Origin of the sequence: Streptomyces sp. NPDC006476 (assembly GCF_040612015.1) — a bacterium.
GTDB lineage: Bacteria > Actinomycetota > Actinomycetes > Streptomycetales > Streptomycetaceae > Streptomyces > Streptomyces griseorubiginosus_B.
Genome location: NZ_JBEXPK010000044.1, coordinates 1 through 57671 on the forward strand (window position 1 = coordinate 1; position 57671 = coordinate 57671).

The window sequence follows — 57671 nt, forward strand, 5'->3', positions numbered from 1 at the left end:
GATTTTTGGCACGCTGTTGAGTTCTCAAGGAACGGACGCTTCCTTCGTACTCACCCTTCCGGGCTTTCCTCCGGGCGCTTCCCTTCGGTCTTGCGATTCCGACTCTATCAGACCCTTTCGGCGTCTGATTCCCCGTCAGAGGGGGTTGTCTTCCCGGCCGTTGGGCCGTTCCGACGTCTCAAACCTTAGCTGATTCTCTCGGCGATTCCCAATCGGGCTACCGGGCTCCGAATCGAATTGAATTCGGGCGCGCCGAAATCAACCCGTTCGGGAGATCGTGCTGAAGGTTTGTGCCGCTACCGCGGCGGGAGGTGCTGCCGCGGAACCGTTACGGCCCCGTGGCAACCCGAAGAACTTTACGGATCCGGCAGAGGGCTGTCAAGTGCCCCGTGTCAAGATCTTTTAGTCCAGGTCGAGCAGGCGTCCCCCCGCATCCGGCTGGGCGTGTTCCACCCTGCGCAGGAGGCGAGTGAGGACGTCTCCCAGAGTAGCGCGCTCGTCGGCGGAGAGGTCCTGGAGCAGGTCCTCCTCGAAGACCGTGGCCAGCCGCATCGCCTCGAGCCACTTCTCCCTGCCCTCCCCGGTCAGTTCGACGATGACGCGGACCCGGTTGGTCTCGTCCCGCTCCCGGGTCACCAGTCCCTCGCCGACCATGCGGTCGATCCGGTGGGTCATCGCGGCCGGCGTCAGACCGAGCCGCTTCGCGAGGTCGCTGGGCCCCAGACGGTAGGGGGCGCCGGAGAGAACGAGGGCTTTGAGGACCTCCCACTCGGCGTTGCTGATGCCGAGTGCGGAGGTCTGGCGGCCGTAGGCGACGTTCATCCGGCGGTTGAGCCGGGCCAGCGCGGAGACGATCTTCTCGACCTGGGGGTCGAGGTCCCGGAACTCCCGCTGATACGCGGCGATCTGCTCGTCGAGCGTCGGCTCGGTGACGCCGGGGGTCTCGGCCATGTGCGCAGTATCGCACGCGGTCGCTTTGCCTTGAACTCCTTGCCTCTGTAGCCTTTAGCCTTGAAATTTATCTTCGAAGTCTTCGGTTCTAAGTGCTGTGGAACTTCAACTACCTGAGAGAGGTGAACGTGACCAGGGCGATGGGCGCAGCGATGCGCCGGATCCATGTGGGCAACGCACTCAGCGCGTTCGGGCTCGGCTTCACCGTCCCGTACCTGTACGTCTATGTGGCGCAGGTGCGAGGGCTGGGAGCCATGACGGCGGGGATGGTCCTCACGGTCTTCGCCGTGGCCGCACTGATCGTGCTGCCGTTCGCCGGGCGGGCCATCGTCCGGCGCGGTCCGCTGCCGGTCCTGCTCGCCGCCTTGGTCACCGCCGCTCTGGGAGCGCTGAGCCTGGGACTGGCGGGCAGCGCGACGGCCGTACTGCTATCGGCGGCGGCGCTCGGCGCCGGGCAGGCCGTGATGCAGCCGGCACTCGCCACGATGATCGTGGACTGCTCGACCACGGACACGCGGTCCCGCGCTTTCGCCATGCAGTTCTTCCTGCAGAACCTGGGGCTGGGTGTCGGCGGGCTCATCGGCGGCCATCTCGTTGATTCTACGCGCGTCGACTCCTTCACCCTGCTGTTCTCGATCGAGGCCGCGGTGTTCCTGGCGCTGGTCGCGGTGATGGCGACCGTGCGGGTGCCGCGCGCGCCGCGCATGGAGGACGCCCCCGCGCGGTCGGGCAAGGGCGGCTGGAAGCAGCTGCTCGGGAACCGGGCCATGGTGCAGCTGTCCGTGCTGGGCTTCGTGCTCTTCTTCGCCTGCTACGGGCAGTTCGAGTCGGGGCTGAGCGCGTACGGCGTCGAGGCGGCCGGTATCTCGACGTCCGCGCTCGGCAGCGCGCTGGCCGCCAACACGCTGATGATCGTCGTCGCACAGTTCGCCGTACTCCGGTTCGTCGAGCGTCGGCGGCGGTCGCGGGTGATCGCCGGTGTGGGGCTGATCTGGGCCGTGGCGTGGCTCGCCGCCGCATACGCCGGGCTCGGGCACGGCAGTCAGGAGATGGCGACGGCCGCGTTCGTGTCGACGTACGCCCTGTTCGGGCTGGGTGAGGCGATGTTGTCGCCGACCGTCGCTCCGCTGGTCGCCGATCTCGCGCCCACCGGGATGGCGGGGCAGTACAACTCCGCTTTCGCGCTGGTGAAGCAGCTCGCGCTGGCGGTCGGGCCGGCGGTGGGCGGGCCGCTCGGTGCCTCGCTGCCCATGCCGTACGTCGTGACGTTCCTGCTGTTCTCGCTGGGGATCACCTTCCTCGCGCTGCGGCTGGGGCGGCAGCTCACCGCCGTACAGGACCGGCCGTGGCTCGGTCGGAGTCGGGTGGTGGCCCGGGGCGGGGCCGCCACGGAGCCGGCCGTCGCGGAGGCCTGAGTCCGCGATCAGCGTGGGAAGCGGCCGTCACCTTCGGGTGGCGGCCGCTTTCCGTGCTGGTTCGGTTGCTGTGCCGGTTCGGTTGCTGTGCCGGTTCAGCGGGTCGCCGTCGCCAGGGTGGCCGTGAAAGCGAAAGTCGTCGTGGCGTGGGCGGAGAGGCGGGCGGTGAGGGCCTGGCCCGCGGCCGTCAGGGCTTCCGCGCCTTCCGTGTCGAGGATCTGCTGGGCCCAGGGCAGGACCGAGAGGTGGCCGGGGGCGAACTCGGCCAGTGGGGGGAGGCTGATGCCGAAAGTGAGCTCGTGGGTCTTGGGGTCGCGGAAGCCGGCCGTGTGGAGGGCCGTGGTGAGGCGGTCGGGGGTGCAGGCGAAGGCCGCGGCGAAGGAAGCCGCCGGGTCGGGGCCGCCGTACTCCTCGATGACCTCGTGCTGGGCGGCGAAGTACGGGCTGGTGAGGGCGGCCGGGGACCAGACGGTGGCGGCGAAGCGGCCCTCGGGGCGGGTGACGCGGGCCGTCTCCTTGAGCGCGGCCGTCAGGTCCGGGAAGAACTGGGCGCCCTGTTGGCAGACGACCGCGTCGAAGGTGGCGTCGGGATAGGGGAGATCGTCGGCGGGGGCGGCGGTGAACTCGATGTCTGGGTAGTGGCGGGGGTGATGCGCCACGGCCACCTTGAGCATGGCCTCGTTGACGTCGGCGCCGTGGACGCGGCCCGCGGGACCGACCTGGGCGGCCGCGGCGCGTGCCGCGAAGCCGGTGCCGCAGGCCAGGTCGAGGACCGTGTCGCCGGGACACAGGTCCACGGCGTCGAGCAGCGCCGTCACGAAAGGCGTCATGATCGGTGCGAGGTACTGCTCGTAGCGTTCGGGGGCGCTGCCCCTGAGCTGGAAACCCGGTTCGTCTGCCATGGGGAGCTACTAGCACCGGGAGGCGGATTCGCCTAGATGGCGCGCGCGGGGCTTGTGCGCGCGCCGGTCAGGTCGCGCCTTTCGGCAGAAGGAACTCGCACCACACCGCCTTGCCGCCGCCCGGTGTGCGGCGGGAGCCCCAGTTGGAGGCGATCGTCGCCACGATGGCGATGCCGCGCCCCGACTCGTCGCCCGGCTCCGCGCGGCGGCGGCGCGGGAGATGGTCGTCGCCGTCCGTGACCTCGATGATCAGGCGGCGGTCGGTGCGGCGCAGCCGCAGCCGCATCGGCGGGATGCCGTGCTGGAGGGAGTTGGCGACCAGTTCGCTGGCGGCGAGGACCCCGAGGTCGTGCAGATCGGCGGGGAAGCGCCAGCTGGTGAGGACTCCGGAGGCGAAGGCACGCGCGCGTGGGGCCGCTTCGACGCCGCCGAGCAGTTCCAGGGCGGCGTTGCGGAAGAGTTCGCCGTCGGGGCCGGTGCGGGCCGGGTGCTGGAGGACCAGGACCGCCACGTCGTCGTCGTGGTCCGCCGTCACCCCGGCGGAGCGGACCAGCCGGTCGCAGACGACCTGTGGGGTGCCGGTCGCGCCGGCCAGGGCGCGCTCCAGGGCCGCGATGCCCTCGTCCAGGTCCTCGTTGCGGCGCTCCACCAGGCCGTCGGTGTAGAGGACGGCGGTGGAGCCGGGGCCGAGCGGGATCGAGCCGGAGGCGTGCATCCAGCCGCCGGTGCCCAGGGGCGGGCCGGTCGGTTCGTCGGCGCGCAGCACCACCCCGCTCTCGTCGCGGACGAGGATGGGGAGATGGCCGGCCGAGGCGTACACCAGGCGGCCCTCGTTCGGGTCGTGGATGGCGTAGACGCAGGTGGCGATCTGGTTGGCGTCGATCTCCGTCGCCAGGCCGTCCAGCAGCTGGAGGATCTCGTGCGGAGGCAGGTCGAGGCGGGCGTAGGCGCGGACGGCCGTGCGCAGCTGGCCCATGACGGCGGCCGCGCGCACCCCCCGGCCCATGACGTCGCCGATGACCAGGGCCGTACGGCCGCCGCCGAGGGTGATGACGTCGTACCAGTCGCCGCCGACCGCGGCCTCCGTGCCGCCGGGCTGGTAGGTGGCGGCGATGCGCAGGTCGTCCGGCTGTTCGAGCTCCTGCGGGAGCAGGGAGCGCTGGAGGGTGACCGCGGTCTCGCGCTGGCGGCGTTCGCTCGCGCGCAGGCGCTCGGCGGCCTCGGCGTGGTCGGTGACGTCGGTGGCGAAGACGAGTACGCCGTGGCCGTCGGGGGACTCCCCTTCGGTGACCGGGGTGCAGCTGAAGGTGTAGGAGCGGCCGTCGGGGGCCTTGCGGGACTTCAGGGTGCGGGGTCTGCCGCTGCGCTGGACCTGGTCGAGCAGGGGCAGCAGGCCCAGTTCGTCGAGCTCGGGCAGGGCCTCGCGGGTGGGTTCGCCGAGCGGACGCGGGCCGAACGCGGCGACGTAGGCGTCGTTGACGTAGGCGACGCGGTGGTCGGGGCCGTGGACCAGGGCGACCAGGGCCGGGACGCGGTCGAGGACCTCACGGACGGGGAGTTCGTCGACGGCCGGCACGGGGCGGCTGGCGTCGGTGAGTTGTTCGGCGCGGGCCGCGGGGACGGAGCCGGGCTGTTCGGGCTGCCGGTCGGGAAGGGCCACCTGGTCGGTCCGCGCTGCGGCGCGGCGCTGCGTTCCGGGTAGCCGGGCGCTCCAGCGCGTGAAGTTCACGAATCCTTGCCTCGTGTCGTCGTCTTCGGCGTCTGCGGCCGGCTCCGGGCCTGGCCGGAGGGCTGGGGGATGACGCCCCCGGGATGCAGCACGGTGGGGAAAGCCTCTTGGGTTCGAAGGGGTCGGGGATTACGAAGGGGCGGGGATACGAAGGGGCGGGGTTCAAGGGAGCGGAGTTCGATGGGGGCGGGCTGCCGCTCGCCCGGATGGCGGGGATCAGTCTGGCAGTGTGGCCTACCGGAGCGACATCCGTCAGACGCCCACCCGGTCGGTGGAGTTCCTGGGTCCGGTCAGGACGACCCCTTCGGGTCGGTCGTCGGGTCGGTAGGAGGCTTTCCACCGGCCGCGAGTTCGAACTCCGCACGGGGATGTTCGAGTGAACCGAGCGAGACGATCTCCCGCTTGAAGAGGCCCGCGAGGGTCCATTCGGCCAGGACACGGGCCTTGCGGTTGAAGGTGGGCACCCTGCTGAGGTGGTAGACGCGGTGCATGAACCACGCAGGGTAGCCCTTCAGCTTGCGCCCGTAGACATGCGCGACACCCTTGTGCAGACCGAGCGAGGCGACCGAGCCGACGTACTTGTGGGAGTACGTCTCCAGCTCCTCGCCGCGCAGCGCGTGCGCGATGTTGTCGCCGAGGACCCGGGCCTGGCGGACGGCGTGCTGGGCGTTGGGGGCCGTCTCCGCGCCCGGCTGCTCGGCGGTGACGTCGGGGACGGCGGCGGCGTCTCCCGCCGCCCACGCGTGCGTGACGCCGTCGATCGTCAGCTGGGGGGTGCATTTCAGCCGACCCCGTCCGGTGAGCGGGAGGTCGGTCGCGGCGAGGACGGGGTTCGGCTTGACGCCGGCCGTCCACACCAGCGTGCGGGTCGGGAAGCGGGCGCCGTCGCTGAGCACGGCGACCCGGTCGGTGCAGGACTCCAGGCGGGTGTTCAGCCGTACGTCGATGTTGCGGCGGCGCAGTTCGGTGACCGTGTAGCGGCCCATCTCCTCGCCGACCTCGGGCAGGATGCGGTCCGAGGCCTCGACGAGGATCCACTTCATGTCCTCGGCCTTGACGTTGTGGTAGTAGCGCGTGGTGTAGCGGGCCATGTCCTCCAGCTCGCCGAGCGCCTCCACGCCGGCGAAGCCGCCGCCGACGAAGACGAAGGTGAGCGCGGCGTCGCGGATGTCCGGGTCGCGGGTGGAGGAGGCGATGTCCATCTGCTCGATGACGTGGTTGCGCAGGCCGATGGCCTCCTCGACCGACTTGAAACCGATGCCGTGCTCGGCGAGCCCGGGAATCGGCAGGGTGCGCGAGATCGAACCGGGCGCGAGCACGAGTTCGTCGTACGACAGCTGTTCGGCGCCCGCTCCCTCCTCCTCCGTGGCGAGGGTGGTGAGGGTCGCGGTGCGCTTGCCGTGGTCGATCGAGCGGACCTCGCCGATGACGACATGGCAGTGATCGAGCACCCGGCGCAGCGGTACGACGACATGGCGCGGGGAAATGGCGCCGGCCGCCGCCTCGGGCAGGAACGGCTGATAGGTCATGTACGGGTCCGGGGTCACGACCGTGATCTCGACCTCGCCCCGCCCCAGTTCCCGTTTCAGCTTCCGCTGCAGGCGCAGGGCCGTGTACATCCCGACGTAGCCGCCGCCGACAACGAGAATGCGCGCTCGTTCCTTCACCATCCCATGACGCACCCAGCGCTTGAGTTTGTCCACAGCCTCGACAATTTGTGTGACCGCAGGTCGGGGATCTCCGGAGTTGGCCGAATTGCCCAAGTAGTGCGGAGGAGTGCAGGTCAGTGGGTGTGCGCCGGGGAGCGTCAGGGGGTGCAATCGGGACTTATACCACCCGTGGTCCGATCGGGGGGCGCTCCGTGCGGAACCTGCCCCTTCTGAATTGACCCCCTCTCAACTATGTTCGTGTGTCGACGGGGTGTAGGGGGAAGCGCTTCATCGGATCCGAAGTCCGCGACGGGCGGACCGGTGATCCCGGCTTCCCCGCACGCTCCGCCTTTCCGATGGCGGGGAGAGTCTCCGGGGGGAGACGTCATTACCGGGGGAACGTTATGCATGTTCAGGACTCTCATTGGTCGTCCGCGCTCGCAGCGGGCGGCATGGTGAGCGCGGCGGCGGGCAACGGACGCGGGGACGGGCCGCGTACGACGCCGCTGCGCGTGGACGCACAGCGCAATCTGGAGCACGTACTGCGTGCGGCGCGCGAGGTCTTCGGCGAGCTGGGATACGGCGCGCCGATGGAGGACGTGGCGCGGCGGGCGCGGGTGGGCGTGGGGACCGTGTACCGGCGGTTCCCGAGCAAGGACGTGCTGGTGCGGCGGATAGCCGAGGAGGAGACCTCGCGGCTGACCGACCAGGCCCGGGCGGCGCTCGGGCAGGAGGACGAGCCGTGGTCCGCGCTGTCGCGGTTCCTGCGGACGTCCGTGGCGTCGGGAGCGGGGCGGTTGCTGCCGCCCCAGGTGCTGCGGGTCGGCGTCGCCGACGAGCGTGGGGACGCTTCCGTGTTCGACGAGGCTCGGGTGCCGCAGCAGCGGGGGCCGGGCGTCGGGGGTGCCGGGGTCGGCGCCGGTGAACTGCGGCTGGTCTCCGAGGACGACACGGGGGCCGCGGCGCTGCTCGAGGTCGTGGGGCAGCTGGTGGAGCGGGCCCGGGCGGCGGGTGAGCTGCGCGCCGACGTGTCCGTGTCGGACGTGCTGCTGGTGATCGCCACGGCGGCGCCCTCGCTGCCGGACGCGGCGCAGCAGGCGGCGGCGTCTGCGCGGTTGCTGGACATCCTGCTGGAGGGGCTGCGGTCGCGGCCTGCTTGATGCCGATGCTGCCCGCGGGTGGGGGTGCGCCCGGCCGTCGGCCGGTAGTGCGTTCCCACCCGCACCATCCGTGCGGCTTCCCCTGGGAGTCGGTTGAGGCTTCCCTGTTTGGGTGAGGGCTAGTACTGGGGGGTGGGAAAACCCCCCGGACGAGTGGATGCGGTGTACTCCGGGGGGCCTGAACAAAAGCCAATATGGCACTCTGACCCGGTGTTCGGGACGGATAGGGCTGGCGGCGGGGGCATTCCGCGATGAGTGTTGACGGGCGGGACGGGTCACAGGGGGACGGTGACCCGGAGGCCGGTGGTTCGCCGCAGGTGCCGAGTCAGGGCGGTCGGCCCTCCATCCCGGCCCAGGCCGGTGAGCCCGTCGAGGGCAGCGTCCCCGCCCAGCGCGACCGGCGCGAGGACGGCGCCGTACCGCCGCCACCGAGGAGCCTGCCGCCGTCGGACGCCGATCTGATCGAACGGATGCGCTCCGGCGACGACACCGCGTACGAGGCGCTGTACCGGCGCCACGCCGACGCCGTGCGCCGTTACGCCCGCACCTGCTGCCGGGACACCCACACCGCCGACGACCTCACCGCCGAGGTCTTCGCCCGCATGCTCCAGGCGGTACGCCGCGGCCACGGTCCCGAACACGCGGTACGCGCCTATCTGCTCACCACCGTCCGGCGCGTCGCCGCCTCCTGGACGAAGTCCGCCAGGCGGGAGCAACTCGTCGACGACTTCGCGATGTTCGCCGCGCAGGCCGCCCGTTCCCCCGAGGTCTCCGACGACGCCGCGTCCCTGGGCTCCTTCGGCGCGGGCCTCGATCTCGGCGCCGATGTGCGAGCCATGCACGAGGCCGAGCAGTCGTTGGCGATGCGTGCCTTCCGGTCGCTGCCCGAACGCTGGCAGGCCGTGCTGTGGCACACCGAGGTCGAGGACGAGTCGCCGAGCGAGGTCGCCACCCTCTTCGGCCTCGACGCCAACGGCACGCGCGTGCTCGCCAGCCGCGCCCGTGAGGGCCTCAGGCAGGCCTATCTGCAGGCCCACGTCAGCGCCGCCCTCGTCGGCGACGAGGAGTGCGCCCGCTACGCCGACCGGCTCGGCGCCTACGCGCGCGGCGGCCTGCGCACCCGTGCCGAGCGAGGCTTGCGCCAGCACCTCGAGGAGTGCGCCAAGTGCCGGCTGGCCGCGGGCCAGATCAAGGAAGTCGCCGGCGGCATCCCCGCAGTCGTACCGGTCGCGGTCATCGGCTGGTTCGGCGCCGCCGGGTACGCCAAGGCGCTCGGGCTCATCGCCGGTGGGACCGGCGCCGGGGCGGCGGGTGCCGCGGGTGCGGCCGCTGCCGCGAGCGGCGGTTCGTCCGGCGGGGCCGGCGCCGGTGGGGGTGCGGCGGCCTCCGAGGGGCTGGGCGCGCCCGTGAAGGCCGGCATCGCCGCCGGTGTCGTCGCCGTGGCCGGCGTGGCGGTGGCGCTCGCGCTGGCCGGGAGCCACAGCCCCGCCAGGAAGCCGGACGCCAAACCGCCGGTCTCCTCACCGGTCGTGCGGCCCGAGTCGCCGACGTCCGCGCCCCCGAGGAAGCAGCCCGCGCCGAACCCCCCGGCGCTCGTCCCCGTGGCGGACGCCTCCACCCCGGCGCCCACCCACACCCCCGCGCCCCGCCCGAAGCCCACCCCGACCGCCGCGCCGACACCCACTCCCACTCCCCCGCCTTCACAGCAGCCGAAGCCGAGCCCGAAGCCGACGCCCACCCCCACGCCGGCCCCGACTCCCCCGCCCGCTCCCGCCGTCTACGAGTGGAGCGAGCTGTCGTACGACCTCACCGGCGACGGCACCGAGCCCGAGATGCGGCTCGGGCAGAGCAGCTGGGTGTGGCAGCGCTACGGCCTCTCGATCGCCGACAAGCGGTACGCGCACGGCGTCACCGTGCACGGCGCCTCCTCCGTCACCATCGACCTCAACCGAAGCTGCACCGCCTACGAAGCCTCCGTCGGCATCGACGACACCACCCTGGGACTCGGCAAGGTCCGCTTCTCCGTCTACGCCGACGGCGTCCGGCTGTGGAAGTCCGGCCTGGTCGAGGGCGGCGACCAGGCGGTCCCGGTGCATGTGAACCTGAGCGGGCGCAGGACGGTACGGCTGGTCGTCGAACCCGACACGTCCTTCGACTCGCTGACGCTCGCCGACTGGGCCGAGTCGAGGTTCACCTGCTCATAGCCCGGCCGCTCAGGGGGCGGCGTGGCGGCGCAACGTCTCCGTGAACTCGGCGAACAGGGCGTCGGGGGTGAGCGCCGCGCCTCGCGCGTACTCCGTCTCGTAGCGATCAGCGCCCAGTACGGCGCGGGCGGCCCCTCCGGCAGCCTCGGCCCGGGCCCCTTCCGGCATCAGGCGCGGCTGGCCGTCGCGCCAGGTGTCCGCAAGGGCCAGCAGCCGGACCACGCGCGCGTGGTCGCCGAGTTCGGCCAGCAGCCCCGCGGTGCCGTCCAACAGGGTCGCCACGATCATGTCGGCGCAGCGCTTCTCCACCGCCTCACGCACGGCCTCGACAAGCTTCGGCAACCCGTGCGCCGCACCCGACTCGGCGGCCGTGACACCCGCGTCCACGGCCATCAGCATCACCAGGAACTGCGGCGGTGGCGTACCCCGGCCGGTCTCCACACGGGCCTCCTCCCACAGCTGCCGGGCCCGTGCCGTGTCCTTCTCGTCCAGCGCCATCTGAGCGCGCGTCAGCAGGACGAACGCCGCCGAGTCGATCACGGCGTGCCGCTCTGCGGCCTCGCTCGCCTCGTCCAGCAGCCGGCGCGCCGCCTGACGGTCACCCGCGCGGTAGGCGATCTCGGCGAGCCGGGCCAGCAGGAATGGCGCCTCGGCGTAGGCGCCGACCTCGTACGCCAGCCGCAGCGCCTCCTCGTACTCGGCCTTGGCCTCCGCGTGTCGGCTGCGGGCCATGGCCGCCTCGGCGGACGCGCTGCACACCTGGGCCCGCATCCAGCGGTCGCCGACCCGACGGCTGAGCACCCTCAGCTCCGCCAGATCCTCGTCGACGCCCTTCATGCCGCCCGGCGAGTCGACGGCCATGTGGGTGCGGAACATCAGGACGACGCCGATCGCCCAGTCGTCGCCGTATCTGCGGCTGTTGGCGACCGCGGTCTCCATGGCGTCGCGTACGTCCACCGAGCCGTCGAGGACGTACGTGGCGAGCGGCCACACCAACCCCGGCATACGGGCCGCCTCCGGACCGCCCGGCGCGTAGAAGTCCCGCAGTCGGGCGACGTAACTCCGCAGCCGCTCGTCCAGCCGGTCCTCGAACCGCTCGGTGTCCGCCCTGAGGAACAGGTGCAGCATGCGGAGGTTCATCCGGAGGCTGTGCCGGGGGTGGTGCCGCTCCCCGTCCGGGGCGTCCAGGAAGGCGTCGATGGGGTCGGGGGTGGTCGGGGAAGTGGTGTCCGGGGCAGTCGGCGGGTGGGTGTCGGGGGTGGTCGGGGCGGGATGGCCGTCCTGGGCGACGCCCAGGCGCAGGGTGCGGTCCACCCAGGCCATCCCCTCCTGGCGGTAGTTGCGCAGCCACCAGAACCAGCCCATGTCCAGGGCCAGGGCACCGGCCTCCTCCTCGGCCCCCTCGTCGAGGGCGCGGTCGAGAGCCGCCCGGATGTTGTCCAGCTCGGTCTCCAGACGGTGGATCCACGGGAGTTGGTCGGCGGAACGCAGGCGCGGCTCCGCCTCCGCCACCAGCGCCCGCACCCACGCGCGGTGCCGCCGTTCGGCCTCCGCGCGCAGCTCGGGGACCTCGGCGGCGCGCTCGACGGCGTACTCGTGGATGGTCTCCAGCATGCGGTAGCGCATGGTGCCGGGGCCGCCCTCCTCGTACGGCGTCTCGTACGGGGTGGCCACGATCAGGGACTTGTCGACGAGCGCCCCCACGAGGTCGGCCGCGGGACCCGTGCAGACGGCCTCCGCCGCGGTGAGGTCCCAGCCGCCGGCGAAGGCGGAGACCTCACGCAGGACCGTGCGCTCCCGCTCGTCGAGCAGCTCCCAGGACCAGTCCACGACCGCGCGCAGGGTCTGCTGGCGGGGCAGGACCGTGCGGCTTCCGGAGGTCAGGAGGCGGAAGCGGTCGTCGAGGCGGTCGGCGATCTGCCTCGGGGTGAGCAGCCTCAGCCGGGCCGCGGCAAGCTCGATGGCGAGCGGCAGCCCGTCCAGGCGGCGGCAGATCTCCTGTACGGCCTCGCGGTCGCGCAGCACGGCCGCCGCGTCGGGGCGGACGGCGGACGCGCGCTCCTCGAAGAGGCGGTGGGCCTGGTCGGGGACGAGGGGTTCGACCGGGCGCACCGACTCGCCGGGGACGCCCAGGGGTTCACGGCTGGTGGCGAGGATCGTGAGCCCGGGGCAGCGGGTGAGCAGGGTCTCGGCGAGGGCGGCCACTGCTTCGATGACATGTTCGCAGTTGTCAAGGATCAACAGCTGGCTGCGCGGGGCGCAGTGCTCGACGAGCAGGGCGACCGGGTCGTCCTGCGGGGCCGTCAGCTCGGTGGTCATCAGCACGGTCTCGCGCAGACCGAGCGCGCTGACCACCGCGCCTGGCACCGCCTCCGGCCGGTCGAGCGGTGCCAGTTCGACCAGCCAGGCCTGCGGGAGCCCGGCGGCGGCTTCCTCGGCGAGGCGGGTCTTTCCGGAGCCGCCCGGTCCGGTGAGGGTGACCAGCCTGGCCCTGTGCAATTCGGAACGGATGGCGTCGAGCTCTGGTTCCCGCCCCACGAAAGAGGTAAGCCGCGGACGAAGGTTGCCGGTGCGGGTGGGGGGTTGGGGGTGGCCTGTGAGACCGGGGGCTTGAGGGAGGGAGGGCTCGGAGGGCTCGGAGGGTCTGGAGAACTCGGAGGAGGATGGGAGGAGGAAGCTTTCGGCGGATCCAGTGAGTTGGGGCCGGGAGTCTCCCGCTGGACGGGCGTTGTCGGCGGTGGGTGGGGAAGGCGGTGTCGGGCCGGGTGGCTCGGTGAGCAATTCGGCGTGCAGCGCTCGCAGTTGTGGGCCCGGGTCGGTGCCCAGGCCTTCGGACAGGGCTCGGCGGGCCGTCTCGTACGCGGCGAGGGCGTCGGCGCCGCGGCCCGTGTCGCGCAGGGCGCGGATGAGGAGGGCGTGCAGGGGCTCGTCGTACGGGTGGGCCGTCGTCAGTTCCGTCAGACGCGGTACGGCGGTGTGGGCGCGGCCCAGTCGCAGGTCCGCGTCGATACGCGCGCGCGTGGCCTCCAGGTGCAGGGCGTCGGCGCGGGTGGCGGCGGTGCGGTCCGGGAGGTCGGCGAGGGCGGGGCCGCGCCACAGGGCGAGGGCCTCGGTCAGGACGCGGGCCGCGTGTGGGGCGTCGTCGGCCGTCAGGGCCGCAGTGCCCTCGTGGACCAGGCGCTCGAAGACGTACAGGTCGACGTCGTCCTCGGTCGCGGCGAGGCGGTAGCCACCGGGGGTGGAGGTGATGGCGTCCTTGCCGAGGACGCGGCGGAGGCGGCCGATCAGGGCCTGGAGGGCGGCAGGGGCGTCCTGGGGCGGGTCGTCCGCCCAGATCTCGTCGATCAGGGTGGTGGGGGGCGTGACGCGGGCGGGGCGCAGGGCGAGCGCGGCGAGGAGCGTGCGCAGGCGGGGGCCGGGGATGGGTATGGCGGTGCCGTGGTCGTCTGCTGCCTCGGTGACGCCCAGGATTCTGTACCGCACCGGGTCATTGTCGCTGGGAGACGGCGGTGAGGCATCGGGTTTGGGGGTGTCGGTCGGTGGGTGGGCGCGGGTGGGTGGGCGCGGGTCATGGGTCTCGCCCCCGCCGCCCCTACCCGTCCCATCCTCCAGGGGCTACCGCCCCTTCGACCCCGCTCCCGGGGGCTCCGCCCCCTGCACCCCTGCCGGGGCTCCACCCCTGGCCCCCATCAGAGCTCCACCCCTGGACCCCATCGGGACTCCACCCCAGGACCCCATCGGGCTCTGCCCCGGACCCCAACGAGGCTCCACCCCAGGACCCCAACGGGCTCCGCCCGGGAGCCCATCGGCCTCCGCCCCGGACCCCAACGACGCTCCACCCCAGGACCCAACAGCCTCCGCCCCGGACCCCAACGGGCTCCACCCCAGGACCCCAACGGGCTCCGCCCGGGAGCCCATCGGCCTCCGCCCCGGACCCCAACGACGCTCCACCCCAGGACCCAACAGCCTCCGCCCCGGACCCCGACGGGACTCCACCCCAGGACCCCAACGGGCTCCGCCCCGGACCCCGACCGGCCCTCCGGGCCTCGTCCTCAAACGCCGGACGGGCCGGAGACACACCAACCCGCCTCAAACGCCGGATGGGTCGGAGACACACCCACCCGCCCCTCAGAGGCACCGTTCCCTTACGCCACGCCCGCTCCCCCGCCCGAAGCCAACGCCCCCCGTTTCGGGGTGATGCCCGCCGGGACCGCTCGCTGGCGGGCCGGGGTGCCTGTCCAGCAGGTGCCTCGGCGGGCCAGGAGGCGGCGGAGCCAGAGTTCCAGGGAGACCAGGTCGGCCAGGCCGTCCAGGGGCAGGGGCTCGCCCTGTGCCGCCGCGCGCAGGGCCTTGCGGACCACCCTTGCCTCGACCAGGCCCGCCTCCGCCAGCAGGGGCGTGCCGAAGAGGGTCATCAGGGAGTCCGCGGCGACTCTCAGGCCGGTGCGGGCGGCGACCGCCGCGGACGCGTGGGACGGGGCGCCCCAGCCGGGCGGGAGGTCCCGTACGCCGGCGCCCTCCAGGACCGTACGGAGGATGTCCGCGCGGGCGCCCGGCTGGACGCGCAGGGCCTCCGGGAGGGTGCGGCAGGCGCGGACGACCTGGTTGTCGAGGAACGGGGCGTGCAGACGCTGGGAGCGGATCTCGGCCGCCTGTTCGAGGACGCGGAGATCTGCCGCCTGGCGGGCGAGGGCGGCACGCGCGCGGTGGTCTCCGGGACGTTGGCCCGGGCCCATCCCGGAGCGGTTCGTGGCCGCCTGCAGGCGAACCGATACTTCAGCGAGCGCCTCGCCGGTCAGCCAGCGTGCCGCGGGGCCCGGTCTGGCCCAGGTGAGGGCGGCCAGGGAGGCTCCGACGGCGCCTCCGGGTTCGTCGAAACGGCGCTGGAGGAGGCGCTCGGCGAGCAGTTCGAGGCCCGCCCGGTACGGCGTGCGCGCAAGCCTCCGCGCCGCGCCGTACACGCGCGCGGGGACCATCACGGAGCCGTCCGCCTTGGCGAGGGCGGCGACCGGGCGTACCAGGTGGCGGCGTTTGCGGTCCATCAGGAGGTCGGCCAGCCGGGCGGGGTGGGCGTCGAGGACCTGGCGGGCGCCGTAGCCCGTGAAGTGGTCCGCGCTGCCGGCGGCGAGGCGGGCCCGGTGGCGGGCGGCCGTGACCAGGGACTGGCCCGGTTCGTCCGTCAGCGGACCGTCCAGGTCCGCGTACGGCAGGGTCTCCTCGCCGCCGGTCACCACCACGTGGTGCAGGCGCGGGTTGGCCGCCAGGGTGCCCGCCCGTTCAACCTCCGCCTCGCGCCCGCCCACCACCAGGTCGTTGAAGGTCACCGCCAGCAGGCGCTCGCCCGCGCCCGTGCCATGGCCGAGGACCGTGCCCGGCATGCCCGGCAGGCCGGCGGCCAGGAGCGCGAGGGTGCCCGACGCGGGGCCGCCGGAGAGGTCGGCGCCGATACCCGCGACCGGCATCCCGCGCGCGGCACGGCGTTCGGCGGGCCCCATGCCGGGGACGGGCCCGGGGTCCATGTCGACGCCCGGGACGTGCCGCGGTGCCGACAGACGCGCGCGTACCGCCTCCACCAGTGCGTCGCGCACCGCGTCCACCGCGCTGTCGGGGTCGGCGGAGGGCGCCGCCACGGCGAGGGAGGCGACCGGCTCGTAGCCGGCGATCTCGCGCGCCCCGGCGCGCAGGATGAGCGCGTGCCCCGGCGGAATGCGCCGTACGCCGTCGTAGGGGGTGGAGTCGTCCAGAGCCGCCGGCACGTCGGGGGCGGCGAGCAGGGCGGCGAGGTGGCCGAAGTCGAGGTTGGCCTCGATGAGGTCGGCGAGCGGCAGAGCCGCGGTCGCGTACGCCGTGCCGCCGGCCCAGGGGGTGTAGAACACCGGGCGCGCGCCGGCCAGATCGCCGCAGACGGTGAGGCGGCGGCCGACCTGGACGATGGCCGTGTAACTGCCCGGCCACGCCGTCAGATGCCGCAACGCGCCCCCGCGCGCGGCGAACAGACCGACCCTCAGTTGCTCGTCGGATGCTCCGCAGGTGCCCAGGACCGCGATCCGGGTCTGCGGGTCGGCCCGCACCACGCGCACCTCGTCGGGGCGCCAGTCGCCGACCGCCCACAGCGGGTCGGGGTCGCCCCACAGGAGTTGGGAGCCCACCGGGTGCACGGTCTCGCCGTCGAATCCGGTGGCCCCCGCGGAACCGATCTCGGCGGCCACCGCGGCGGTGCTGCTCCATCCCACCAACCACCGCATCGACGCCTCCACAGGCTGTGGACAACCAGTGCACCGCACGAACCGGTTCACCATGCTGCCATGAAGAACGCGTGCCGGCGGGGCGGTGGAGCCGCTTATGACCCCCGGAACGCGCCGGGGCGCTCACCCTTGCGGGGAGATCCCGAAGCCGTCAACACCCAGGCGGAAGAAGGTGTCTGCGACGCGAATGCGCCCCCGAAACGCTCCCTGAAAACGCCGTTCGCGCCCTCAAGTACCGTGGTGGGAGCCGTAATCCGGGAAGGAACGCGGGGTCGATTTTCGGCCAAATCCCTGACGCGGGGACAGGTGTGCACACGCTCCGTACATGCTCTGCGCACCGCCATGTCAGGTGCGCAGCCCGGGAGGTGGGATTCACCTCCCGGACCGGTCCGCCGCCCGCGGGGATGTAGGCGGCGGTGTCCCCCAGCCCACTGGATCCAGTACAGCGGGCCGACCCACGCAGCATCCATGGAAGCGCTCCCCGTATGGCCGGAGAAGAGCGCACGGACGGGCGCACGGCCACACGGCGGTAGCACGACGCAACTGCGCGTATCGGACCCGCACTTCAGTACGGACCACAATCCCGCCATCCGGAACAATGCCCCTTAACGCTTGGGATGCGGCGAACTACGCTGGGTTTACGAATGCCGCGTGGTTATGCCAACGCGGCAGCCGTCTGTGTCGAGGGGTGGCGCAATGTCCAGGGAGCAACGCGGGCCGAACGAAAAGCTCGGCGCCGTTCTCGCCCTCGCGGGAATCAGCAACGCAGGCCTCGCCCGTCGCGTCAACGACCTTGGCGCCCAGCGGGGACTGACTCTTCGCTACGACAAGACCTCGGTGGCGCGCTGGGTGTCGAAGGGCATGGTGCCGCAGGGCGCCGCGCCACACCTCATCGCCGCCGCGATCGGCCAGAAGCTCGGCCGCCCGGTACCGCTCCACGAGATCGGTCTGGCGGACGCGGATCCCGCACCCGAAGTGGGCCTCGCCTTCCCCAGGGACGTAGGACAGGCGGTGCGCTCGGCGACGGAGCTGTACCGACTCGACCTCGCCGGGCGCCGGGCCGGCTCCGGTGGCATCTGGCAGTCGCTGGCCGGATCGTTCGCAGTAAGCGCGTACGCGACGCCCGCCTCACGGTGGCTGATAACCCCGGCCGACTCGTCGGTGGCGCGCGAGGCGAACTCCGCGGAGGGCTCGGGCGCACCGCTCAAAGTCGGCCACAGCGATGTGCAGAAGCTGCGGGAGGCCGCCGAGGACGCCAGGCGCTGGGACTCCAAGTACGGAGGCGGCGACTGGCGTTCGTCGATGGTGCCCGAGTGTTTACGGGTGGAGGCGGCGCCGCTGCTGCTGGGCTCGTACTCGGACGAGGTCGGGCGCGCCCTGTTCGGGGCGAGCGCCGAGCTGACCCGGCTCGCCGGGTGGATGGCCTTCGACACCGGGCAGCAGGAGGCCGCGCAGCGGTACTACATCCAGGCGCTGCGGCTCGCGCGCGCGGCGGCCGACGTGCCGCTCGGCGGCTATGTGCTGGCGTCGATGTCGCTGCAGGCCACGTACCGGGGCTTCGGCGACGAGGGCGTCGATCTCGCGCAGGCCGCCCTGGAGCGCAACCGGGGCCTGGCCACCGCCCGCACCATGAGCTTCTTCCGGCTGGTCGAGGCACGCGCGCACGCCCGCGCGGGTGACGCACAGGCCGCCGGGGCCGCGCTCAAGGCCGCCGAGGGCTGGCTGGAGCGGTCCCGGGAGGGCGACAACGACCCGTCCTGGCTCGGCTTCTACTCCTACGACCGGTTCGCCGCGGACGCCGCCGAGTGCTACCGGGACCTGAAGGCGCCCCGGCAGGTGCGGCGCTTCACGGAGCAGGCCCTCTCCCAGCCGACGGAGGAGTTCGTGCGGTCGCACGGGCTGCGGCTGGTCGTCTCGGCGGTCGCGGAACTCGAGTCGGGCAACCTCGACGCGGCGTGCGAGCAGGGCGTGCGGGCGGTGGAGGTCGCGGGGCGCATCTCCTCGGCCCGCACCACCGAGTACGTGAAGGACCTCCTGCACCGTCTGGAGCCGTACGGGGACGAGCCGCGGGTGGTGGAGCTGCGGGAGCGGGCGCGGCCGTTGCTGATGGCACCCGCATAATGCGACGCGAGGCAGTTTGAACACGATGTCAGTGGCGCAGTGCACTATCGGAGGCGGAGGTGGTGCAGGTGCGGCATGAGATCGCTTACGACTGCGACGTGCTGGTGGTCGGCGGTGGCATCGTCGGGTTGTCGACGGCGTACGCGATCACGCGTGCCGCCCCGGGCACCCAGGTGACGGTGCTGGAGAAGGAGGCCGGGCCCGCCCGGCACCAGACCGGGCGCAACAGCGGGGTCATCCACAGCGGGGTCTACTACCGGCCCGGCTCGCTCAAGGCCCGGTACGCCGTGCGGGGCGCGGCCGAGATGGTGAAGTTCTGCGCCGAGTACGGCATCGCGCACGCCGTCACCGGAAAGCTGATCGTCGCCACCGAGCGCGAGGAGCTCCCCCGACTGCACGCCCTGGTGCAGCGCGGCCGGGAGAACGGGATTCCGGTGCGGGAGCTGAGCGGCCCCCAGATCGGGGAGTACGAACCGGAGGTGCGCGGCCTGGCCGCGATACACGTCGGGACGACCGGGATCTGCGACTTCGTGGGCGTGGCCCGGCAGCTGGCGGAGGCCTCGGGCGCGGAGATCCGCTACGGGGCGCGGGTGGAGCGGGTCGACCGGCGCCCGGAGCGCGGGGTCGCCGTCCGCACGGCCGCCGGGGACGTCGTCCGCGCGCGCGTGATGGTGAACTGCGCAGGGCTGTACTGCGACGAGGTGGCGCGGCTGACCGGGGACGACCCGGAGATGCGGATCGTGCCGTTCCGCGGCGAGTACTTCTCGCTGGCCCGGCCCGAGCTGGTGCGCGGCCTGGTGTATCCGGTGCCGGACCCGGCGTTCCCGTTCCTCGGGGTGCACCTCACGCGCGGGATCGACGGAGGCGTGCACGTCGGGCCGAACGCGGTGCCGGCGCTGGCCCGCGAAGGGTACGGCTGGGGTGTCGTACGACCGCGGGAGGTGGCCGGCACGCTGGCGTGGCCCGGCTCCTGGCACATGGCCCGGCAGCACTGGCGCTACGGCGCCGGGGAGCTGCGCCGATCGGTGTCCAAGCACGCGTTCACGACCGCGGTGCGCAGGCTGCTGCCCGCGGTGACCGCGGACGACCTCGTGCCGACCGCCGCCGGGGTGCGGGCGCAGGCGGTGCTGCGGGACGGTTCGCTGGCGGACGACTTCCTGATCAAGGAGGGCGCGCGGACCGTGCACGTGCTGAACGCGCCCTCGCCCGCGGCCACGGCCTCACTGCCCATCGGGCGGGAGGTGGCACGCAGGGCACTGGCGATGCTGGGCTCGGTGTGAGCCGCCGAAACGCACAGGGTGAGCCGCCGTAAAATCGACCTCACTGTGTCTGACTCCCACACCACCCCCGAACGCGCCGGCACCGGCGAGCACACCTCGCACGCCCCCGGTGTCTCCATCCGGCACACCCGGTCCAAGGGCGAGCCGCGGTTCCCCGACGGGCCGAAGGCCGATCCTGCCGGGTCGCACTTCGAGCGGCGCATCCGCAGCTTCCAGCCGCGGCGCAGCCGGGTGACCGCCGGCCAGGCGGACGCCCTGCAGCGGCTGTGGCCCAAATGGGGGCTGGACATCGACGGGCGCCACACCCTCGACCTGACGGAGCTGTTCGGCAACACGAACCGGGTGGTGCTCGAGATCGGGTTCGGCATGGGCGAGGCGACCGCGCAGATGGCCGCCGCGGACCCGGAGACCAACATCCTCGCCGTGGACGTGCACACCCCCGGCCAGGGCAACCTCCTCAACCTCGCCGACCAGGGCGGCCTGTCGAACGTCCGCGTGGCCAACGGGGACGCCATCATCCTGCTGCGCGAGATGCTGACCCCCGACTCCCTCGACGGGCTGCGCGTCTACTTCCCCGACCCCTGGCCCAAGAAGCGGCACCACAAGCGGCGGCTGATCCAGCCGGAGTTCCTCGACCTCGCCGCCGCCCGCATCCGACCGGGCGGGATCGTGCACTGCGCGACGGACTGGGAGCCGTACGCCGAACAGATGCTCGAGGTGCTGACGGCGCATCCGGAGTTCGAGAACACCAGGCCCGACGGCGGTTTCGCGCCGCGTCCCGACTTCCGTCCGCTCACCCGTTTCGAGGGCCAGGGACTGGACAAGGGACATGTCGTGAACGACCTGCTCTTCCGTCGCGTACCCCATCACGACCAGCCCCTCACCGGCGCCTGAGGCCCGTCGGCCTCCTGCGGGCGGCGCCTTCCCTCGTTAGGGTCAATGCCGTGGCCACCAGTTCCCCGTATCCGACACACCCGCCGCAACCGCCGTACCCCGGCGCTCCCGCGGGCGGGTCGATCGGGCACGCGCACTGGTGGCAGCGGCGCTCGGTGCGCTACGGCGCGCTCAGCGCCCTGCTGGCCCTCTCGGGGCTGGTCATCCTCGCCCTGGTGCGCCAACAGACCGGCACGGAGGGATTCCTGGTCGGGCTCGGCCTGGCCGTCCTGCCCGTGCCGCTGCTCATAGCGGCCTTCCGCTGGCTCGACCGGGTCGCCCCCGGCCCCTGGCGCAACCTGCTGTTCTCCTTCGCCTGGGGTGCCTGCGCGGCCGCGTTGATAGCGATCGTCGCCAACAGCTTCGCGACGCGGTGGATAGCGACGGCGACGGCGGATCCGTCGAGCGCCGACACCCTGGGCGCCACCGTCATAGCGCCCATAGTCGAGGAGTCCGCCAAGGCGGCGGCCGTACTGCTCGTCTTCCTGTTTCGCAGACGGGACTTCACGGGGATCGTCGACGGAGTGGTCATAGCCGGGGTCACCGCCACCGGCTTCGCGTTCACCGAGAACATCCTCTACCTGGGCACCGCCTTCGGCACCGACCAGCTCACCGGTGACCGGGGCATCGCCTCCGTGACGGCGGCGACCTTCTTCGTCCGCATCGTCATGTCGCCCTTCGCGCACCCCCTGTTCACCGTGCTCACCGGCATCGGCTTCGGCATCGCCGCGGCGGCGGCCGACCGGCAGCACGTACGGCGGGTGCTGATCCCCCTGTGCGGACTGCTGCTCGCGATGGGCATGCACGCCATCTGGAACGGCTCGTCCACCTTCGGCCAGTACGGGTTCTTCGGGGTGTACGCGGCCTTCATGGTGCCGGCGTTCGGGCTGCTGACCTGGCTGGTGATCTGGACCCGGCAGCGGGAGCTGCGGACCGTGCGCGAGGAACTGCCCGCGTACGCGGCCGCGGGGTGGCTGACGCCGGCCGAGCCGTACGCGCTGGGATCGATGCGGGCGCGGCGGATGGCCCGCGACTACGCGGGCCACCACTTCGGCAAGGCGGGTGCGCGGGCGGTGACGCAGTACGAGGCGTACGCGACCTCGCTCGCGTTCCTACGGCACCGGGGGCGCCGTGGGCGGGCCGGGGTCGATTTCGTCGTACGGGAGCGGGAGTTGCTGGCCGAGCTGTGGCGCCTGCGGGAGGTCGCCCGGCCGGCCCTGGACCACGCGGCCCGGGCGACGGCCCCACCGGTCCCGGTGGCCGCCCCGCCCTGGCCGCTGTACGGCACGTACGGCCATCCGGCGGCACCGTATCCCGCGTACAACCCGTACCAGTCGTAAGGCCGCGTCCGACTCTGCACCGCCAGCCCCCGCCACGGTGGCCGAGCGCCGTGGCGGCGGACGTCGCTGCTGGAAGAGGCCGACGACGGACCAAGCCGACGGCAGAAGGAGCCGACAGCCGGTCCGGCGGAGGCATCGATCAGCAACATTCCGGCCGGCCCGCATCAAGCCGAGGCCTCCGCCACCGACACCCGCTCGGAATTCCTCAGACCGACACCCCCACCAAGCGGGCCGACCCCGGCAACCTCAGACCGACACCCCTACCAAGCTGGCCGCCCCCGGCATCCTCAGGCCGAAGCCTCCGTCAAGCGGCTGATCTCGGGGTCCGTCAACGTCACGTCGGCCACTCCCAGGAGGGCCGGGAGCTGGTCCACGGTGCGGGCGCTGGCGATGGGGGCCACCACCGTGGGCTGGGCCGCGAGCCAGGCCAGGGCGATCGTGGGGATCGGGGCGTCGTGGGCCTCGGCGATCTCGTCCAGCGCCTTGAGGACCCGCTGGCCGCGCTCCGTCTCCAGGTGCTTGGCGGCGCCGCCCGCGCGAGGGCTGTCGACCGTCGTGCCGGGGCGGTACTTGCCGGTGAGGAAGCCGGACGCCAGGGCGTAGTAGGGGACGGCGGCGAGGCCGTAGCGCGCGGCGAGGTCCTGCAGCGGTCCCTCGTAGGTGTCGCGGGAGACCAGGTTGTACTGCGGCTGCAGCGCCACGTACTTGGCGAGGCCCTCCCGGTCGGAGAACTCCAGGGACGCCGCGAGCCGTTCGGTGGAGATGTTGGACGCGCCGATCGCCCGCACCTTGCCCGCCGTCACCAGCTCGTCGAGCGCCCCGATGATCTCCTCGACGGGAATCTCCGGCTTATCGAAGTGCGTGTAGTACAGGTCGATGTAGTCCGTGTCGAGGCGGCGCAGCGAGGCGTCGGCGGCGGCCTTGATGTTGGCGGCCGACAGCCCCTGGTACTCGGGGTGCTGGCTCACCTTGGTCGCGATGACGACGTCGGACCGGTTGCCGCGGGCCTTGACCCACTTGCCGATGATCGTCTCGGACTCGCCGCCCTGGTTGCCGGGGACCCAGGCGGAGTAGCCGTCGGCGGTGTCGAGGAAGTTGCCGCCCGCGGCCGCGTAGGCGTCGAGGACGGCGAAGGACGTGGCCTCGTCGGCGGTCCAGCCGAAGACGTTGCCACCGAGGGAGAGCGGGAAGACCTCGAGGTCGGAGGAGCCGAGTTTGCGCAGAGAAGTCATGTGTATGGTCAACGCCCGCCCCGGAGATTCCTCTTCCGGAACGGCCGCAAACTTCCCGTAAACAATCGGAGGCGGCCGTTCCGGGGCGGTGCCGCTGTCAGGGGTTGAGGCCCTTGCTGCGCAGCCAGGTCATCGGGTCGATGCCGGTGGCCTGCCCGTTCGGGTGGACCTCGAGGTGCAGGTGCGCGCCGGTCACGTTGCCCGTGGCGCCGATCCGGCCGATGACGTCACCGGTGGCGACCTTCTGGCCGACGCTGACGCTGATCGAGGACTGGTGGCAGAACCACAGCTCGGTGCCGTCGTCGAGGGTGAGGATCGTGCGGTAGCCGTACGACCCCGCCCAGCCGGCCTCCGTGATGGTGCCGGAGTGGATGGCCTTGATGAGCGTGCCCGTCGGCGCGGCGAAGTCGAGGCCCGTGTGGTAGCCGGAGGACCACATGGAACCGGCCTGACCGAAGGTGCCGGTGATCGTGTAGGAGACGACCGGCAGCTTGTACTGCTTGGCGAGTTCGGCGAGCTTGGCGTCCTCGGCCGCCTTCTTGGCCGCCGCCTCCGCCTTCTCCTTGGCGGCCTGCGCCTTGGCCGCCGCGTCCTTCTCCGCCTTGGCGGCCGCATCGTCGATCTGCTTGGCGAGGGCCGCCTCGGTGGCCGACTGGGCCTTGCTGTCGAGCTGGACCTGCTGCGACTCGGCCTGCGCCATGATGCGGTCGCGCAGCGCCTCACCGGCGTCCCGGGCGCCCTGCTCGGTGTCCTTGGTGCTCACCCCGACGGCGCTGAGCGCGGTCGCGGAGCCCTTGGGCGCGTCGGAGCCAGCGTCGAACACATGGGCGACGGAGGCAAGGTCGGGCAGGGAGATGGACACCGGCGGCTTGCCGGTGTTGGCGCTGGCCATGCCGCCCGCGCCGACGGCGGCTATGACACCGACACCGAGAACCGTGGAGCTGCGGGCGAGTCCCCCGCCGCGCTGCCTGGAGACACGGTGCCGGCCGCGTACCGGGCGGAGGGACTCCTCGGTGGGGTTCCACTCCTCCCACTGGCCCTCGTCGTCGCTGGAGCCGAAGCCGAAGGGCCGGGTGCCCGGCACGAACGGGGCTGCCGGGGCAGGCGGGTTGGACGCCACGTGGGCGTGCTCCTTTCCTTCCTTCTCGCCTACCGGGTTAGCTGACGGGTTCGGAGCAGGAAGGTCTCCTACGCGCGTAAACCTGCCGTGGGTCCACGGCGGTTTCCGCGCGATTCACCCCAGGGTGGTGGTTCCCCGGTTCCCTTGCGGGATTCGGCGCGTGCGCACGGAGCCGCCTCTTGTGACGGCTGGGACGACCGCGCTGCGTTATCGAACGTTAATAGACCCGGGGTGGGGTTTCCAAGCAGTTCGGCTTGATCATTAAACGTTTTTGGCGCGGACGTTCGGGCCATGACCGGTGAAAATCGGGCGAGTTGACCTTGCCCCGGGTTCTGCATGGGGAGTGACGGTCAGGGAAACGGGAAACACCGAGGGCCGGAATCCAGTCACTGGACTCCGGCCCTCGGCCTTCAGTAGCGGGGACAGGATTTGAACCTGCGACCTCTGGGTTATGAGCCCAGCGAGCTACCGAGCTGCTCCACCCCGCGTCGTTGTGAGACCAGCATACGCCATCCGCGGGACGCCCAGCACCAGGGTTTCCGTCCGCCCCCGCGTCCGCCCCCGCTCCACCTGCGTTTTTCAGCCCGGCAGATGGGCGTTCGGCGCCTTCGCCCGCCCCTCGTACTCGGGCACTACGACCACCTCGACGCCCCGCGACGCCAGCAGACCGCTGCCGTCGGCGGCCTCCACGAACGTGTCCGGCTCCCGCCACGCGGTCACCACCCGCCGTACCCCCGCCTCCAGGATCAGCCGGGCGCACGGCTTGGGACGGGACGCGCGGTGGGCGCAGGGCTCCAGGCTGCTGTAGACCGTCGCGGTCGCGAGCCTCGGATCGGCCGGGTCGAGCTTGGCCAGGGCCGCCTCCTCCGCGTGGACCACGGGGTCGCCGGCCTCGCGGGAGTGGCCGCGGGCCAGCTCGGTGCCGTCTGCGGCGACGACCACCGCGCCGACGCTGAACGCGGTCCGCGAGGGCGGGCACTGGGCCGCCAGGTCGCAGGCGAGGCGGAGCCAATGGTGGTCGGCGGCGGAGGCCAGCGGGCCGGTGCCGGGGGCGGTGGGCTCGTAGCGCATGAGGACCACGTCCTCGATCCGCCGGCTCTCCACCAGCCTGAGCCGTCCGCCCTGGTAGCCGCCCGGGCCGAAGAGGCGGGGCGCGTCGGCGTCGCCCACGAACAGGGGGGCGAGCACGAGCTGGAGCTCGTCCGCGAGGCCCTGCTGGAGCAGTTGGGTGTGGATGCGCCCGCCGCCCTCGACCATGAGTCGCCGCACACCCCGGACGTCGTGCAGATGCTCCAGCAGCCGGCGCCAGTCGAGGTCGGGTCCGAGCGGGACGACGTCGGCGGCGATCCCGAGCGCGCGGGCCCGTTCGCCCCCCTTGTCGGTCGTGTAGACGACCTTGTCGCCGCCCGTGTGCCAGAACCTCGCCGCCGGATCCAGCTCGCCCGAGCCGCTGACGGTGACCTTGAGCGGGTACTCGGGCCGACCCGAGGCGACGCGGGCGGCGCGGCGCTCGGGCGAGTTGACCAGCAACCGCGGGTTGTCGGCGCGGATCGTGCCGGCGCCGACCAGAATGGCGTCGGCGGAGGCCCGTACCTCGTCGACGCGGTCGAAGTCGGCCGGGGACGACAGCAGCAGGCGCTCGGGTCCGGTGTCGTCGAGGTAGCCGTCGAGGGAGACGGCGGCGGACAGCAGGACGTACGGGTGGGGCATCGACGCGCTCCCCGGCTCGTGACGGACGGCACGCTCGGCACAAGGCGCTGAACGGCCACTCTTGGTTCAAGTTTGAAACAAACCTACACTGGTGGCATGACGACTCGCTGGCTCACCCCGAAGGAGCAGCGCGCCTGGCGCGCGTACATCGCGGCGACGTTCCTCGTCGAGGACGCGATCGACCGGCAGCTCCAGCAGGACGCCGGCATGCCCCACCTGTACTACTCCATCCTGGCCAACCTCTCCGAGACCCCGGAGCGGCGGCTGCGCATGACCGACCTCGCGGAGCGGACGAAGATCACCCGCAGCCGGCTGACCTACGCCGTGGGTCGGCTGGAGAAGGACGGGCTGATCCGGCGCGAGAACTGCCGCTGGGACAAGCGCAGCAGCTTCGCCGTGCTGACGGACGAGGGCATGGACGTCCTGGAACGCACCGCCCCGGGACATGTGGAGAACGTACGGTCCTTGCTGTTCGACCACCTCACCGAGGAGCAGGTCGAACAGCTCGAGGAGATCTGTACGGGGATCGTCCAGCGGCTCCAGGAGGACGAGCGCCCCACGACCGACGAGGTGCCCTGGCGCCGCCGGTCGTCGCCGTCCTGCTCATGACCAGTACGTGAAGCGCCGCACAATTCTGTTGCTTCAAATTTAAAGCATGGGGTAGGGTCGCCGACTGTGCACCTGTTTCAAAACTGAAGCAGACGCCGCCAGACTACGGACGGACCCCGGAGACCCGCATGCCCGACTTCCCCGCCGCCACCGAGCGCGCCCGTGTCCGGGTGCCGCTGCGCTTCGCCGACGGCTACAGCGTCGACGCCGAACTGGTCACCTTCCATGGCCTGACCGACGGCCAGGAACACGTGGCCCTCGTCCTCGGCACCGCGGCCCCGGGCACGGTCCCGCTGGTCCGGCTGCATTCCGAGTGCCTGACCGGCGACGTCTTCGGCTCCGCCCGCTGCGACTGCGGCCCGCAGCTGCGCGAGGCGGTCGAGCGGATAGCCGACCGGGGCGGGGTCCTGCTCTACCTGCGCCAGGAGGGCCGGGGCATCGGCCTCTACAACAAGCTCGACGCCTACGCGCTGCAGGACCAGGGTCTCGACACGTACGAGGCGAACGCGGCCCTGGGCCTGCCCGAGGACGCCCGCGACTACACGGCCGCCGCGCAGATGCTGCGGGCCCTGGGCGTCGAGGAGCTGGACCTGCTGTCCAACAACCCCGACAAGGCCGAGCAGCTGCGGGGTCTGGACATCGCCGTGCGCGACCGCGTCCCCACGGGGGTGTTCACCACCGCGCACAACGTCCGCTACCTGCGCGCGAAGGTCCTGCAGACGCAGCACACGCTGCCGCTGGGCCAGCTGACGGAGCGCACGGCCGGCTGATTCCGCCGGCTGATTCCGACGGCGTCCGTCACCACACGCACGGCAGCATGACGTCGATCACGGTCGGCCCGCCGACGGGGCTGGAGAGCTCCAGGGTCCCGTCCAGGGCGGCCACCCGCCGCCGCATCCCGACCAGCCCGGAACCGCCCGTCTCGTCGGCACCCCCGTGCCCCTCGTCGGCGACCCGCACCCGCAGCCCGCGCCTGACCCGCGCCAGCCGGACCGAGGCCCGCGCGGAGCCGCTGTACTTGGCCGCGTTGGTCAGCGCCTCGGCGACCACGAAGTAGGCGGCCGCCTCCACGGCCGCGGGCGCCCGCACCCCGTCCTCCGCCAACCCGGCCACCTCCACGCTCGCCTCGAGTCCGCACCCGGCCGCCAGCGCCCGCACCGCACCCACCAGGCCCCGGTCCGTCAGGATCGGCGGATGGATGCCGCGCACCACGTGCCGCAGCTCGGTCAGTGCCTTCTCGGCCTGCGCCTGGGCCTCGTCGAGGAGGCGGCGGGCGGTGGCCGGGTCGCTGTCGTAGGCGCGTTTGGCGAGCCCGATGCGCATCGACAGGGCGACCAGGTTGGCCTGGGCGCCGTCGTGCAGATCGCGTTCGATACGGCGCAGCTCGGCGCCGTGCGCGGCGATGGCGTCGGCGCGGGTCGCCGCCAACTCCTCCACCCGCGCGGCGAGTTGGGCCTTCGGGGACGGCTTGAGCAGGGCGGTGGACCAGTCGGCCTCCAGGTCGGCGATCCACACGATCAGCGGGAGCACGAGGGGCGTACGGCGCAGCAGCCCGCTCCACACGCCGTCGACGACCAGTCCGAGGGGCCACAGCGGGAGAGCGAGGGCGAGGAGGGCGCCGTAGAAGTAATCGGCGACCATCCAGCGCAGATCGGTGAAGGTGCCGGGGTCCCGGACGGCCGTCCGGATGCGCTCCCGGACGGTCCCGGTGATCGGCTGGTACGCCTCCGGGATCCGCTGCCCGGTCCAGGCGGCCGTCATGACCCGCTTGGCGCCGGCGATCCGCCGGATCATCAGCACCGTCTCGGGCAGCAGCCAGGCGCCGACCACGACGAGCGTCCCGACCGCCGTGATGATCAGCACGGTGATGAAGATCCACAACCCGAACGCCATGGCCGCGGCCAGCACGAGATGCCCAGTGGCCCTCACCGCCTGCCGCACCGTTCTGCCCATGGGGCAACGGTAAGCGGGTGGGAGGCGGGGGCGCGGTGCAGCGGGCTACACCCTGTCGGCGCGGACGGGAGGCGCCGACTCCACGGCCCCGGCAACCGCCTCGCCCTCGACCACCTTCCGCCAGTGCTGAGGAACCAGCGGCGCGGCTGATTGCGTACGCCTTTCTCCGGCCCCGCCAACTCCTGCGGGACGGGTTGAACCCCTCGACCGCAGGCGACGTACGAGTCACCGTGGGTGGTAGACGACACCCACCGCCAGGGGCCCGAAGAGAGGCGGAGCGATTTCAGTGGGATCGAGCCAGGCCGTAGGAGAACTCGCTCCCGTCGTCGGGACGCGGGAGGCGACGCCCCTCCGGACGCGGGAAGAGTCCCCCGGGGCCCCGCACATCCCGGGTCTCGACGGCCTGCGTGGCATGGCCGCGCTGTACGTCCTGCTGTTCCACTGCTGGCTGCTGACCTTCCCCGGCTTCCCCGCCAACTCCGGCCCCGCCTGGACGGCCTGGATGATGTACGGCCGGCTGGCCGTCGTCTTCTTCCTCGTCCTGTCCGGCTTCTCGCTGGCCCTCTCCCCCGCCCGCAAGGGCTGGCAACTCGGCGGCACGGCCCGCTTCCTGCGCCGCCGCGCCTGGCGCATCCTCCCGCCGTACTGGGCGGCCCTCGCGTTCAGCGTCCTGATCGCCCGGTACGTCGTCCCCGCGTCGCACTTCGGCCCGCCGAACCGGTCCTCGCTCCTCGTGTACGGCCTCCTGGGCCAGGACGTCTTCACGGCCCCGACACCCAACGGAGCGTTCTGGTCGATCGCGGTGGAGGCGGAGCTCTACCTCCTCTTCCCGGCCCTGCTCCTCATCCGCCGCCGCTGGGGCGCGGTACTCCTGGTCTCGGCGGTAACCCTGCCGGTGATCGCCCGCGGCCTGCTCGCCCCCCACGCGAACCCGACAGAAGGGCTCAACTGGCTGACCCCCGACCTGGCCCCGGTCTTCGTCGCCGGTGTCGTCACGGCGGGCATCGTCACCGCGTCCGAGCGGATCCGCGGCCTCCCCTGGCACTGGCTGTCCGCCCTGGCCGCGCTCCCGCCCCTGGCCCTCATCGTCACCAAGGGCTCGGTCTGGACGATGCACCACTCCTACTGGATGGACCTGGCGGTGGTCCCGGCGATGGCCCTGCTCCTCGCCGCCCTCACCACGGGCCACCCCACGCTCCTCCTCCGCCTCCTCGCCACCCGCCCGATCCGCGCCCTCGGCGACTTCTCCTACAGCCTCTACCTGATCCACCTCCCGATCGTGATGGTCGTGATCCGAAAGCTCGCCCCCCACGTCGTTCCGTCGGGCGTCCCCACCTTCCTCCTCACCCTCGCCCTGAGCGTCCCGCTCTCCCTCCTGACGGCCTGGCTCTTCGCCCGCTACTTCGAAAACCCGTTCAAGAGGACACGCTCCTGGAAGGCGATGCTGCGCACGGGCAGGCAGAAGGGCCGCGCGGCGGACGGGAGTTGACAGCCGGGGAACGGTGTCGGGCCCACCCAAGATGCAACACATGAGGCAGGAGCGCAGGATGAGAAGTGAGCTCACCCTCCCTGGAGGTGATGAGGATGCGACGCGCACTCGGCGCCGCTGCGGCCCTCCTGCTCCCGATCGCCCTCTTCGCAGGCCCCGCCGCCGCAGCACCCCATGAGAAGACACCCTCGGCGGCCACCCCGGTGGCTGCCCACACAGTGCCCCGGCCAGGAACCGTTCTGGCTCAGGGACCGGACGACGTGTGCAACGACTCGATCAGCCGACCCCTTCTCCATCTGGGCTCCTCGGGGCCGGCAGTCGCTCAGCTGCAGTGCTATCTGAACAACGCCATCGATGCCGGTATCGACGAGGACGGCAGTTTCGGCCGCGTCACCCAGAGCACGGTCATGGACTTCCAGCAGTGCGCCGACATCACCGTCGATGGCCGTGTCGGAGCACAGACGTGGTCGTTCCTCACCCTCTGGGCCAATTCACCGGACGCGCCCTTCTCGTGCTGACCCGGGGAGCGATCATCCGGTCGGCAGGCGGCCACATGCGGCGGCGCCCCGGACGATCAAGGTCGACCGGGGCGCCGCGTCGCAGGTCAGGATGGTTTCCTGGTGACCTGTTCGGTAGGCCCTGTGGGACTCGAACCCACAACCAATGGATTAAAAGTCCACTGCTCTGCCAATTGAGCTAAGGGCCCAGGCGATGTTGCCTCCACGAGCATAGCCGGACGCGGCCGTGTCTCCGATCGGGTATCGGTGACACGGCCGCGTCGGGCGGGTGGACATGCCGGGAGTGTTACGGATCAACCTTTTCGGGGGCCGCGGAACGGGCCGCCTCGCGGGCCCGGGTGCGGGCGTGCTCGGGGTTGAGGAACCAGTGCCGGGCCGACGCCCCCCACCACGCCGCCGCGAAGCCGAGGACGACCAGGACCGCGAACGGGGCGTAGTTGAACGTCTCCCAGGTGACCGGCGAGACCTGCGGCAGCATGAAGAGGATCGTGATGGCGATGACCCAGACCACCGAGATCACGCCGATCGGCTGCGACCAGCGCCCCAGATGCCACGGCCCCCGCTCGAACGCCTCGCCCTTGCGCACCCGCAGCAACGTCGGCACGACGTACGCGATGTAGAGGCCGATCACGGCGATCGACGTCACCGCCGCGTACGCCGTGACGTTGATCAGGTACGGCAGGCCGAGGAGCAGCGCGCCGACCGCCGCCAGCCACACCGCCGCCACGGGGGTGCGCGTGCGCGGGCTGACGGTGTGCCAGACACGGGAGAAGGGGAGCGCGCCGTCGCGCGAGAAGGCGTAGATCATGCGGCTGTTGGCCGTCACGGACGCCATCCCGCAGAACAGCTGGGCGCCGATCACGACCAGCAGCAGGAGCTTGCCGGCCGTCGCGCCGAGCGCGTCCAGCAGGATCTGGGCCGGCGGCGCGCCCGTCGGGGACGCCAGCTCCTTGTCGTACGACTGGATGGCGAAGGTGAAGCCGAGAAGCAGGACGAAGCCCGCGATCCACGACGTCCAGATGGACCGCACGATGCCCTTGGGGCCCGCCGTCGAGGCGTCGTGGGTCTCCTCCGTCATATGGGCCGAGGCGTCGTACCCGGTGAAGGTGTACTGGGCCATCAGCAGGCCCAGCAGCACCACATAGACCCCACTGCCCCAGCCCGTGTTGTTCACGAACTTGGTGAACACGAAGGACGCCGACTGGTGGTGGTCCGGCACGAAGGCCAGCGCGCCGACGATCACACCGACGCCCAGCACGTGCCACCACACGCTGATGTCGTTGAGCAGGGCGACGATCTTCACGCCGAAGGTGTTCAGCAGGCCGTGCAGGATCAGGATGGCGGCGAAGAGCAGGACCGTGCGGCCCGGCGTGACCTTGAAGTCGAACTGCAGGTTCAGATAAGCGCCGAGGAAGGACGCGGCGCCGAAGTCGATGCCGGCCGTCACCGCCACCTGGCCCAGCACGTTGAACCAGCCCGTGAACCACGCCCAGGCGGCCGCCGAGCGGGGCGGCGCGAGACGGTGGGCCCAGAAGTAGAGGCCGGCCGAGGTCGGGTAGGCCGAACAGATCTCGGCCATGGACAACCCGACGAACAGGGTCATCAGACCCACCGCGACCCAGCCCCAGGTGATCACCGCGGGGCCGCCCGTGTTCATGCCGAACAGATACAGGGTGAGGCAGCCCGACAGGACCGAGATGATCGTGAAGGAGACCGCGTAGTTGGAGAACGCCGACATGCGGCGGGCCAGGACCTGCGTGTAACCGAGCTGGGCAAGCCGTTCTTCGTCGGACAGCCCCGAGGGGGACGGGCCCGACTGCCCGCTCGCTATGGCGTCATCTGTCATGCCCCCAGCGATTCCCTCGCCGGGGGTGTGACATGCACCACTCGCGTTACGGCATGGCTAAAAAATGCCCTTGTACGCCTTCCAGCCGGAGGCGATCTTCACCCGGGCGCCGAAGGATCCCCTCCCGTCACCGGGATTCCTGTATACGTTCCCCGCCGCGTCCCGCTCCACCAGATCCGCCTTGCCGTCACCGGTGATGTCACCGACGCCGACGACCGCGTTGTACGAGCCGCCCCAGTTCGCGAACAGCTTGGCCCGCGCACCGAACGTGCCGTTGCCCTTGCCGTAGTAGCGGTACAGGGTGTTCGCCCCGTCCTGCGCCAGCAGGTCCCCGATCCCGTCGCCGTTCAGGTCACCGGCGCCCACGACCTTCTTGTAGCCGCGCCAGTCACCGGCAAGCTTCACCCGCGCGGACAGCTTGCCCGCCGACGTCCCCTTGTAGAGGTACAAGGCCCCGGTCGAGGAGTTCCGCGCGACCAGGTCCGGACGGCCGTCCTTGGTGACGTCACCGGGCGCGGTCAGCACGTCGTACTGGTTCCAGCCGGATGTGCCCAGTGAGGTGTACGGCGTCGACGACGTGAGCGCCGCACCGCATCCCGGCCGGTACGCGCGCAGGGCGCCGCTGCTCAGCCGCACCAGGACGTCGTTGCACCGGTCCCCGCTCAGATCGCCGAACGCGACGAACCGCGCGCTCGTCGGCCACCCGCTCCCGCTCACCTTCCCCGAGAACGTGCCCTTGCCGGTGCCCTGCTGGAAGGCCAGGACGCCGGAGGAGTCGAGAGTGAGCAGGTCACCGACACCGTCGTCGCCGACGTGGTCGCGGTGGACCGCCGCGCCCCTCACCAGCCTGACCGTGCCGCTCACCCTCAGCGGGGCGCCGACGCCGTCCGCCGGGGTGACGGTGACGGTCCAGTCGTAGGAGCCGTTCGGCAGGTACGCGTCCCCGGTCCCTTGGCGATCGAGACCGCTCCAGCCGACGCTCAGGGCACCCCGCGCGGCGGTGCCGTCCACGCCGTCGCCGTAGACCTTGCCGGTGGCGCGGTTGCGGACGGTCAGGTCCCAGCCCGAGGAGGGCTTCGACAGCAACAGCGTGGTCAGGGTGTCGGGGACCGTGTCGTAGGTGTGTGCCGTGACGGACGTGGCCCTGGTGACCGGTGCGAGCAGCCGCAGCGGCTGCTGCGCCACCTGGGACGGCACCAGGTGCACCTGTTCCTTGTCGTCCACGTAGGCCGCGTTCGCACCGGACTCGTCGACGGTCCAGCGCACGTCCCGCTGCGAGACGCCGGTGTCCGGCAGATCGCCGATGACACGGCCGACGGCCGTCCCGCCGGCGACCGTGGTCAGCGTCAGCTTCCCGGCCCGCCTGTCGTGCGTGACGACGAAACCGTCCCCGAGCCTGGCCTCACCCGCGGGTACGGCCACGGACTTCTTCGCCGTGCGGTCGTAGACCCCGGCCTTGTCCCCGCACGTCCAGTACAGGTAGCGGCCGAGGGCCTGGAGTTCGGTGGGTGCGCAACCGGCGTCCGTCGTCACCGTCTCGACGGTCGTCCTCGTCGTCAGGCTGTACGCCGTGACCGTGCCGGGGGTCGCCCCGGCGGTCCACAGCACGTCGCCGGAGAGCGCGGCCGCGCCTGGCGTACGGGTGACCGCCGGGGCTCCGTCGTCGCCGATCCGGAAGACGTACTGCACGGTGGGCGCCGTGAAGAGCACGTACCGGCCGGACACGTCGGTGACCTGACCGCCCTGCGGCAGCCCCGTGCGCTGCCAGACACCGCCGTCCTGCGGTCCGTGCACGCTGATCCGGTCGGTGGTGTCGTCGTGCGAGAGCCACACGATACGGCCGTCCGCGGTGCCGTGGATCTGACCGCACGCCACGTCCGTGGCGACACACGTGGGCGTGACGACGTCGGTGGTGAACGCGCTGCGCTCCCCGAACACAGGCGTGCCGGACGCGGCCACCGACCGCACGCTGTCGGTCCGCAGGAAGGACTCCGGGTAGTCCATGACGACCAGCCGCCCCTGCTCCAGGGACAGCCCCTGGATCGGCAGCGCGGGTCTGGGAAGCGCCTTGACCAGGGTGACGACGGGCCGGGCACCGTCCGCGCCCGGGGTCAGCCGCCAGATGCCGCGTTCGCCGGTGGGGGCGGTGCCGACCTTCACGGCGGTGCCGTCGGGACCGACCGCGGTACCGCTCTGCGAGGTCCTGAGCAGGGTCACGCGCTCGCCGCCGGACAGGGGCTGCGCGGTCGTGTCGTAGACACCGTTGACCAGCCAGTCGCCGACGACGGCGAGATTGGTGGTGGCGCTCGCCCCGTCCACGACGCCCTGGAGCCTGACCTCCACCGGACCGCTCGACAGGTCGCGCGGCAGCACCAGGACGGTGGCCTTGTCGGCCGCGTAGACCACGACATGGCCGCCGCCCAGGGCCACCTTCGAGTACGACACCGGCAGCGGCCCGCTCCAGCCGCGCACCGCTCCGCTCGCACGGTCCACGGCGACCAGCCCGGCCTCCCCGGCCACCGAGGCACGGAAGTACACGGTCCGGGCGTCGGCCCCGGCGGTCATCCCGAGCACCAGCCCGGCCGGTCCTCCGGTGACGGTCACGTCCCCGGTCGTCCCGTCCGGACCCGGCGTCAGCAGGTGCATCTCACGGGCCGACGTACCGTCCTCGGCGGTCACGGCGCGATAGCCGATCACCAGCCCGTCGTACGACGTGAGGTAGCCGAGCCCCGCCGGAACCCGCAGGCCGCTGCGGGAACCGTCGGCCGCGTCCCAGAAGTCCACCCGGCCGTCGGCGTACTTGTACGCCAGGACATCGCTGCCGGTCGGCGTCGCCGACGTCCCCGCGGGCGCCGTCGGCACGGGCACCGACTCACCGTCCGCGAACCGCGTCCACAACAGACCGCTGGTGCCCTCCAGGGTGTGGAAGACGCCTTGCGCGCCGGCGGAGTCGTGGCCACTGCCGGTCGAGGACGCGCGGAGCATCGCCGAGAGGCCGGAGTCCCGCAGCGTGGCCGGAACCACGGTCTCCTGAGCGGTGGCGGCCTGCTCCGTCGCCGCGCCGGCGGACGTCGGCAGCAGCGGGCCCAGACCTGCCGCGAGTGCGGTCGCGGCGGCGAGCAGGCGCAGGCGTGCATGGCCAAGACGAGCCAAGAGAGACCCTCCCCAAGAGTCGGGACGGGCTGCGGCACCTCAGCACCGGCGCGATCGTGGCCCGGCCCCCCGGCCGTCCCACCCGTCCCACAAGACGGCTGACATTACCGTCTCTTGGGCTGACCCGGAGAGCGTTTTCTGATCCCGTACACGACAAACGCCGTGGCCCCCGCCAGTTTCGACGGGGGCCACGGCGTTCACAGCCGTATGGGCGTCAGCTCCGTATGAGGTCAGCCGTTGCGCTTCCAGCGCGGCTTGTCGTCACGGCGGCCGAAGGAGCCGGTGCCGCGGTGGTCGTCACGGCGGCCGTACGGGCGGTCGTGGCCGCCGGTGCGGAAGCCCGGACGGTCGTCACGGCGGTCGCGGTTGAAGGGACGGTCGCTGCCACGGTGACCGCCACGCTCGTCCCGGCGCTCGAAGGAACGGCCGGCCGGACGCTCGTCGCGGCGGAACCCGCCACGGTCGTTGTCCCGACGCTCGAACCCACGCCCACCACGGTCGTCACGGCGCTCGAAGGAACGGCCACCACGGTCGTCACGACGGTCGTCACGGCGGAAGCCACCACGGTCGTTGTCCCGACGCTCGAACCCACGCCCACCACGGTCGTCACGGCGCTCGAAGGAACGGCCACCACGGTCATCCCGGCGGTCGTCGCGACGGTCATCGCGGCGGAAACCGCCACGGTCGTTGTCCCGACGCTCGAACCCACGGCCACCACGGTCGTCACGGCGCTCGAAGGAACGGCCACCCCGGTCATCACGACGGTCGTCACGGCGGAAACCGCCACGGTCGTTGTCCCGACGCTCACGACGCTCGTACGACGGCGCGGCCTCCGTACGCTCCACGTCCTGCGCGGCAGGCTGCTCGGGCACGGACACCTCGGCCACCTCGACAGCAGCCTCGGCGACCGCGACCTGCGCCTCGGCCACCGCCACCTCCGGGTCCTCGCCGCGCTCGCGGGCGACCCGGGCCACCAGACGGTCGGCCTCCTCACGCAGCTCGCTCGCCCGGCGCTGCGCCCGCTCCAGCTGCTTGGTGAGGTGAGCGACCTCACGCTCGGCCTGCTGGGCCGCGTTGGCCGCGGACTCGGACTGGACCTCGGTCATCGAACGGGCGCCGGTGATCTCGGCGACCTCGGGCTCGAAAGCCGTACCGGAGTTGATGATGTGACGCCCGGCGTCGACGCCCGCGTCCTCCATCAGCCGGAAGATCTGGCGGCGCTGGTGCGGCAGGGACAGCGAGACGACCGTGCCGGTGCGGCCCGCACGGGCGGTACGGCCGGCGCGGTGCAGGTAGTCCTTGTGGTCACCGGCCGGGTCGACGTTCAGGACGAGGTCGATGCCGTCGACGTGGATGCCGCGGGCCGCGACGTCCGTCGCCACCAGGCAGTTGACGTACCCGTCCTTGAAGTCCGCCAGCGTGCGGGTGCGCGCGCCCTGCGTCATGCCGCCGTGCAGCGCGTCCGCCTTCACACCCGCATCGCGCAGCTGCTCGGCCACGCGGTCGGCGCCCAGCTGGGTGCGGACGAAGATGATGGTGCGGCCCTTGCGGGAGGCGATCGCGGCCGTGACCGGCGCCTTGTCCTTGGGCTTCACGATCAGGATGTGGTGCGACATGGTCGTCACCGCGCCCTGGGCGGCGTCCACCTCGTGGTGGACCGGGTTGTTCAGGTACCGGTCGACGAGAGTCTTGATCTCGTTCTCCATCGTCGCGGAGAAGAGCATGCGCTGACCGCCGGCCGGGATCTGGTCCAGCAGCTCGGTGACCTCGGGCAGGAAGCCCAGGTCGGACATCTGGTCGGCCTCGTCGAGGACCGCGATCTGCACGTCCTCCAGGGAGCAGGCACCGCGGTTGATGATGTCGCGCAGCCGGCCCGGGGTGGCGACGAGGATGTCGACGCCGCGCTCCAGGGCGTAGATCTGGTTGCCCATCGACGTACCGCCGCAGACGACCTTCATCTTCAGGCCGAGGACGTCGCCGTACGGCTGCAGCGCATCCGCCACCTGCATGGCGAGCTCACGCGTCGGCGTGAGGATGACCGCGCGCGGCTTGTGCTTCTGGGTGTGACCGCCGGCCAGCGTGGCCAGGGTCGGCAGACCGAAGGACAGCGTCTTGCCGGAGCCGGTACGGCCACGGCCGAGAATGTCCTTGCCCGCCAGCGCGTCCGGGATGGTCGCGGCCTGGATCGGGAAGGGGGTGGTCACGCCGTTCTGGGCGAGCTTGCGCACCACGCCCTCGGGGAGACCGAGGTCCGCGAAGGTGACCTCGACAGCGTCCTCGGTGCCCTCGTTCTCGGGCACGACGACGTGATCAGTACTGGAAATGGACATGCGTAAGCGAAACCTTCCGGAGTCTCGTCGGCACGCGCCCGTCAACTCCGTGATTTCGCAATACGACCGCCTCTATGCGGTCAGCCACGGCAAGGGAGAGAACGCGCCACGCGGCGCTCTCTGCAATGGCGCCGGGCAATGGGATCAAACGATCTACCACCATACGCACCCCCCACCCCCGAAGGCAAACCAGCCCTGGCCCCTGTAGCCAAGGTCACGTGCCCGCCCCCCGCACCTCACACCGGCGACCCCGCCATCGGCGCCGGCTCACGGTCCTCCAACTGCGCCCCCGTGTCCGGATGCGCCGACGACGACGGCTCCGCGGACGGCGGCGGCTCCGGCGCGGACGACGTCGGCTGCGCGGTCGGCGTCGGCGGCTCCGCACTCTGCGTGGGCGTCGGCTGCGCCCCCGTCGGCGTGGGCACCCCCGGCTCGGCGCTCTTGCCCGGCCCGCCCCGCGCCGGAGCGGAACCACTGGCACCCGCCGACGGCGAGGCACCCGGAGACACCGACTCCCCCGCCTTCCCCTTGCCCTTCTTCCCCCCGTGCTTCCCGTCGGCCACCGCCCCCATACCGGAGCCGCCACCCGACACCGCCGACCCCCCGCCCGCATCCGCCCCGCCCCGCCGGCCCGCCGAGTGCGCCGGCTTCGCGCCCCCGCCACCCCCGTCGTCGCCCACGCTCATACAGCCGGCAGCCGCGGCGACGGCCATGACCGTGACGGCCAGACGGACGGGTACGTACAAGCGGCGCACGGAAGCCACCTCTCAGGCGGAGGGAGAAGTCAACCCGTTCAACTCCCGCCCCCCACAAGAGGACACGCGCCCGCCCGCGCCCCCTACCCGTAACCCAGCGCGTGCAGCCGCGCGTCGTCGATCCCGAAGTGATGCGCGATCTCATGCACCACCGTCACCTCGGTCTCCGCGACCACGTCCTCCCGGCTGTCGCACATCCGCAGCGTCGGCCCCCGATAGACGGTGATCCGGTCCGGCAGCACACCGGCATACCACTCCCCCCGGTCCGTCAACGGAGTGCCCTCGTACAGCCCGAGCAGCTCGGGGTCGTCGGCGGGCGGTTCGTCCTCGACGAACACCGCCACGTTGTCCATCAGCCGTGTCAGCTCCGGCGGAATCCGGTCCAACGCCTCGGCGACCAGTTCCTCGAACTCCTCGCGCGTCATCTCCAGCACACGCCCATTGTCAGCCACCGAGCACCCGTACGAGAGTCACCAACCCGCTCGCATATCCGCGTCCGGACTTGGGCATACGGGACCAATGGCCCGCGTCCCCGCCATGGCGTCGACCGTCGTGAACCGCATCCGCACCTCCCCGCGCACCCTCGCCCGCCACTACCGCTCCCGCCGACAACACCCCACCGCCGAACTCCTCCCCCAGCCGCACCCCTGGGTACGCGCCCTCGGCCTGATGGCCGTCGTACTCCTCGGCGCCTGGCTCGGACTGCTCATCGTCGGCAACGTGCGCGTCCCGGTCGGGCCGATGAACACCACCATGACCCTGCGCCCCTCCCTCACCGGCGGCACGAAGATCAACGTCTCACCCCTGGGCGCCCTCGAACTCGACACCCACCACGCCCCGGTCCGCCTCGACGTCAACGTCGACCAGCTCGACCCCGTCCGCGCCCAAGCCCTCGTCGACCACCCAGAACGCCTCTCCGGCCTCCAGGACGAAGTCGCCCGCGACGTCCAACACGGCACCCTCGACCTCGCCCTGCGCTCCTGCGTCGCCGTCGTCTCCGGCGCCACCGCCCTCGGCCTCGCCGTCTACCGCCGCCCCCGCCGCGCCCTCGCCGCCGGCGGCACCGCCCTCGCCCTGCTGATGGCCTCCGGCGCCACCGCCTACGCCACCTGGAACCCCGACTCCGTCCTCGAACCCAAGTACTCCGGCCTGCTCTCCTCGGCCCCCTCCCTCGTCGGCAACGCCCGCAGCATCGTCACCGAATTCGACGTCTACCAGAAGGAGTTGGCCCGCCTGGTGACGAACGTGACCAAGCTGTACGACGTCACCTCCACCCTTCCCGCCTACCAGCCCGACCCCACCACCATCCGCGTCCTGCACGTCTCCGACATCCACCTCAACCCCGCGAGCTGGAAGATCATCGCCTCGCTGGTGGAGCAGTACAAGGTCAACGTCATCGTCGACACCGGCGACACCATGGACCACGGCACAGCCGCCGAGAACGGCTTCCTGGACCCCATCGCCGACCTCGGGGCGCCCTACGTCTGGGTCCGCGGCAACCACGACTCCAACCTCACCCAGCGCTACCTCGAACGCATGAAGAACGTCCACGTCCTCGACAACGGCAAGGCGCAGACCATCGCCGGACTGCGCTTCGCCGGCATGGGCGACCCCCAGTTCACCCCCGACCGCTCCAACAAACCCGGCGCCGACGCCTCCGAACAACTGGCCGGCGACCGGCTCGCCTCCGCCCTGAACGACCAGAAGACCGCCGGCACCCCCGTCGACGTCGCGATGATCCATGAACCGTCCGCGGCCCGCGAGGTCGACGGCACCGTCCCACTGGTCCTCTGCGGACACCTCCACCACGAGGGCGACGAGATCCTCAAGTACGGCACCCGACTGCGCATGGAGGGCTCGACCGGCGGCAGCGGCCTGCGCGCCCTCGAACACAAGTACCCGGCCCCCATCGAGGCCTCGATCCTCTACTTCGACCGCGACACCCGACGCCTCCAGGCCTGGGACGCGATCAAGCTGGGCGGCCTGGGCGAGACCACGGCGGAGGTCAGCCGCCACCTCCCCGACGACAACAAGCCCGGGGCCACCCCCACCACACCCACCCCATCAGCCCCTTCCCCCTCGGCCCCCTAAACCGTTTTGGCGATCCCTCCCCGCATCCCATATGCTTCTCACGTCCCCGACGCGCTGAGAAGCGCCCAGGCGGGCCGATAGCCCTCATCGTCTAGCGGCCTAGGACGCCGCCCTTTCAAGGCGGTAGCACGGGTTCGAATCCCGTTGGGGGCACGCAAAACCGTGTGCGACACTGGTGGTCGCTCACAAAGCTTGGTCCTGTGGAGCAGTTTGGAGTGCTCGCCACCCTGTCAAGGTGGAGGCCGCGGGTTCAAATCCCGTCAGGACCGCTGAGATCTCTTCGGAGATCTCGTGGCTGGGTAGCTCAGTTGGTACGAGCGATCGCCTGAAAAGCGATAGGTCGCCGGTTCGACCCCGGCCCCAGCCACAGCTAAGGCCCCGATCCTCGGATCGGGGCCTTTTTGTATGTCGTACGGCTTGTTCTATGCAGACTGTTCACCGGATCAGATGATCAGTCGAACATGGGGCGGATGTTCATGGTGAGTGACTTCCACGGCTTCGAGATCGTCCGGCGCGGTTACGACCGTGCTCAGGTCGACGCCTATATCTCCCGGCTTGTCGCGGGTACGGCGCCCGACGCGCCCCCGGTGTTCGACGTCGCCCGGCGGGGTTATGACCGGGGGCAAGTGGACGCTCGGGTCGCTGAGTTGCGGGGGCGGTGACCGATGGTGGGGATCAGGTTGGCACCGGGGTTCTGCGGCGCTACGTTCTGGCTGGTCGGCGTTGGGACAGAGGGCGGGGACGATGAGTCACAGTGAGGCCAGGGCCATTCGGGACGTCGAGTTGGAGAAGGACCGGGCCCGGTACGGGCTGCTGGCCGTGGTGATCAGCAATCTCGCCATCGCCGGGGCCGCGATCTTCGGCGTGTGGCGGCTGGACGGTGACAAGTCGGTGATCGTCGGCGTGCTCACCGCCGCCTTCACCGCCGTGAGCAGCATGACCACCGCCTATCTGGGCATCAAGGCCGTGTCGAACACGGCCAGGTCGATCGCTCTCGGGAACGGCGGCAGCGGACGGCAGCATGCCGCGCCGGCCGCCGCACCGCCCGCCGCGCCGGCTGCCACGCCACCTGCCGCGCCGCCCGCCCAGCGGACGCCGTAAGGCGCCCGGAAGCCACCGGGTACAAATCGTTCGCCACGGATTTCCCGGGGATGAGATCCTGGATCGCGTATGTCTACGCACCCTGCCCCCGGCACCCCGGCTACCAGCACCCCGGCCCTCGGCACCCTCGCCCCCCGCCTGACCGAGCTCTCCCTGCGCGACGCGCAGCGGCTCGGGCGCAGGCTCGAAGGCGCGCGCAAGATCCGCAAGCCGGAGGCCCGCGCCGCCGTGCTCGCCGAGATCGAGGGCGAGATCGGCAAGGCCGAGGAGCGCATCGGCACCCGGCGCTCCCGTGTGCCCGCCGTCACGTATCCCGAGCAGCTGCCGGTCAGCCAGAAGAAGAGCGAGATCGCCGACGCCATCCGCGATCACCAGGTCGTGATCGTCGCCGGTGAGACCGGGTCAGGCAAGACCACCCAGATCCCGAAGATCTGCCTGGAGCTGGGGCGTGGTGTGCGGGGCATGATCGGGCACACCCAGCCCCGTCGTATCGCCGCCCGTACGGTCGCCGAGCGGGTCGCGGAGGAGCTGGACACCCCGCTCGGTGAGGCCGTGGGCTGGAAGGTGCGCTTCACCGATCAGGTGAACCAGGATGCGACCTTCATCAAGCTGATGACGGACGGCATCCTGCTGGCCGAGATCCAGACCGACCGCGAGCTGCGCGCCTACGACACGATCATCATCGACGAGGCTCACGAGCGGTCCCTCAACATCGACTTCCTGCTGGGGTATCTGGCGCAGCTGCTGCCGCGCCGGCCCGATCTGAAGGTCGTCATCACCTCGGCCACCATCGATCCGGAGCGGTTCTCCCGGCATTTCGGCAACGCGCCGATCGTCGAGGTCAGCGGGCGGACGTATCCGGTGGAGGTGCGCTACCGGCCGCTGTTGGAGGAGGACGCGGACGACTCCGACCGGGACCAGATCACGGCGATCACGGACGCGGTCGAGGAGCTGATGGGGGAGGGGAAGGGGGACATCCTCGTCTTCCTCTCCGGTGAGCGGGAGATCCGGGACACGGCGGACGCGCTCACGCGCAAGCAGTACCGCTTCACGGAGATTCTTCCGCTGTACGCGCGGCTGTCCCACGCCGAGCAGCATCGCGTCTTTCAGCCGCACACCGGACGCAGGATCGTTCTGGCGACGAACGTCGCCGAGACCTCGCTGACCGTCCCGGGCATCAAGTACGTCATCGACCCGGGCTTCGCCCGTATCTCCCGCTACAGCCACCGCACCAAGGTCCAGCGGCTGCCGATCGAGCCGATCAGCCAGGCCAGCGCCAACCAGCGCAAGGGCCGCTGCGGGCGCACGAGTGACGGCATCTGCATCCGGCTGTACTCGGAGGACGACTTCGAGGCCCGTCCGGAGTTCACCGACGCGGAGATCCTGCGTACGAACCTCGCGTCCGTGATCCTGCAGATGACCGCGGCCGGTCTCGGCGACATCGAGAAGTTCCCCTTCATCGACCCGCCGGACCACCGCAACATCCGTGACGGTGTGCAGTTGCTGCAGGAGCTGGGCGCGCTCGACCCGGCCGAGAAGGACCCGCGGAGGCGGCTGACGCAGACCGGCCGGAAGCTGGCCCAGCTGCCCGTCGACCCGCGTCTGGCGCGCATGGTGCTGGAGGCCGACAAGAACGGCTGTGTCCGCGAGGTCATGGTGATAGCCGCCGCGCTCTCCATCCAGGATCCGCGCGAGCGCCCGGCGGACAAGCAGACGCAGGCCGACCAGCAGCACGCCCGCTTCCGGGACGAGACCAGCGACTTCCTGGCCTATCTGAACCTGTGGCGTTACATCAGGGAGCAGCAGAAGGAGCGGGGCTCGTCGTCCTTCCGCCGGATGTGCAAGCAGGAGTACCTCAATTTCCTGCGCATTCGCGAATGGCAGGACATCTACACCCAACTCCGCACGGTCGCCAAGCAGATGGGCATCCACCTCAACGAGGATGATGCCCCCGCCGACCGCGTCCACGTCTCGCTCCTCGCCGGTCTGCTCTCCCACATCGGCATGAAGGACGTGAAGGAGGGCGCGAAGAACGAGTATCTGGGCGCCCGCAACGCCAAGTTCGCGATCTTCCCGGGCTCGTCGCTGTTCAAGAAGCCACCGCGGTTCGTGATGTCGGCGGAGCTGGTGGAGACCTCGCGGCTGTGGGCCCGCGTCAACGCCAGGATCGAGCCGGAGTGGGTCGAGCCGCTCGCGGAGCATCTGCTGAAGCGGACGTACAGCGAGCCGCACTGGGAGAAGGACCAGGCGGCCGTGATGGCGTACGAGAAGGTCACGCTGTACGGCGTCCCGATCGTCGCCGACCGGAAGGTCAACTACGGCCGGATCGACCCGGAGGCCAGCCGCGAGCTGTTCATCCGCAACGCGCTCGTCGAGGGCGACTGGCGCACGCACCACAAGTTCTTCGCCGACAACCGCAGACTCCTCAGCGAGGTCGAGGAGTTGGAGCACCGCGCGCGGCGCCGGGACATCGTGGTCGACGACGACACGCTCTTCGACTTCTACGACCAGCGGGTGCCCGAGCACGTGGTTTCCGGCGCCCATTTCGACTCCTGGTGGAAGCGGAAGCGGCACGAGCAGCCGGAGTTCCTGGACTTCGAGCGGGAGATGCTCATCCGGGAGTCGGCCGAGGCGGTCACCAAGGCGGACTATCCGGACAGTTGGCGGCAGGGGCAGCTCAAGTTCCGGGTGACGTACCAGTTCGAGCCGGGGGCGGACGCGGACGGTGTGACGGTCCACATCCCGCTCCACGTGCTCAACCAGGTCACGGACGAGGGCTTCGACTGGCAGATCCCGGGTCTGCGGGAGGAGTTGGTGACGGAGCTGATCCGTTCCCTCCCCAAGCCGATCCGCCGCAACTATGTACCGGCGCCGAACTTCGCGAAGCGCTTCCTGGATGCGGCGGTGCCCCTCCAGGAGCCCTTGACGACGACGATGGCGCGCGAGTTGAAGCGCATGGTCGGCGTCCCCTTCGAGGCGGAGGACTTCGACTGGTCGAAGGTGCCGGACCATCTGCGGATCACCTTCCGGATCGTCGACGAGCGCCGTCGCAAGCTGGCGGAGGACAAGGATCTGGAGGCGCTGAAGCTCCGGTTGAAGCCGAAGGCGCGCCAGGCGATCTCGCAGGCCGCGGCGGCCACCGCGGAGCGGCAGGGCGGTGAGTCCCTGGAGCGCAAGGGTCTGACCGACTGGACGATCGGCTCCCTGACGCGCGTCTTCGAGACCCGCCGGGCGGGGCAGCCGGTCAAGGCGTACCCGGCGCTGGTGGACGACGGCGACACGGTCTCGGTCCGGCTCTTCGACACGGAGGCGGAGCAGGCCGAGGCGATGTGGAAGGGCACGCGACGGCTGATCCTGCGCAACATCCCGGTCAATCCGGCGCGCTTCGCGAGCGATCGCCTGACGAACGCCCAGAAGCTCGCCCTGTCCGCGAATCCGCACGGCTCGGTCCAGGCGCTGTTCGACGACTGTGCGATGGCGGCGGCGGACCGGCTGATCGGTGACTTCGGGGGGCCGGCGTGGGACGAGGAGTCGTACCGGAAGCTGTACGACAAGGTGCGCGCGGAGATCGTGGACACGACGGTGCGGGCGGTCGGGCAGGTGCAGCAGGTGCTGGCCGCCTGGCAGGCCTGTGAACGCCGTTTGAAGTCCGTACGGAGTCCCGCGCTGCTGGCGAACCTCCAGGACGTGCGTCAGCAGTTGGACGCGCTCGTGAAGCCTGGTTTCGTGACGGAGACGGGGCTGCGGCGGCTGCCGGATCTGATGCGCTATCTCGTCGCCGCCGACCGCCGGCTGCAGCAGATGCCGACGAACGTCCAGCGGGACACGACCCGTATGGAGAAGGTGCACGAGATGCGGGACGAGTACGCGTGGCTGCTGGAGCAGATGCCGCAGGGGCGCCCGGTGCCGCAGCAGGTGCTGGACGTGCGCTGGATGATCGAGGAGCTCCGGGTCAGCTATTTCGCGCACGCGCTCGGCACGGCGTACCCGATCTCCGACAAGCGGATCGTGAAGACGATCGACCAGCTGGCCCCGTGACGGTCCCCGCACGTTAAGTGAGTTCGACCAGGCGGCTCCCCTCCTGTACAGTCTCTTCTCGCAGCGCAACGCACGAATCGCGCCGCGAAACCTGGTCCTGTGGAGCAGTTTGGAGTGCTCGCCACCCTGTCAAGGTGGAGGCCGCGGGTTCAAATCCCGTCAGGACCGCAACAAGGCCCGCACCCGCAAAGGGTGACGGGCCTTCTTCATGCCCCGGCCCCCGCCCGACCGGAGGCCGCACCCGCGACGCAAGCCGCAATCGACCGCAGCAAGTCCCGTCAGGACGCAACCAAGACCCGCACCGCACCCGCACGGTAGCGGGCCATTCCCTACCCCCGGCCCTCCCGCCCAGCCGGAGACCGCGCCCGCGGCGCACACCGCAGTCGACCCCAGCAAACCCCGCCCAGGACCACAACCAAGACCCGCACCTGCAAAGGGTGACGGGTCTTCTTCGTGTGAGGCTCGGATCCCGTCAGGGGTGCGGGTCTTCTTCGTGTTCCGGTGGGGCCGTTGGCGGGGTTTCAGGGGGGCCGATCTCCTGCGTATCGGCACTGTGAGCGTTTCCCATGGCTCCCAGGCCGTCTTGACGGCGTCGGGTTCCCTCGGTACCCAGGGACCAGGGCCCGTTCCCGTGCGGCCCCTGGAGGTGGCGTATGGCGGCTTCGGTCAGGCACGAGACGCGGGCGTTGCTCCGTGCGCATCTGTCGGCCGCGTCGTCGTACGGGCACCTGACCCGGCACTGCCCGATCTGCCACCATCTGCTGCGGCTGGCGATGGACTCCGCCCCCAGAGCCGCCGAGGCGCCGGGCAAGACGGTCGAGGACGAGAGCCCCGCCGGTGCGTGACCCCGGACACTCCCAACGCCCGCCGCGCCAGGGGACGGTGGATCAGATGTCCCCCTCTAGCGCACGTGGAGCAACGGCAACAAGGACCCCGGCATGTGACGGGTGTCACCGCATGAGTTTCTGAAACCGCGGTACTTACACCCGGCCTACAACTGGTCAATTTAATATGTGCAATTGCACCTGAGTGTCACCCCTCCCGTCGGCCCCCTTCCGAGGCCGCCCACAGGAGATCCGACACCCCTCCCCAGACTCCGACAAGCCCGCTCACAGAGCGATCGGTCCCACACCCCACGCGCACAAAAAAGATCGCGCTGGACCCGGCGGAGTCCAGCGCGATCGACGACGCACCCTTGTCACTTGCCTGAGAAGCCCCTGGGGGCTTGGGCGTGGGCTCTGTTGGGGCAGAACCCGCGTCGCTTGGAGCTAGGGTTCGGGCACCTCGGCACGGTTGGGGACCTGCCGGTTTGCCCGCTATTGAGTTGTTCAGGCCTCGCTGCGCTGCTGCGGAATGCCCGCGAGCAGAGCGCGGACTTCGGCCTCGCGGTAACGGCGGTGCCCGCCGAGCGTACGGATGGAAGTGAGCTTGCCGGCCTTCGCCCACCGCGTGACCGTCTTCGGGTCCACACGGAACATGGTGGCGACCTCAGCCGGGGTCAGCAGCGGCTCGGCATCAGGGGTGCGAGCGGTCATGAGCGGCCTCCTCGGGAGAACCGAACCTTCTCGGTTCTTTCCTCTAAATTCTGCACCTTGACCCGCGTTGCCCGAAATGGCGGACGCGAGTCGAGTCGGTTATAGGACGAACGGCTTGTCCTCGGCACTACAACTACACCATCTGTCCAGCCGCGTCGGCCAAACCGATGGAATTGCCCCTCCAGGTGTTCATCACCGACGGAAGCCGATGGACCATGCCATAGCGGACAGTCACGCCACTGTGACGATCAGTCACAGGACGCGCAGGAGTCATCAAGCCCCCCAAAGAAGAGCCTCCCCCGAACCCCTTGTCCTATTTTGGCATGAGGAGGGGCAAGAGATGCAAGAGCCGGGTACGTGCGGTCCGTCACGCTTGACACACAGTGAGGTGTACGCCCGGATCGGGACCTACGTCCCTCGTCGGCGAAAGCTCAAGGGAACACGGGAACTTCTTGAACGAGGACGAAACCCCAAAACGGGCGTCCCGTCAAACGTCAGTTCGCCGAGCGCCGGTCCCTGACCGACCGCCAGCGCTCCACCAGCCGCCCGTACGCGGTCCCCGCCGCCGCCCCGTCACCGAGCCGCAACGCCTCGATGCCCTCGGCCACGTCGGCCGCCGAGTGGTCGTCCTCGAGCGCGCCGGCCGGCAGGGTGTGCACCAGCCCGCCGTAGTCCAGCTCGACCAGCGAGCGCGGATGGAACTCCTCCAGCCAGCGGCCCACATCCACCAGACCGTCGATGAGCGGCCCCTCGTCGAGGGCGTCCTTCAGGGCCCGCAGCGCCCGCGCCACCCGCCGCCGCGCCTGCACCATGGGTGTGCGATACCGCAGCATCGGCGGGATCTCGCCCGACCCCTTGTCGAAGCGCCGCTCCTCGTCGGAGACCAGCACGAACCAGTGCAGCGGCACCTGCCAGGTCGAGGTGCGGATCCAGGGACGGGCGTCGGGGTTGCGCGCCAGCCAGCGCTCGTAGTCCTGGGTGGCCTGGTGCCGTACGACCTCGGGCAGCACCGCGTCGAGGACCGGCTTCGGCAGTTCCTCGGGCAGCTCCTGCAGGGCCTGCCAGCCGCGCAGCCGGGTCCGCCACGGGCACACGCACACGACCCCGTCCACATCCACCACGAACGCGTCACTGCTCTCGTGCACCGGGACCGGGATCGGCGGGGTGGGCAGCAGGTCGGCGAGCGAGCGACGCAGTTCGTCCTGGTACGAGGGCCGCTGCGGGCGGCGGGCGTAACGCGCCCAGTGGCTGCGCTCCGGCTCGGGGAAGGCGGCCAGCGGTTCGTAGACGCGGAGGTAGGTCGCGTACGGGACGATCACCGAGGACACCTTGGGCACGCCTGCTCCCTCCCCCGCCCACCATCGGGAAAACCTACGGAACCCGCACACAAACCTGCGGGAAATCTATGCAAATCGTCGCACGGCCACACGCCACCAGTAGGTGATCCTGAGCACTGCGCGGATGGCGGGGCGATCAGGGTCTAAATTCTTGCTCACAGCCCCTCCACCCACACGGGACTGGTCCCACCCGCCGCTACTGCTTCAGGAGTCACCACAGTGACCGACGTAACCGGCGCACCTGCTGATGTGCTGCACACCCTGTTCCACTCGGACCAGGGCGGACATGAGCAAGTCGTGCTCTGCCAGGACCGCGCGAGCGGCCTGAAGGCCGTCATCGCCATCCACAGCACCGCCCTCGGCCCCGCGCTCGGCGGTACCCGCTTCTACCCGTACGCGACCGAGGCGGAGGCCATCGCCGACGCGCTGAATCTCGCACGCGGGATGTCGTACAAGAACGCCATGGCCGGCCTCGACCACGGTGGCGGCAAGGCCGTGATCATCGGCGACCCGGACCGGGACAAGACCGAGGCCCTGCTGCTCGCCTACGGCCGCATGGTCGCCTCCCTCGGCGGCCGCTACGTCACCGCCTGCGACGTCGGTACGTACGTCGCCGACATGGACGTCGTCGCGCGCGAGTGCCGCTGGACGACCGGGCGCTCCCCGGAGAACGGCGGCGCCGGCGACTCCTCCGTGCTCACCGCCTTCGGCGTCTACCAGGGCATGCGCGCCAGCGCCCAGCACCTGTGGGGCGACCCGTCGCTGCGGGACCGCAAGGTCGGTATCGCGGGCGTCGGCAAGGTAGGGCACCACCTGGTGCGGCACCTGCGGGACGAGGGCGCCGAGGTCGTGATCACCGACGTGCGCGAGGAGGCCGTGGGGCGGATCCTCGCGGCGCACCCCAAGGGCGTCACGGCGGTCGCCGACACCGCGACCCTGATCCGTGTCGACGGCCTCGACATCTACGCGCCCTGCGCGCTGGGCGGGGCCCTGAACGACGACACCGTGCCCGCGCTGACCGCGCGGATCGTCTGCGGGGCGGCCAACAACCAGCTGGCCCACCCGGGTGTCGAGAAGGACCTCGCCGACCGCGGGATCCTCTACGCGCCGGACTACGTGGTCAACGCCGGCGGTGTCATCCAGGTCGCCGACGAACTGCACGGGTTCGACTTCGAGCGGTGCAAGGCGAAGGCGGCGAAGATCTTCGACACCACGCTCGCCATATTCGCACGTGCGAAGGCGGACGGGATTCCGCCGGCCGCGGCAGCCGACCGGATCGCCGAGCAGCGCATGGCGGAGGGCCGCGGAGCGCTCTGATTCCGTAAGGTTTCCGGGGCTTTCGGGGTTTGGCCGGTACCCGTCGGCGGGCACTTAGAGAGAACTCTCACGTCCGTCGGCGGGTCGCCCGTCGAGAAGTGGTTAAAATCGCGGTTGACCAGCGGGGACGGGGCACCCCGAGGGTCCTGGGCGCGGGCACGTCATGCGGGCGACGTACCGTATGGGCGCGGGCTCAGGTACCGTGGATGCCCTACGGACCGGTCTCTCCACGGAGAGCCCGTTCCAGATCATGAACGCGTGTCAAGACTCTGGGGCCGTCGAGCCCCGTCACCGAGGGGGTCGAGCCATGGGGCGCGGCCGGGCCAAGGCCAAGCAGACGAAGGTCGCCCGCCAGCTGAAGTACAACAGCGGCGGGACTGACCTGTCGCGTCTGGCCAGCGAGCTGGGCGCTTCGACTTCGAGCCAACCGCCGAACGGCGAGCCGTTCGAGGACGACGAGGACGAAGACGACCCGTACGCCCAGTACGCGGATCTCTACAACGACGACGATGAGGACGACGACGACCAGCCAGGTCCGTCATCCCAACATCGTCGCGGTGCGTAGTGCTTGCAGCGGCTTAGCCGTTCAAACCCGGTCCGGGGCCCAGCACCGGACCGGGTTTCATGCTGCCGTCGCGGCGCTCCGCCCCGGACCCCGCTCCTCAATCTCCCCCACTGCCTCAAAGGCGTGGGGGTTCCAAGGGGCTGGCTTCACGCGTAGTCGCCGACGAGTTCCGCACCCGTCGTGTGGTCCCCGCGGTCGGTGATCTCTCCGGCGACCCAGGCCTCGACCCCGCGGTCCGCCAGCGTCGCGAGGGCCACGTCGGTCGACTCCTCGGGGACGACGGCGATCATGCCCACGCCCATGTTGAGGGTCTTCTCCAGCTCCAGACGGTCGACCTGCCCCGTCTTCCCGACGAGGTCGAACACCGGGGCCGGGGTCCAGGTGGAGCGGTCCACGATCGCGTGCAGGGTGTCGGGGATCACGCGGGCCAGGTTGGCGGCGAGTCCGCCGCCCGTGATGTGGCTGAACGCGTGCACGTCGGTCGTCCGGGTGAGCGCCAGACAGTCCAGCGAGTAGATCTTGGTCGGCTCCAGCAGCTCCTCGCCGAGCGTGCGGCCGAACTCCTCGACGCGCGCGTCCAGGGTGAGGCCGGCCTGGTCCAGCAGGACGTGCCGGACGAGCGAGTACCCGTTCGAGTGAAGCCCGGAGGCCGCCAGGGCGATGACGGAGTCACCCGAACGGATGCGATCCGCGCCCAGCAGCCGGTCGGCCTCCACGACACCCGTGCCGGCGCCGGCCACGTCGAAGTCGTCCTCGCCCAGCAGCCCGGGGTGTTCGGCCGTCTCGCCGCCCACCAGGGCGCAGCCGGCGAGCACACAGCCTTCGGCGATGCCCTTGACGATCGCGGCGACCCGCTCGGGGTGGACCTTGCCGACGCAGATGTAGTCGGTCATGAACAGCGGCTCGGCACCGCACACCACGATGTCGTCCATGACCATGGCGACGAGGTCGTGGCCGATGGTGTCGTAGACGCCCAGCCGGCGAGCGATGTCGACCTTGGTGCCGACGCCGTCGGTGGCGGAGGCGAGCAGGGGGCGCTCGTAGTTCTTCAGGGCGGAGGCGTCGAAGAGGCCGGCGAAGCCGCCGAGGCCGCCGAGGACCTCGGGGCGCTGGGTCTTCTTCACCCACTCCTTCATGAGCTCCACGGCGCGGTCGCCCGCTTCGATGTCGACGCCCGCGGCTGCGTAGCTGGCACCGGTTGTCTCAGTCATGGCTGGTGAGAACTTTCGTGTCGTACGGCAGGTCTTACGGGCCGTCTACGGGCGACGGATCGCGTCGGCCGCGGCCGTGGCGGCGGGCCCCGCGGCCAGCTCGGTCTCCAGCAGCTGCTTACCGAGCAGCTCGGGGTCCGGGAGCTCCATCGGGTACTCGCCGTCGAAGCAGGCGCGGCACAGGTTCGGCTTGGCGATGGTGGTCGCCTCGATCATGCCGTCGATGGAGATGTAGGCCAGCGAGTCGGCGCCGAGCGAGGTGCCGATCTCGTCGATCGTCATGCCGTTGGCGATGAGCTCGGCGCGGGTGGCGAAATCTATGCCGAAGAAGCAGGGCCACTTCACGGGCGGCGAGGAGATCCGGATGTGGACCTCGGCGGCCCCGGCCTCGCGGAGCATCCGCACCAGCGCCCGCTGGGTGTTGCCGCGGACGATCGAGTCGTCCACGACGACCAGGCGCTTGCCCTTGATGACTTCCTTCAGCGGATTCAGCTTCAGCCGGATGCCGAGCTGCCGGATGGTCTGCGAGGGCTGGATGAAGGTGCGGCCGACGTAGGCGTTCTTCACCAGGCCCGCGCCGAACGGGATGCCGGAGGCCTCCGCGTAGCCGATGGCGGCCGGGGTGCCGGACTCCGGGGTCGCTATCACCAGGTCGGCCTCGACCGGGGCTTCCTTGGCGAGCTTGCGGCCCATCTCCACGCGGGAGAGGTAGACGTTCCGGCCGGCGATGTCGGTGTCCGGGCGGGCCAGGTACACGTACTCGAAGACACAGCCCTTGGGCTTCGCGTCCGCGAATCGGGAGGTACGGAGGCCGTTCTCGTCGATGGCGACGAACTCGCCGGGCTCGATCTCGCGGACGAAGCTCGCGCCGCAGATGTCGAGGGCGGCGGACTCCGAGGCGACGACCCAGCCGCGCTCGAGGCGGCCGAGGACCAGCGGGCGGATGCCCTGCGGGTCGCGGGCGGCGTAGAGGGTGTGCTCGTCCATGAAGACGAGGGAGAACGCGCCGCGCACCTTCGGCAGGACCGTGTGGGCGGCCTCCTCGATGGTCAGCGGCTTGCCGTCCTCGTCGACCTGGGCCGCGAGCAGCGCGGTGAGCAGGTCGGTGTCGTTGGTGGCGGCGACGCGCGGAGTGCGGCCGCCCTCCTGCTTGGGCAGGTCGGCGACCATCTCGGCGAGCTGCGCCGTGTTGACCAGGTTGCCGTTGTGGCCGAGCGCGATGGAACCGTGCGCGGTGGCGCGGAACGTCGGCTGGGCGTTCTCCCACACGGAGGCGCCGGTGGTCGAGTAGCGGGCGTGTCCGACCGCGATGTGACCCTGGAGCGAACCGAGCGAGGTCTCGTCGAAGACCTGGGAGACCAGGCCCATGTCCTTGAAGACGAGGATCTGGGAGCCGTTGCTGACCGCGATACCCGCAGATTCCTGGCCGCGATGCTGGAGGGCGTAGAGCCCGAAGTAAGTGAGCTTGGCGACCTCTTCACCGGGAGCCCAGACTCCGAAGACGCCGCAGGCGTCCTGGGGGCCCTTCTCACCGGGGAGCAGATCATGATTGAGTCGACCGTCACCACGTGGCACGGCACCGAGTGTAGGCGAGATCGACCACTGGTCCGAATTGGGGATACCCGCCGCTAATGGATCACCGCTCGGCGACCGCCTTGGCGGTTTCTCCGTTTGTGCTGGTCAGCGTGAGGGTTTGCTGATCCAACCCGTAGCTGACGGTGCCGTCGAAGAGACGCAGGAGGCCCTTCTCCGTATGCATGAGTGAGGTGTCGCACATCATTCGTGTGGTGGACGGGGCGCCAAGGGTGATATGTCCGTCGCGAACCGTGGCGTCCGCGGTGACGTGGTTGCAGCCGAGGCGGCCGGTGACCTTGCCGGACTTCCTGTCGAAGGTGAGGTGCGCGGACGTCTTCTGCCGGCTCGGCAGGCCGGTCGCCGTGCCGTTGGAGTCACCGAGTGCCGTGATCGTCCACTTCGTCCCGTACAGCGGGGCGTCCTTCTCCTCGGTCAGCCGGATGCGGTCGCCGTCGTGGGTGGTGAGCGTCAGGCCGTCGTCCTTGGTCTCGACCGTGAGCGAGTGGTCGGTGAGGGTGGCGGCGAGGGCCCGCTCGAAGGCCATGCGCCGGGGCTCGCAGGCCATCAGGGTCTGGCGGGCGTTCGTCAGTTCGACGCGGTGGTCCTTGAAGGCGGCCTTCGCACCGAACTCGTTGCAGCCGTAGTTGCCCACGGCGGTTCCGTCCGCGCGGATCCGGAGGTCGGCGTCGGCGGGAGCGCGCCGGGTGGTGCCGTCCACGGTGACGCTGTCGACCTTCCAGTGGACGCCGGACACCTCCGACGCGACGGAGGTGCTGCCCGTGTCGCTTCCGCATGCCATGACGAGCGGAAGCACGGTCAGGACGGCGACGGTGAGTCGCTGTTTGTCCATGCCGATGGGACGGGAGGGAGGGGAGACCGGTTCCCCCCGTTCACCTCATCAGCGGCAGCAGCCCGCTCAGGTCCGCCCGCTCGCCACTGGCGCTGACCTGAGCCTCCTGGATGGCGTCCGCCCAGGTCACGCGCCCGGTCGCGAGCCGGATCCAGGTCAGCGGGGCGGTCTCGACGACGTTCGGCGGGGTGCCACGGGTGTGCCGGGGGCCCTCGATGCACTGCACCACGGCGTACGGCGGGATCCGCACCTCGGTGGAGCCGCCGGGCGCCTTCGCGGCCAGGGCATCGGCGAGCAGCCGAGTGCAGGCGGCGAGAGCCTGGCGGTCGTACGGCACCTCGAGTCCCGGTATCGCGGCGTTCAGGTCGTCGGTGTGGACGACGAGTTCGACGGTCCGGGTGACGACGTAGTCGGCGAGGGGCAGGGCGCCGACGTTGGTCTCCAGGAGCCGGGTGCCGGGGTGCTCGTCGAGCAGCCGGCCGAGGCTCTGCTCGATGTCCGCGAGATAGGCGCCGAGGTCGGTGCGCTGCTCGGCGAGCCGCCGGGTGAACTCGTCGATGGCCGAGGAGTTGGCGGCGGTGGCGAAGGCCCAGTCGAGCAGCACGGCGTCCTGCTTGGCGGGCTCCGGCTTGTCGAGCGACCGGTGTACGGCCGTCACCGCCATCCCGATGTGCGCCACCAGCTCCCGCACGGTCCACCCACCGAGCCGGGTGGGGAGCGCGAACTGCTCGGGGGACAGCTTCCGTACGGTCTCCCGTACGTTCCCGAGCTGGGCGAGGACCGCGGCGCGGACCTTGGCCGGGTCGTAGGTGCGGGGGCGCTTCTTGGCCGGGGGCATGGCGGCGAGCCTATGCCTTCACGGCGTAGCCGCTCAGCCCCTTTTCGACCAGGTCGAACGCCTGCCGGGCGCGCTCCGCGGCATCGGCGGCGACCTCGTCGGCGGTCTCACCGCGCGCGATGCGGGCGTGATGCTCCTCGATGAGGGCGTTGCGGGCGGCGCTGAGCATCGCGGCGCGGCGATGATGTGCGCGATCTACTACGTCCTGATCTACCTGCAGGTCGCCCGCGGTATCACCAGTTCCTCTGCGGGGCTGTACCTGGCCCCGATGGCCGCAGGCCTGGCGACGGTCGGCCTGCTCACCGGCCCGCTCACCGCACGCGGCTGGACGGCCCGCACCTTCACCCTCACCGGCACGGCCACCAGCGCCGTCGCCTTCGCCCTCCTCGCCACGACGACCGCCCCGCACACCTCACTCTGGCTGATCCGCGGTGAACTCTTCCTGGCCGGCGTCGGCTTCGGCCAACTGGTCGGCCAGCTGATCCTCCTGGTCCAAAACGCCGCTCCGCGCCACCAGCTGGGCGTCGCCACCACCGGCATCCGCTTCTTCCAGACCCTCGGCAACGCCCTGGGCACCGCCCTCTTCGGCACCGTCCTGGCCCGTCTGTACGCCGCCCACGGCCCCGGCGGCGACGTCAGCATGCTGGCCCGGCTCACCGGGGCCGCTCACAAGGACGGAGTGCAGGCCTTCACCGACGCGACGCAGGCGGTCTTCTGGGGCGGGGCGGCGCTGATGACGCTGGCCGCCGTACTGGCGCTACGGCTGCCGACGTCCCCGCCGGCCGAGGGCGGCACCCCGGACGTGAGCCATCAAGGAGCCTCCCAGCTGGACCGAGTACGCGTGCCCCGCCTGCACGGGCAAGAGATGACGGATCACAAGACCAGGGGCAATCCACCCGTGCGTGTGATCGACGGCGAAACCCGCACCACACCGCCGGGACCGGGCAACACTGGTCTTCGCCTGGAAGGGGGTGCAACATGACGGTTATGGCCGAGCGCACGTCTCAGATGTCGGTGGAGGAGTTCGAAACGATCGCCTCCGCCGCTCCCGAGACCGTCACGTTGGAGTTCATTGACGGACGGATCGGAGTCAAGAAGGTGACGGACGGGGACCACGACACGATCGTGTCCTGGCTGACCAAACGCTGTATCCAAGCCCGGCCCGACCTGGACGTGTACCACGGTCGAGGCCTCCGGGTAGCCGCCTATCGGCAGGGCCGGGCGAAGCCTGACGCCGTACTCACGCCCGAGGCCCACTTCGCCGCATACGGCGAATGGGCCGACCCGGAGGGGGCGCTCATGGTGGTCGAGGTCACCTCGTACGACTCGGACACCGACCGGCGCGACCGGTACGAGAAGCCGGCCGCATACGGCCAGGCAGAGATCCCGCTGTACCTCTTGATCGACCGCGACTCCTGCACGGTCACGCTGCACAGCTCACCAGACCGGAAGATCGGTGGCTACCGCGTCGTCCGTACCTCGAAGTTCGGCGAGAAGGTGCTACTCCCCGACCCGATCGGCATCGAACTCGACACGGAGATCCTGAAGAACTACGTCCGCTGAGCCGACCTGCAGAGAAGGCCGCGCCCGGAAACCGATCGTCCGGGGGCGGCCTTCACCGTCGTACTCCCAAGAACTCCTACGCGAGCAGCGCCGGGATCGTCCCCTCGTGGGCCTCGCGCAGCTCCTCCAGGGGCAGTTCGAACTCGCCCTGGAGCTCGACCGAGTCACCGTCCACGACGCCGATGCGCGTGACGGGCAGACCTCGCGCGCCGCACATGTCGTTGAAGCGGACCTCCTCGGAGCGCGGCACGGCGACGATGGCGCGGCCGGCCGACTCGGAGAAGAGGAAGGTGAAGGCGTCCAGTCCGTCCGGTACGACCAGACGGGCGCCCTTGCCGCCCAGCAGCGCCGACTCCACGACCGCCTGGATCAGACCGCCGTCGGACAAGTCGTGCGCGGAGTCGATCATGCCGTCGCGGGAGGCCGAGATGAGGATCTCGGCGAGCAGGCGCTCGCGCTCCAGGTCGACCTTCGGGGGCAGTCCGCCGAGGTGGTCGTGGACGACCTGGGACCAGGCCGAACCGCCGAACTCCTCCCGCGTGTCGCCGAGGAGGTACAGCAGCTGCCCCTCCTCCTGGAAGGCGACCGGGGTGCGGCGGGCGACATCGTCGATGACGCCCAGCACCGCGACCACCGGGGTGGGGTGGATGGCGACCTCGCCGGTCTGGTTGTAGAGGGAGACGTTGCCGCCGGTCACCGGGGTGCCCAACTGCTGGCAGCCGTCGGCGAGTCCACGGATGGCCTCGGCGAACTGCCACATGACGGCCGGGTCCTCGGGCGAGCCGAAGTTCAGGCAGTCCGAGACGGCGAGGGGCTTGGCACCCGTCGTCGCCACGTTCCGGTACGCCTCGGCGAGCGCCAACTGCGCGCCGGCGTACGGGTCCAGCTTCGCGTACCGGCCGTTGCCGTCCGTCGCGATGGCGACCCCGAGGCCGCTCTCCTCGTCGATGCGGATCATGCCGGAGTCCTCCGGCTGGGCCAGCACCGTGTTGCCCTGCACGAAGTG

At 71.1% G+C, this 57671-nt stretch carries 42 protein-coding genes, 6 tRNA genes, 1 pseudogene and 1 riboswitch (1 of these 50 running past the window's edge); of the genes and pseudogenes, 24 read left to right on the plus strand and 25 right to left on the minus strand.

What is annotated here, in order from left to right; translation table 11 throughout:
- Positions 1 to 402: 402 nt before the first annotated feature.
- The gene (locus ABZZ74_RS36200; protein WP_133049006.1) at positions 403 to 951 is read right to left on the minus strand and encodes a MarR family transcriptional regulator; all 549 of its coding nucleotides are present in this window, start codon (positions 949 to 951) and stop codon (positions 403 to 405) included.
- A gap of 152 nt (positions 952 to 1103) precedes the next feature.
- Between ABZZ74_RS36200 and ABZZ74_RS36205 the strand changes: the two genes are divergently transcribed.
- Entirely contained in the window at positions 1104 to 2366 is a 1263-nt protein-coding gene (locus ABZZ74_RS36205) for an MFS transporter (RefSeq protein WP_356772446.1), read from the plus strand.
- Between the two features lie 95 nt (positions 2367 to 2461).
- Here the strand turns inward: ABZZ74_RS36205 and ABZZ74_RS36210 are convergent, their stop codons facing one another.
- The 3 genes from ABZZ74_RS36210 to ABZZ74_RS36220 form a co-directional block, all read right to left on the minus strand.
- The gene (locus tag ABZZ74_RS36210) at positions 2462 to 3268 is read right to left on the minus strand and encodes a methyltransferase domain-containing protein (protein WP_356772358.1); all 807 of its coding nucleotides are present in this window, start codon (positions 3266 to 3268) and stop codon (positions 2462 to 2464) included.
- A 67-nt stretch (positions 3269 to 3335) separates the two neighbouring features.
- On the minus strand, positions 3336 to 4997 hold the full coding sequence (locus ABZZ74_RS36215; RefSeq protein ID WP_356772360.1) for a SpoIIE family protein phosphatase: 1662 nt from the start codon (positions 4995 to 4997) through the stop codon (positions 3336 to 3338).
- Positions 4998 to 5287: 290 nt separating this feature from the next.
- Positions 5288 to 6667 carry an NAD(P)/FAD-dependent oxidoreductase gene (locus tag ABZZ74_RS36220; RefSeq protein WP_356772448.1) on the minus strand — a complete coding sequence of 460 codons (1380 nt, stop codon included), beginning with the start codon at positions 6665 to 6667 and terminating at the stop codon, positions 5288 to 5290.
- 383 nt (positions 6668 to 7050) lie between these two features.
- On the opposite strand from ABZZ74_RS36220, the gene ABZZ74_RS36225 reads away from it, so the two are divergent.
- Together ABZZ74_RS36225 and ABZZ74_RS36230 are read left to right on the plus strand one after the other, a co-directional pair.
- Positions 7051 to 7806, plus strand: coding sequence for a helix-turn-helix domain-containing protein (locus tag ABZZ74_RS36225; protein ID WP_356772362.1), 756 nt, complete (start codon positions 7051 to 7053; stop codon positions 7804 to 7806).
- 251 nt (positions 7807 to 8057) lie between these two features.
- Positions 8058 to 10010, plus strand: coding sequence for a sigma-70 family RNA polymerase sigma factor (locus ABZZ74_RS36230; RefSeq protein WP_356772364.1), 1953 nt, complete (start codon positions 8058 to 8060; stop codon positions 10008 to 10010).
- Positions 10011 to 10019: 9 nt separating this feature from the next.
- Here ABZZ74_RS36230 and ABZZ74_RS36235 read toward each other — a convergent pair whose 3' ends face one another.
- Together ABZZ74_RS36235 and ABZZ74_RS36240 are read right to left on the minus strand one after the other, a co-directional pair.
- On the minus strand, positions 10020 to 13493 hold the full coding sequence (locus ABZZ74_RS36235; RefSeq protein WP_356772366.1) for a BTAD domain-containing putative transcriptional regulator: 3474 nt from the start codon (positions 13491 to 13493) through the stop codon (positions 10020 to 10022).
- A 662-nt stretch (positions 13494 to 14155) separates the two neighbouring features.
- Positions 14156 to 16255: an asparagine synthase-related protein gene (locus tag ABZZ74_RS36240; protein WP_356772368.1), complete on the minus strand. Its 2100-nt coding sequence runs from the start codon at positions 16253 to 16255 to the stop codon at positions 14156 to 14158.
- Between the two features lie 696 nt (positions 16256 to 16951).
- On the opposite strand from ABZZ74_RS36240, the gene ABZZ74_RS36245 reads away from it, so the two are divergent.
- The 4 genes from ABZZ74_RS36245 to ABZZ74_RS36260 are packed head-to-tail and all read left to right on the plus strand — an operon-like array spanning position 16952 to position 21929.
- Positions 16952 to 18376 carry an MFS transporter gene (locus tag ABZZ74_RS36245; RefSeq protein WP_133049016.1) on the plus strand — a complete coding sequence of 475 codons (1425 nt, stop codon included), beginning with the start codon at positions 16952 to 16954 and terminating at the stop codon, positions 18374 to 18376.
- 59 nt (positions 18377 to 18435) lie between these two features.
- Entirely contained in the window at positions 18436 to 19656 is a 1221-nt protein-coding gene (gene lhgO / locus ABZZ74_RS36250; RefSeq protein ID WP_356772370.1) for an L-2-hydroxyglutarate oxidase, read from the plus strand.
- Between the two features lie 45 nt (positions 19657 to 19701).
- The gene (gene trmB / locus ABZZ74_RS36255; protein WP_356772372.1) at positions 19702 to 20550 is read left to right on the plus strand and encodes a tRNA (guanosine(46)-N7)-methyltransferase TrmB; all 849 of its coding nucleotides are present in this window, start codon (positions 19702 to 19704) and stop codon (positions 20548 to 20550) included.
- A 50-nt stretch (positions 20551 to 20600) separates the two neighbouring features.
- A complete protein-coding gene (locus ABZZ74_RS36260) occupies positions 20601 to 21929 on the plus strand; it encodes a PrsW family intramembrane metalloprotease (RefSeq protein ID WP_356772374.1) in 1329 nt (442 codons plus the stop codon).
- Positions 21930 to 22216: 287 nt separating this feature from the next.
- On the opposite strand, the gene ABZZ74_RS36265 is transcribed toward ABZZ74_RS36260, so the two are convergent.
- From ABZZ74_RS36265 to ABZZ74_RS36280, 4 genes are all read right to left on the minus strand, one after another.
- Positions 22217 to 23161 (minus strand): aldo/keto reductase, encoded by a 945-nt coding sequence (locus tag ABZZ74_RS36265; protein WP_356772376.1) that lies wholly within the window; start codon positions 23159 to 23161, stop codon positions 22217 to 22219.
- Positions 23162 to 23258: 97 nt separating this feature from the next.
- Positions 23259 to 24281: a M23 family metallopeptidase gene (locus ABZZ74_RS36270; protein ID WP_356772378.1), complete on the minus strand. Its 1023-nt coding sequence runs from the start codon at positions 24279 to 24281 to the stop codon at positions 23259 to 23261.
- An 11-nt stretch (positions 24282 to 24292) separates the two neighbouring features.
- A riboswitch (cyclic di-AMP (ydaO/yuaA leader) is annotated at positions 24293 to 24450 on the minus strand.
- A 245-nt stretch (positions 24451 to 24695) separates the two neighbouring features.
- Positions 24696 to 24769 (minus strand) — tRNA-Met (locus ABZZ74_RS36275).
- 91 nt (positions 24770 to 24860) lie between these two features.
- On the minus strand, positions 24861 to 25991 hold the full coding sequence (locus ABZZ74_RS36280) for a dihydrofolate reductase family protein (RefSeq protein WP_356772380.1): 1131 nt from the start codon (positions 25989 to 25991) through the stop codon (positions 24861 to 24863).
- 96 nt (positions 25992 to 26087) lie between these two features.
- On the opposite strand from ABZZ74_RS36280, the gene ABZZ74_RS36285 reads away from it, so the two are divergent.
- A complete protein-coding gene (locus ABZZ74_RS36285) occupies positions 26088 to 26600 on the plus strand; it encodes a MarR family transcriptional regulator (RefSeq protein ID WP_356772382.1) in 513 nt (170 codons plus the stop codon).
- Between the two features lie 128 nt (positions 26601 to 26728).
- Positions 26729 to 27370 (plus strand): GTP cyclohydrolase II, encoded by a 642-nt coding sequence (gene ribA / locus ABZZ74_RS36290; RefSeq protein ID WP_356772384.1) that lies wholly within the window; start codon positions 26729 to 26731, stop codon positions 27368 to 27370.
- Positions 27371 to 27398: 28 nt separating this feature from the next.
- Here the strand turns inward: ribA and ABZZ74_RS36295 are convergent, their stop codons facing one another.
- Positions 27399 to 28553 carry a histidine kinase gene (locus tag ABZZ74_RS36295; RefSeq protein ID WP_356772386.1) on the minus strand — a complete coding sequence of 385 codons (1155 nt, stop codon included), beginning with the start codon at positions 28551 to 28553 and terminating at the stop codon, positions 27399 to 27401.
- Between the two features lie 286 nt (positions 28554 to 28839).
- Here ABZZ74_RS36295 and ABZZ74_RS36300 point away from each other — a divergent pair, with 286 nt between their 5' ends.
- Positions 28840 to 30042, plus strand: a complete 1203-nt coding sequence (locus tag ABZZ74_RS36300) for an acyltransferase (protein ID WP_356772388.1) — start codon at positions 28840 to 28842, stop codon at positions 30040 to 30042.
- 95 nt (positions 30043 to 30137) lie between these two features.
- Entirely contained in the window at positions 30138 to 30560 is a 423-nt protein-coding gene (locus ABZZ74_RS36305; protein WP_356772390.1) for a peptidoglycan-binding domain-containing protein, read from the plus strand.
- A 115-nt stretch (positions 30561 to 30675) separates the two neighbouring features.
- On the opposite strand, the gene ABZZ74_RS36310 is transcribed toward ABZZ74_RS36305, so the two are convergent.
- The 6 genes from ABZZ74_RS36310 to ABZZ74_RS36335 form a co-directional block, all read right to left on the minus strand.
- Positions 30676 to 30748: transfer RNA gene (locus ABZZ74_RS36310), tRNA-Lys, on the minus strand.
- A 98-nt stretch (positions 30749 to 30846) separates the two neighbouring features.
- A complete protein-coding gene (locus tag ABZZ74_RS36315) occupies positions 30847 to 32406 on the minus strand; it encodes an amino acid permease (RefSeq protein ID WP_356772392.1) in 1560 nt (519 codons plus the stop codon).
- Positions 32407 to 32463: 57 nt separating this feature from the next.
- Positions 32464 to 35559, minus strand: coding sequence for a VCBS repeat-containing protein (locus ABZZ74_RS36320; RefSeq protein WP_356772394.1), 3096 nt, complete (start codon positions 35557 to 35559; stop codon positions 32464 to 32466).
- 230 nt (positions 35560 to 35789) lie between these two features.
- Positions 35790 to 37889: a DEAD/DEAH box helicase gene (locus ABZZ74_RS36325; protein ID WP_356772396.1), complete on the minus strand. Its 2100-nt coding sequence runs from the start codon at positions 37887 to 37889 to the stop codon at positions 35790 to 35792.
- A gap of 236 nt (positions 37890 to 38125) precedes the next feature.
- Entirely contained in the window at positions 38126 to 38644 is a 519-nt protein-coding gene (locus ABZZ74_RS36330) for a hypothetical protein (RefSeq protein WP_356772398.1), read from the minus strand.
- Between the two features lie 83 nt (positions 38645 to 38727).
- Entirely contained in the window at positions 38728 to 39078 is a 351-nt protein-coding gene (locus ABZZ74_RS36335; RefSeq protein WP_240869980.1) for a metallopeptidase family protein, read from the minus strand.
- Between the two features lie 85 nt (positions 39079 to 39163).
- Between ABZZ74_RS36335 and ABZZ74_RS36340 the strand changes: the two genes are divergently transcribed.
- From ABZZ74_RS36340 to ABZZ74_RS36380, 9 genes and pseudogenes are all read left to right on the plus strand, one after another.
- On the plus strand, positions 39164 to 40735 hold the full coding sequence (locus tag ABZZ74_RS36340; RefSeq protein WP_356772400.1) for a metallophosphoesterase: 1572 nt from the start codon (positions 39164 to 39166) through the stop codon (positions 40733 to 40735).
- Positions 40736 to 40815: 80 nt separating this feature from the next.
- Positions 40816 to 40888 (plus strand) — tRNA-Glu (locus ABZZ74_RS36345).
- 41 nt (positions 40889 to 40929) lie between these two features.
- Positions 40930 to 41004, plus strand: a tRNA-Asp gene (locus ABZZ74_RS36350).
- A gap of 24 nt (positions 41005 to 41028) precedes the next feature.
- A tRNA-Phe gene (locus ABZZ74_RS36355) sits at positions 41029 to 41102 on the plus strand.
- 112 nt (positions 41103 to 41214) lie between these two features.
- A pseudogene (locus ABZZ74_RS36360) lies at positions 41215 to 41298 on the plus strand (DivIVA domain-containing protein); the annotation flags it as partial.
- A 181-nt stretch (positions 41299 to 41479) separates the two neighbouring features.
- A complete protein-coding gene (locus tag ABZZ74_RS36365; RefSeq protein ID WP_356772402.1) occupies positions 41480 to 41836 on the plus strand; it encodes a hypothetical protein in 357 nt (118 codons plus the stop codon).
- A gap of 69 nt (positions 41837 to 41905) precedes the next feature.
- Positions 41906 to 45874, plus strand: coding sequence for an ATP-dependent RNA helicase HrpA (gene hrpA, locus ABZZ74_RS36370; RefSeq protein WP_356772404.1), 3969 nt, complete (start codon positions 41906 to 41908; stop codon positions 45872 to 45874).
- 93 nt (positions 45875 to 45967) lie between these two features.
- Positions 45968 to 46042, plus strand: a tRNA-Asp gene (locus ABZZ74_RS36375).
- Positions 46043 to 46527: 485 nt separating this feature from the next.
- Positions 46528 to 46719 (plus strand): DUF6274 family protein, encoded by a 192-nt coding sequence (locus tag ABZZ74_RS36380; protein WP_356772406.1) that lies wholly within the window; start codon positions 46528 to 46530, stop codon positions 46717 to 46719.
- A 483-nt stretch (positions 46720 to 47202) separates the two neighbouring features.
- Here ABZZ74_RS36380 and bldC read toward each other — a convergent pair whose 3' ends face one another.
- Positions 47203 to 47409 (minus strand): developmental transcriptional regulator BldC, encoded by a 207-nt coding sequence (gene bldC / locus ABZZ74_RS36385; protein ID WP_003949541.1) that lies wholly within the window; start codon positions 47407 to 47409, stop codon positions 47203 to 47205.
- Positions 47410 to 47903: 494 nt separating this feature from the next.
- Entirely contained in the window at positions 47904 to 48746 is an 843-nt protein-coding gene (locus tag ABZZ74_RS36390) for a hypothetical protein (protein WP_356772408.1), read from the minus strand.
- A gap of 219 nt (positions 48747 to 48965) precedes the next feature.
- Between ABZZ74_RS36390 and ABZZ74_RS36395 the strand changes: the two genes are divergently transcribed.
- Positions 48966 to 50063 (plus strand): Glu/Leu/Phe/Val dehydrogenase dimerization domain-containing protein, encoded by a 1098-nt coding sequence (locus tag ABZZ74_RS36395; RefSeq protein WP_356772410.1) that lies wholly within the window; start codon positions 48966 to 48968, stop codon positions 50061 to 50063.
- Between the two features lie 307 nt (positions 50064 to 50370).
- Positions 50371 to 50628, plus strand: coding sequence for a DUF3073 domain-containing protein (locus ABZZ74_RS36400; RefSeq protein ID WP_133049037.1), 258 nt, complete (start codon positions 50371 to 50373; stop codon positions 50626 to 50628).
- Positions 50629 to 50774: 146 nt separating this feature from the next.
- Here the strand turns inward: ABZZ74_RS36400 and purM are convergent, their stop codons facing one another.
- From purM to ABZZ74_RS36425, 5 genes are all read right to left on the minus strand, one after another.
- Entirely contained in the window at positions 50775 to 51839 is a 1065-nt protein-coding gene (purM, locus tag ABZZ74_RS36405) for a phosphoribosylformylglycinamidine cyclo-ligase (RefSeq protein ID WP_356772412.1), read from the minus strand.
- A 45-nt stretch (positions 51840 to 51884) separates the two neighbouring features.
- Positions 51885 to 53414: an amidophosphoribosyltransferase gene (gene purF, locus ABZZ74_RS36410; RefSeq protein ID WP_133049038.1), complete on the minus strand. Its 1530-nt coding sequence runs from the start codon at positions 53412 to 53414 to the stop codon at positions 51885 to 51887.
- Positions 53415 to 53475: 61 nt separating this feature from the next.
- Positions 53476 to 54264, minus strand: a complete 789-nt coding sequence (locus ABZZ74_RS36415) for an META domain-containing protein (protein ID WP_356772414.1) — start codon at positions 54262 to 54264, stop codon at positions 53476 to 53478.
- A 40-nt stretch (positions 54265 to 54304) separates the two neighbouring features.
- Entirely contained in the window at positions 54305 to 55102 is a 798-nt protein-coding gene (locus ABZZ74_RS36420) for a sterol carrier family protein (RefSeq protein ID WP_356772416.1), read from the minus strand.
- A gap of 10 nt (positions 55103 to 55112) precedes the next feature.
- Positions 55113 to 55271, minus strand: coding sequence for a hypothetical protein (locus ABZZ74_RS36425; RefSeq protein ID WP_356772418.1), 159 nt, complete (start codon positions 55269 to 55271; stop codon positions 55113 to 55115).
- Between the two features lie 12 nt (positions 55272 to 55283).
- On the opposite strand from ABZZ74_RS36425, the gene ABZZ74_RS36430 reads away from it, so the two are divergent.
- Together ABZZ74_RS36430 and ABZZ74_RS36435 are read left to right on the plus strand one after the other, a co-directional pair.
- A complete protein-coding gene (locus ABZZ74_RS36430; protein WP_356772420.1) occupies positions 55284 to 56084 on the plus strand; it encodes an MFS transporter in 801 nt (266 codons plus the stop codon).
- Positions 56081 to 56665, plus strand: a complete 585-nt coding sequence (locus ABZZ74_RS36435) for a Uma2 family endonuclease (RefSeq protein ID WP_356772422.1) — start codon at positions 56081 to 56083, stop codon at positions 56663 to 56665. Before ABZZ74_RS36430 ends, ABZZ74_RS36435 begins: the two co-directional genes overlap by 4 nt.
- 76 nt (positions 56666 to 56741) lie before the next feature.
- On the opposite strand, the gene purL is transcribed toward ABZZ74_RS36435, so the two are convergent.
- Positions 56742 to 57671: the end of a phosphoribosylformylglycinamidine synthase subunit PurL gene (purL, locus tag ABZZ74_RS36440; protein WP_356772424.1), read on the minus strand. 1329 nt of this gene lie beyond the right edge of the window; the window shows 930 of its 2259 coding nt (coding positions 1330–2259); its start codon lies beyond the right edge, outside the window; it ends in the stop codon at positions 56742 to 56744.

Coding starts and splice junctions, on each gene's coding strand:
- ABZZ74_RS36230 (WP_356772364.1), top strand. CDS start 8,058: ATGAGTGTTGACGGGCGGGACGGGTCACAGGGGGACGGTGACCCGGAG.
- ABZZ74_RS36420 (WP_356772416.1), bottom strand. CDS start 55,102: ATGCCCCCGGCCAAGAAGCGCCCCCGCACCTACGACCCGGCCAAGGTC.
- ABZZ74_RS36205 (WP_356772446.1), top strand. CDS start 1,104: ATGCGCCGGATCCATGTGGGCAACGCACTCAGCGCGTTCGGGCTCGGC.
- ABZZ74_RS36280 (WP_356772380.1), bottom strand. CDS start 25,991: ATGCCCCACCCGTACGTCCTGCTGTCCGCCGCCGTCTCCCTCGACGGC.
- hrpA (WP_356772404.1), top strand. CDS start 41,906: ATGTCTACGCACCCTGCCCCCGGCACCCCGGCTACCAGCACCCCGGCC.
- ABZZ74_RS36305 (WP_356772390.1), top strand. CDS start 30,138: ATGCGACGCGCACTCGGCGCCGCTGCGGCCCTCCTGCTCCCGATCGCC.
- ABZZ74_RS36415 (WP_356772414.1), bottom strand. CDS start 54,264: ATGGACAAACAGCGACTCACCGTCGCCGTCCTGACCGTGCTTCCGCTC.
- ABZZ74_RS36240 (WP_356772368.1), bottom strand. CDS start 16,255: ATGCGGTGGTTGGTGGGATGGAGCAGCACCGCCGCGGTGGCCGCCGAG.
- ABZZ74_RS36400 (WP_133049037.1), top strand. CDS start 50,371: ATGGGGCGCGGCCGGGCCAAGGCCAAGCAGACGAAGGTCGCCCGCCAG.
- ABZZ74_RS36285 (WP_356772382.1), top strand. CDS start 26,088: ATGACGACTCGCTGGCTCACCCCGAAGGAGCAGCGCGCCTGGCGCGCG.
- ABZZ74_RS36435 (WP_356772422.1), top strand. CDS start 56,081: ATGACGGTTATGGCCGAGCGCACGTCTCAGATGTCGGTGGAGGAGTTC.
- ABZZ74_RS36200 (WP_133049006.1), bottom strand. CDS start 951: ATGGCCGAGACCCCCGGCGTCACCGAGCCGACGCTCGACGAGCAGATC.
- ribA (WP_356772384.1), top strand. CDS start 26,729: ATGCCCGACTTCCCCGCCGCCACCGAGCGCGCCCGTGTCCGGGTGCCG.
- ABZZ74_RS36425 (WP_356772418.1), bottom strand. CDS start 55,271: ATGCTCAGCGCCGCCCGCAACGCCCTCATCGAGGAGCATCACGCCCGC.
- ABZZ74_RS36225 (WP_356772362.1), top strand. CDS start 7,051: ATGCATGTTCAGGACTCTCATTGGTCGTCCGCGCTCGCAGCGGGCGGC.
- purM (WP_356772412.1), bottom strand. CDS start 51,839: ATGACTGAGACAACCGGTGCCAGCTACGCAGCCGCGGGCGTCGACATC.
- ABZZ74_RS36295 (WP_356772386.1), bottom strand. CDS start 28,553: ATGGGCAGAACGGTGCGGCAGGCGGTGAGGGCCACTGGGCATCTCGTG.
- ABZZ74_RS36210 (WP_356772358.1), bottom strand. CDS start 3,268: ATGGCAGACGAACCGGGTTTCCAGCTCAGGGGCAGCGCCCCCGAACGC.
- ABZZ74_RS36430 (WP_356772420.1), top strand. CDS start 55,284: ATGATGTGCGCGATCTACTACGTCCTGATCTACCTGCAGGTCGCCCGC.
- ABZZ74_RS36265 (WP_356772376.1), bottom strand. CDS start 23,161: ATGACTTCTCTGCGCAAACTCGGCTCCTCCGACCTCGAGGTCTTCCCG.
- ABZZ74_RS36380 (WP_356772406.1), top strand. CDS start 46,528: ATGGCGGCTTCGGTCAGGCACGAGACGCGGGCGTTGCTCCGTGCGCAT.
- ABZZ74_RS36365 (WP_356772402.1), top strand. CDS start 41,480: ATGAGTCACAGTGAGGCCAGGGCCATTCGGGACGTCGAGTTGGAGAAG.
- bldC (WP_003949541.1), bottom strand. CDS start 47,409: ATGACCGCTCGCACCCCTGATGCCGAGCCGCTGCTGACCCCGGCTGAG.
- ABZZ74_RS36340 (WP_356772400.1), top strand. CDS start 39,164: ATGGCCCGCGTCCCCGCCATGGCGTCGACCGTCGTGAACCGCATCCGC.
- ABZZ74_RS36245 (WP_133049016.1), top strand. CDS start 16,952: ATGTCCAGGGAGCAACGCGGGCCGAACGAAAAGCTCGGCGCCGTTCTC.
- ABZZ74_RS36220 (WP_356772448.1), bottom strand. CDS start 6,667: ATGGTGAAGGAACGAGCGCGCATTCTCGTTGTCGGCGGCGGCTACGTC.
- ABZZ74_RS36325 (WP_356772396.1), bottom strand. CDS start 37,889: ATGTCCATTTCCAGTACTGATCACGTCGTCGTGCCCGAGAACGAGGGC.
- ABZZ74_RS36315 (WP_356772392.1), bottom strand. CDS start 32,406: ATGACAGATGACGCCATAGCGAGCGGGCAGTCGGGCCCGTCCCCCTCG.